General features: G+C 70.8%; 47 protein-coding genes and 2 pseudogenes (1 of these 49 running past the window's edge). 31 read left to right on the top strand and 18 right to left on the bottom strand.

What is annotated here, in order from left to right:
- Positions 1 to 138: the start of a M20/M25/M40 family metallo-hydrolase gene (locus ACIF8S_RS11175; RefSeq protein ID WP_399998756.1), read on the bottom strand. The gene continues 1,293 nt to the left of window position 1, outside the view; 138 of the gene's 1,431 nt are visible here — the first part of the coding sequence; the start codon lies at positions 136 to 138; its stop codon lies off the left edge, out of view.
- Positions 139 to 405: 267 nt separating this feature from the next.
- Entirely contained in the window at positions 406 to 2,082 is a 1,677-nt protein-coding gene (locus ACIF8S_RS11180) for a fumarate hydratase (protein WP_349798102.1), read from the bottom strand.
- A 145-nt stretch (positions 2,083 to 2,227) separates the two neighbouring features.
- Between ACIF8S_RS11180 and ACIF8S_RS11185 the strand changes: the two genes are divergently transcribed.
- Positions 2,228 to 2,923 (top strand): DUF1707 domain-containing protein, encoded by a 696-nt coding sequence (locus tag ACIF8S_RS11185; protein ID WP_399998757.1) that lies wholly within the window; start codon positions 2,228 to 2,230, stop codon positions 2,921 to 2,923.
- 166 nt (positions 2,924 to 3,089) lie between these two features.
- Positions 3,090 to 3,464, top strand: a complete 375-nt coding sequence (locus ACIF8S_RS11190) for a WhiB family transcriptional regulator (protein WP_349798106.1) — start codon at positions 3,090 to 3,092, stop codon at positions 3,462 to 3,464.
- 268 nt (positions 3,465 to 3,732) lie between these two features.
- Here the strand turns inward: ACIF8S_RS11190 and glpX are convergent, their stop codons facing one another.
- The gene (glpX, locus tag ACIF8S_RS11195) at positions 3,733 to 4,767 is read right to left on the bottom strand and encodes a class II fructose-bisphosphatase (protein WP_349798108.1); all 1,035 of its coding nucleotides are present in this window, start codon (positions 4,765 to 4,767) and stop codon (positions 3,733 to 3,735) included.
- A gap of 167 nt (positions 4,768 to 4,934) precedes the next feature.
- Here glpX and ACIF8S_RS11200 point away from each other — a divergent pair, with 167 nt between their 5' ends.
- A complete protein-coding gene (locus ACIF8S_RS11200; protein ID WP_399999016.1) occupies positions 4,935 to 5,441 on the top strand; it encodes a DUF4245 domain-containing protein in 507 nt (168 codons plus the stop codon).
- Between the two features lie 192 nt (positions 5,442 to 5,633).
- On the opposite strand, the gene ACIF8S_RS11205 is transcribed toward ACIF8S_RS11200, so the two are convergent.
- The 3 genes from ACIF8S_RS11205 to xseA form a co-directional block, all read right to left on the bottom strand.
- A complete protein-coding gene (locus tag ACIF8S_RS11205; RefSeq protein WP_399998759.1) occupies positions 5,634 to 6,224 on the bottom strand; it encodes a malonic semialdehyde reductase in 591 nt (196 codons plus the stop codon).
- 175 nt (positions 6,225 to 6,399) lie between these two features.
- On the bottom strand, positions 6,400 to 6,651 hold the full coding sequence (locus ACIF8S_RS11210; RefSeq protein WP_145827163.1) for an exodeoxyribonuclease VII small subunit: 252 nt from the start codon (positions 6,649 to 6,651) through the stop codon (positions 6,400 to 6,402).
- Between the two features lie 10 nt (positions 6,652 to 6,661).
- Positions 6,662 to 7,870, bottom strand: coding sequence for an exodeoxyribonuclease VII large subunit (gene xseA, locus ACIF8S_RS11215; RefSeq protein ID WP_399998760.1), 1,209 nt, complete (start codon positions 7,868 to 7,870; stop codon positions 6,662 to 6,664).
- A gap of 87 nt (positions 7,871 to 7,957) precedes the next feature.
- On the opposite strand from xseA, the gene ACIF8S_RS11220 reads away from it, so the two are divergent.
- Positions 7,958 to 8,977, top strand: coding sequence for a 4-hydroxy-3-methylbut-2-enyl diphosphate reductase (locus ACIF8S_RS11220; RefSeq protein WP_024886707.1), 1,020 nt, complete (start codon positions 7,958 to 7,960; stop codon positions 8,975 to 8,977).
- Between the two features lie 73 nt (positions 8,978 to 9,050).
- Positions 9,051 to 9,797, top strand: coding sequence for a polyphosphate--glucose phosphotransferase (gene ppgK / locus ACIF8S_RS11225; protein ID WP_399998761.1), 747 nt, complete (start codon positions 9,051 to 9,053; stop codon positions 9,795 to 9,797).
- A gap of 77 nt (positions 9,798 to 9,874) precedes the next feature.
- Here the strand turns inward: ppgK and ACIF8S_RS11230 are convergent, their stop codons facing one another.
- Positions 9,875 to 10,390, bottom strand: coding sequence for a DUF6542 domain-containing protein (locus tag ACIF8S_RS11230; protein WP_399998763.1), 516 nt, complete (start codon positions 10,388 to 10,390; stop codon positions 9,875 to 9,877).
- A gap of 442 nt (positions 10,391 to 10,832) precedes the next feature.
- Between ACIF8S_RS11230 and ychF the strand changes: the two genes are divergently transcribed.
- Together ychF and ACIF8S_RS11240 are read left to right on the top strand one after the other, a co-directional pair.
- Positions 10,833 to 11,921, top strand: coding sequence for a redox-regulated ATPase YchF (ychF, locus tag ACIF8S_RS11235; RefSeq protein WP_399998764.1), 1,089 nt, complete (start codon positions 10,833 to 10,835; stop codon positions 11,919 to 11,921).
- A gap of 36 nt (positions 11,922 to 11,957) precedes the next feature.
- A pseudogene (locus ACIF8S_RS11240) lies at positions 11,958 to 12,143 on the top strand (DNA mismatch repair protein MutT); the annotation flags it as partial.
- A gap of 611 nt (positions 12,144 to 12,754) precedes the next feature.
- Here the strand turns inward: ACIF8S_RS11240 and ACIF8S_RS11245 are convergent.
- Positions 12,755 to 12,976, bottom strand: a complete 222-nt coding sequence (locus ACIF8S_RS11245; RefSeq protein ID WP_399998766.1) for a hypothetical protein — start codon at positions 12,974 to 12,976, stop codon at positions 12,755 to 12,757.
- A gap of 555 nt (positions 12,977 to 13,531) precedes the next feature.
- Here ACIF8S_RS11245 and ACIF8S_RS11250 point away from each other — a divergent pair.
- Positions 13,532 to 15,733 (top strand): DEAD/DEAH box helicase, encoded by a 2,202-nt coding sequence (locus ACIF8S_RS11250; protein ID WP_399998767.1) that lies wholly within the window; start codon positions 13,532 to 13,534, stop codon positions 15,731 to 15,733.
- 724 nt (positions 15,734 to 16,457) lie between these two features.
- Here the strand turns inward: ACIF8S_RS11250 and ACIF8S_RS11255 are convergent.
- On the bottom strand, positions 16,458 to 17,756 hold the full coding sequence (locus ACIF8S_RS11255) for a M14 family zinc carboxypeptidase (protein WP_399998768.1): 1,299 nt from the start codon (positions 17,754 to 17,756) through the stop codon (positions 16,458 to 16,460).
- A 219-nt stretch (positions 17,757 to 17,975) separates the two neighbouring features.
- Positions 17,976 to 19,466 carry a phosphatase PAP2 family protein gene (locus ACIF8S_RS11260; protein WP_399998769.1) on the bottom strand — a complete coding sequence of 497 codons (1,491 nt, stop codon included), beginning with the start codon at positions 19,464 to 19,466 and terminating at the stop codon, positions 17,976 to 17,978.
- Positions 19,467 to 19,991: 525 nt separating this feature from the next.
- Here ACIF8S_RS11260 and ACIF8S_RS11265 point away from each other — a divergent pair.
- The 8 genes and pseudogenes from ACIF8S_RS11265 to ACIF8S_RS11300 all read left to right on the top strand — a co-directional run.
- Positions 19,992 to 21,200 (top strand): annotated as a pseudogene (locus tag ACIF8S_RS11265) (S8 family peptidase); the annotation flags it as partial.
- A gap of 145 nt (positions 21,201 to 21,345) precedes the next feature.
- Positions 21,346 to 22,509, top strand: a complete 1,164-nt coding sequence (locus ACIF8S_RS11270; RefSeq protein WP_399998771.1) for a DUF4190 domain-containing protein — start codon at positions 21,346 to 21,348, stop codon at positions 22,507 to 22,509.
- A 147-nt stretch (positions 22,510 to 22,656) separates the two neighbouring features.
- The gene (locus ACIF8S_RS11275) at positions 22,657 to 23,409 is read left to right on the top strand and encodes a GntR family transcriptional regulator (protein WP_399998772.1); all 753 of its coding nucleotides are present in this window, start codon (positions 22,657 to 22,659) and stop codon (positions 23,407 to 23,409) included.
- A 469-nt stretch (positions 23,410 to 23,878) separates the two neighbouring features.
- On the top strand, positions 23,879 to 24,067 hold the full coding sequence (locus ACIF8S_RS11280) for an SPOR domain-containing protein (protein WP_145827176.1): 189 nt from the start codon (positions 23,879 to 23,881) through the stop codon (positions 24,065 to 24,067).
- A gap of 165 nt (positions 24,068 to 24,232) precedes the next feature.
- The gene (locus tag ACIF8S_RS11285; protein ID WP_349798135.1) at positions 24,233 to 24,637 is read left to right on the top strand and encodes an NUDIX domain-containing protein; all 405 of its coding nucleotides are present in this window, start codon (positions 24,233 to 24,235) and stop codon (positions 24,635 to 24,637) included.
- 184 nt (positions 24,638 to 24,821) lie between these two features.
- Positions 24,822 to 25,229 carry an ATP-binding protein gene (locus tag ACIF8S_RS11290; protein WP_399999018.1) on the top strand — a complete coding sequence of 136 codons (408 nt, stop codon included), beginning with the start codon at positions 24,822 to 24,824 and terminating at the stop codon, positions 25,227 to 25,229.
- A gap of 267 nt (positions 25,230 to 25,496) precedes the next feature.
- Positions 25,497 to 28,136 carry a SpoIIE family protein phosphatase gene (locus ACIF8S_RS11295; RefSeq protein WP_349798137.1) on the top strand — a complete coding sequence of 880 codons (2,640 nt, stop codon included), beginning with the start codon at positions 25,497 to 25,499 and terminating at the stop codon, positions 28,134 to 28,136.
- Between the two features lie 111 nt (positions 28,137 to 28,247).
- Complete coding sequence (locus tag ACIF8S_RS11300; RefSeq protein ID WP_399998773.1) at positions 28,248 to 29,396, top strand: glycoside hydrolase family 18 protein; 1,149 nt, start codon at positions 28,248 to 28,250, stop codon at positions 29,394 to 29,396.
- Between the two features lie 4 nt (positions 29,397 to 29,400).
- Here ACIF8S_RS11300 and ACIF8S_RS11305 read toward each other — a convergent pair whose 3' ends face one another.
- The 4 genes from ACIF8S_RS11305 to ACIF8S_RS11320 are packed head-to-tail and all read right to left on the bottom strand — an operon-like array spanning position 29,401 to position 33,300.
- Positions 29,401 to 30,168, bottom strand: a complete 768-nt coding sequence (locus tag ACIF8S_RS11305) for a succinate dehydrogenase/fumarate reductase iron-sulfur subunit (protein ID WP_399998774.1) — start codon at positions 30,166 to 30,168, stop codon at positions 29,401 to 29,403.
- Entirely contained in the window at positions 30,165 to 32,099 is a 1,935-nt protein-coding gene (locus ACIF8S_RS11310) for a fumarate reductase/succinate dehydrogenase flavoprotein subunit (protein WP_399998775.1), read from the bottom strand. Before ACIF8S_RS11310 ends, ACIF8S_RS11305 begins: the two co-directional genes overlap by 4 nt.
- A 15-nt stretch (positions 32,100 to 32,114) precedes the next feature.
- Positions 32,115 to 32,948, bottom strand: coding sequence for a hypothetical protein (locus ACIF8S_RS11315; RefSeq protein ID WP_145827182.1), 834 nt, complete (start codon positions 32,946 to 32,948; stop codon positions 32,115 to 32,117).
- Between the two features lie 58 nt (positions 32,949 to 33,006).
- A complete protein-coding gene (locus ACIF8S_RS11320) occupies positions 33,007 to 33,300 on the bottom strand; it encodes a hypothetical protein (protein ID WP_349798147.1) in 294 nt (97 codons plus the stop codon).
- 312 nt (positions 33,301 to 33,612) lie between these two features.
- On the opposite strand from ACIF8S_RS11320, the gene ACIF8S_RS11325 reads away from it, so the two are divergent.
- From ACIF8S_RS11325 to ACIF8S_RS11380, 12 genes are all read left to right on the top strand, one after another.
- Complete coding sequence (locus tag ACIF8S_RS11325; protein WP_399998776.1) at positions 33,613 to 35,820, top strand: ABC transporter family substrate-binding protein; 2,208 nt, start codon at positions 33,613 to 33,615, stop codon at positions 35,818 to 35,820.
- Positions 35,821 to 36,003: 183 nt separating this feature from the next.
- Positions 36,004 to 37,920 carry a translational GTPase TypA gene (gene typA / locus ACIF8S_RS11330; RefSeq protein ID WP_349798151.1) on the top strand — a complete coding sequence of 639 codons (1,917 nt, stop codon included), beginning with the start codon at positions 36,004 to 36,006 and terminating at the stop codon, positions 37,918 to 37,920.
- 954 nt (positions 37,921 to 38,874) lie between these two features.
- The gene (locus tag ACIF8S_RS11335; protein ID WP_349798153.1) at positions 38,875 to 39,906 is read left to right on the top strand and encodes an ABC transporter permease; all 1,032 of its coding nucleotides are present in this window, start codon (positions 38,875 to 38,877) and stop codon (positions 39,904 to 39,906) included.
- Positions 39,907 to 40,020: 114 nt separating this feature from the next.
- On the top strand, positions 40,021 to 41,820 hold the full coding sequence (locus ACIF8S_RS11340) for an ABC transporter substrate-binding protein (RefSeq protein ID WP_399998777.1): 1,800 nt from the start codon (positions 40,021 to 40,023) through the stop codon (positions 41,818 to 41,820).
- A gap of 113 nt (positions 41,821 to 41,933) precedes the next feature.
- Complete coding sequence (locus tag ACIF8S_RS11345; protein ID WP_349798157.1) at positions 41,934 to 42,911, top strand: ABC transporter permease; 978 nt, start codon at positions 41,934 to 41,936, stop codon at positions 42,909 to 42,911.
- Positions 42,912 to 42,921: 10 nt separating this feature from the next.
- The gene (locus ACIF8S_RS11350) at positions 42,922 to 43,983 is read left to right on the top strand and encodes an ABC transporter ATP-binding protein (protein ID WP_399998779.1); all 1,062 of its coding nucleotides are present in this window, start codon (positions 42,922 to 42,924) and stop codon (positions 43,981 to 43,983) included.
- A 27-nt stretch (positions 43,984 to 44,010) separates the two neighbouring features.
- Positions 44,011 to 45,144, top strand: coding sequence for an ABC transporter ATP-binding protein (locus tag ACIF8S_RS11355; RefSeq protein ID WP_399998781.1), 1,134 nt, complete (start codon positions 44,011 to 44,013; stop codon positions 45,142 to 45,144).
- A gap of 420 nt (positions 45,145 to 45,564) precedes the next feature.
- Positions 45,565 to 47,190: an ABC transporter substrate-binding protein gene (locus tag ACIF8S_RS11360; protein WP_399998782.1), complete on the top strand. Its 1,626-nt coding sequence runs from the start codon at positions 45,565 to 45,567 to the stop codon at positions 47,188 to 47,190.
- A 6-nt stretch (positions 47,191 to 47,196) separates the two neighbouring features.
- On the top strand, positions 47,197 to 48,120 hold the full coding sequence (locus ACIF8S_RS11365) for an ABC transporter permease (RefSeq protein ID WP_349798162.1): 924 nt from the start codon (positions 47,197 to 47,199) through the stop codon (positions 48,118 to 48,120).
- Positions 48,113 to 49,090 (top strand): ABC transporter permease, encoded by a 978-nt coding sequence (locus ACIF8S_RS11370; protein ID WP_399998783.1) that lies wholly within the window; start codon positions 48,113 to 48,115, stop codon positions 49,088 to 49,090. The genes ACIF8S_RS11365 and ACIF8S_RS11370 overlap by 8 nt, the downstream gene beginning before the upstream one ends.
- A gap of 6 nt (positions 49,091 to 49,096) precedes the next feature.
- Positions 49,097 to 50,071 (top strand): ABC transporter ATP-binding protein, encoded by a 975-nt coding sequence (locus tag ACIF8S_RS11375; RefSeq protein ID WP_399998784.1) that lies wholly within the window; start codon positions 49,097 to 49,099, stop codon positions 50,069 to 50,071.
- Entirely contained in the window at positions 50,064 to 51,107 is a 1,044-nt protein-coding gene (locus tag ACIF8S_RS11380) for an ABC transporter ATP-binding protein (protein ID WP_399998785.1), read from the top strand. Before ACIF8S_RS11375 ends, ACIF8S_RS11380 begins: the two co-directional genes overlap by 8 nt.
- Before the next feature lie 146 nt (positions 51,108 to 51,253).
- On the opposite strand, the gene ACIF8S_RS11385 is transcribed toward ACIF8S_RS11380, so the two are convergent.
- On the bottom strand, positions 51,254 to 53,392 hold the full coding sequence (locus ACIF8S_RS11385) for a prolyl oligopeptidase family serine peptidase (RefSeq protein WP_399998786.1): 2,139 nt from the start codon (positions 53,390 to 53,392) through the stop codon (positions 51,254 to 51,256).
- Between the two features lie 177 nt (positions 53,393 to 53,569).
- Here ACIF8S_RS11385 and ACIF8S_RS11390 point away from each other — a divergent pair, with 177 nt between their 5' ends.
- The gene (locus ACIF8S_RS11390) at positions 53,570 to 53,764 is read left to right on the top strand and encodes a hypothetical protein (protein WP_024886769.1); all 195 of its coding nucleotides are present in this window, start codon (positions 53,570 to 53,572) and stop codon (positions 53,762 to 53,764) included.
- An 88-nt stretch (positions 53,765 to 53,852) separates the two neighbouring features.
- The gene (locus tag ACIF8S_RS11395) at positions 53,853 to 55,292 is read left to right on the top strand and encodes an amidase (RefSeq protein ID WP_399998787.1); all 1,440 of its coding nucleotides are present in this window, start codon (positions 53,853 to 53,855) and stop codon (positions 55,290 to 55,292) included.
- 30 nt (positions 55,293 to 55,322) lie between these two features.
- Here ACIF8S_RS11395 and ACIF8S_RS11400 read toward each other — a convergent pair whose 3' ends face one another.
- The 3 genes from ACIF8S_RS11400 to ACIF8S_RS11410 all read right to left on the bottom strand — a co-directional run bounded on the left by ACIF8S_RS11400 (position 55,323) and on the right by ACIF8S_RS11410 (position 56,876).
- Positions 55,323 to 55,718, bottom strand: a complete 396-nt coding sequence (locus ACIF8S_RS11400) for a hypothetical protein (RefSeq protein WP_399998788.1) — start codon at positions 55,716 to 55,718, stop codon at positions 55,323 to 55,325.
- Positions 55,719 to 55,800: 82 nt separating this feature from the next.
- The gene (locus ACIF8S_RS11405; RefSeq protein ID WP_399998790.1) at positions 55,801 to 55,995 is read right to left on the bottom strand and encodes a DUF397 domain-containing protein; all 195 of its coding nucleotides are present in this window, start codon (positions 55,993 to 55,995) and stop codon (positions 55,801 to 55,803) included.
- Positions 55,992 to 56,876 (bottom strand): helix-turn-helix domain-containing protein, encoded by an 885-nt coding sequence (locus ACIF8S_RS11410; protein WP_399998791.1) that lies wholly within the window; start codon positions 56,874 to 56,876, stop codon positions 55,992 to 55,994. Before ACIF8S_RS11410 ends, ACIF8S_RS11405 begins: the two co-directional genes overlap by 4 nt.
- Positions 56,877 to 57,105: 229 nt before the next feature.
- Here ACIF8S_RS11410 and ACIF8S_RS11415 point away from each other — a divergent pair, with 229 nt between their 5' ends.
- On the top strand, positions 57,106 to 57,513 hold the full coding sequence (locus ACIF8S_RS11415; RefSeq protein ID WP_399998793.1) for an ATP-binding protein: 408 nt from the start codon (positions 57,106 to 57,108) through the stop codon (positions 57,511 to 57,513).
- Positions 57,514 to 57,671: the final 158 nt, after the last annotated feature.

Consider the following 57,671-nt stretch of genomic DNA (forward strand, 5'->3'; position numbering starts at 1 on the left):
GATGCTGACGTCGGGTGCGGCGAGGGCGGTGGTGGTGGAGGCGGGGGACGTGCTGGACGCGGATGCCGCGGCGGGGAGCGTGCCGAGGCCGAGCACGAGGGCGAGCAGGGTGCTCGCCGTGGCGAATCTTCGTTTCACCTGGACTCCTCCGGACGGTGGCTGTGGGGTTGCCACGCGGGGAACCTGGCATGGCATGTGCATGCCGGGCTGTCAGGAAGAGTCACAGCAGGTTGTTGAGGCCGTCAACGGCACGTGGTGGGGCGGGGCCATGTTTGTCCGAAAGCAGCACAGAGGTTCCGCTATGCGGACACGGGGTGCCGCCCCGGACCCCGCTCGAACGCGGGACGGGCTGAACTCAGCCCGTCCCGCGTTCGAGGACGAGGCCCGGGAGGGCCGCTGAAAAGCTCAGGCGAGTCCGGGCCCCCGCACCGGGATCGACGTGAACGTCGGCTGGGGCGCCGGGTCCTGGAAGAAGTCGTTGCCCTTGTCGTCGACGACGACGAACGCCGGGAAGTCCTCGACCTCGATCTTCCAGACCGCCTCCATGCCGAGCTCCTCGTACTCGACGACCTCGACCTTCTTGATGCAGTCCTGCGCGAGCCGGGCCGCGGGCCCGCCGATGGAGCCCAGGTAGAAGCCGCCGTGCTCGGCGCACGCGTCGGTGACCTGCTTGCTGCGGTTGCCCTTCGCCAGCATCACCATCGACCCGCCGGCCGCCTGGAACTGCTCCACGTAGGAGTCCATCCGCCCGGCCGTGGTGGGCCCGAAGGACCCCGACGCGTACCCCTCGGGGGTCTTCGCGGGGCCGGCGTAGTACACCGGGTGGTCCTTGAGGTACTGCGGCATCTCCTGGCCCGCGTCCAGCCGCTCCTTGATCTTCGCGTGCGCGATGTCGCGCGCCACGACCAGCGGGCCGGACAGCGAGAGCCGGGTCTTCACCGGGTACTTGGTGAGCTCCGCGAGGATCGCCTTCATCGGCTGGTTGAGGTCGATCCGCACGACGTCGCCGGACTCCTCCAGCTGCTCGTCCGTGGTCTCGGGGAGGAACCGCGCCGGGTCCGTCTCCAGCTGCTCCAGGAAGACGCCCTCGGCGGTGATCTTCGCGACGGCCTGGCGGTCGGCGGAGCAGGACACCGCGATGGCGACCGGGCAGGACGCGCCGTGCCGCGGCAGGCGGACCACGCGCACGTCGTGGCAGAAGTACTTGCCGCCGAACTGGGCGCCGATGCCGATCTTCTGCGTCAGCTCGAAGACCTTCTCCTCCAGCTCCTTGTCCCGGAAGCCGTGCCCGAGCGGGGAGCCCTCGGACGGGATCTCGTCCAGGTAGTGCGCGGAGGCGTACTTCGCGGTCTTCAGCGCGTACTCGGCGGACGTACCGCCGACGACGATCGCCAGGTGGTACGGCGGGCAGGCAGCCGTGCCCAGCGAACGGATCTTCTCCTCCAGGAACTTCATCATGGAGGCCTCGTTCAGGACGGCCTTCGTCTCCTGGTACAGGAAGCTCTTGTTGGCCGAGCCGCCGCCCTTGGCCATGAACAGGAACTTGTACGCGCCGCCGTCCGTCGCGTAGAGCTCGATCTGCGCGGGGAGGTTGGAGCCGGTGTTCTTCTCCTCCCACATGGTGAGCGGAGCCATCTGCGAGTAGCGCAGGTTGAGGTTCTTGTAGGCGTCGTAGATGCCCCGGGACAGGGCCTCCTCGTCGCGGCCCGAGGTCAGCACGTTCTGGCCGCGCTTGCCCATGACGATGGCCGTACCGGTGTCCTGGCACATCGGCAGCACGCCCGCCGCCGCGATGTTCGCGTTCTTCAGCAGGTCCAGCGCGACGAACTTGTCGTTGGACGACGCCTCGGGGTCGTCGATGATGCGGCGCAGCTGGGCGAGGTGCGCGGGGCGCAGGTAGTGCTGGATGTCGTGGACGGCCTCCTCGGCGAGCTTGCGCAGCGCCTCCGGCTCCACCTTGAGGAACGTCCGGCCGTCGGCCTCGAAGGTGGAGACACCTTCGGAGGTCACCAGCCGGTAGGGGGTGGTGTCCTCTCCCATGGGGAGCAGATCGGCGTACTCGAACTCAGGCATCTCGCCCATTCCTCACTCGACGGAAGACCGCCCGCCTCCGTCGGCGGGCCTTCCCAGCCTAGGACCTGCCTCGGACGGCGGTCCTGTGAGGTTGTCCTCAGTTGTCCCCGCAGTGGGGTAGTCGCGATCTATCGCGTTTGGGTACGCTGCTGCCGTGGACCTTCAGAAGCACGCCCAGCAGCCGGACACGGCACCGCGGAGCACCGACCTGCGCGCCTCCGACGCCGACCGTGACCGTATCGCCGACCTCCTGCGCGAGGCCCTCGCCGAGGGGCGCCTGACCGCCGACGAGCACGCGGAGCGCGTCGAGGGCGTGCTGGCCGCCAAGACGGTGGGGGAGCTGGAGGTGTTCATCCAGGACCTGCCGGCCGCCCACCAGCGGCGCGCGGCCCCCTCCTCCGGGCCGGGGCGTCCCACCGGGGGCGTCTTCCCGGTCGACCCCGACGACAACGTCGTCGCGGTGTTCAGCGCCGCCGCCCGCAAGGGCCGCTGGCGCACCGGCCGTCGCATCCACGCCTACGCGGTCTTCGGCAGCGTGGAGATCGACCTCAGCGAGGCGCTGTTCGACCACCAGCAGGTGATGATCAAGGCGTTCTCCGTCTTCGGCAGCGTCGAGATACGCGTCCCGGAGAACGTGTCGCTGCGCGGCTCCGGCGGCGGTGTGCTCGGCGCCTTCGAGGTGGACCCGCAGGACTCGGACGACGACAACGCCCCGGTGGTCTACGTCGACGGATGGGCGGTCCTCGGCAGCGTCGAGGCCCGGCCGAAGCGCGGCAAGCTCGTGAAGGACATCCTCGACCGCGTGCAGCGGACGGTGGACCGCAGCATGCGCAAGCACCTGGGGCACTGAACGCGGGGCGGGCCCAGGCCCGTTGGGGACTCTGTGCATAGGCGCGCGCACATCGGGTAAGCCTTGACGCATCGTCTCCTTGGAGGGCGCCAGGGATTCACGCCGGGCCGACCCGTGTGCATCCACGGCACTCGCCAGCTCGCGAAGCCGTCGTCAGGAGTAGACCGTGCTGCAACCGCCGCATTCGTCCCTGCAGGTAGCCGCCGTTCCGGCCCAGCGAGTGGCAGCGCGGGACAGGGACCAGGAAGCCCCCTGGCACACCGAGGCGGTGTGCCGGCGCGACGAGGCGGGCCTGTTCTTCGCGCCGTCGAAGGAACCGACCGCCGCGCGGCTCTCCCGCGAGGAGGCGGCCAAGCGGGTCTGCGCCCGCTGCCCGGTCATGGTGGAGTGCCGCGAGCACGCCCTGCTGCAGCCCGAGCCCTACGGTGTCTGGGGCGGCCTGACCGCCGCCGAACGCCGGGTGGTCCTGGCCCGCCGCCGGCGCCGCGACATGGAACTGAAGAAGACCGCCCCCCAGGGCCGCATAGCCGCAGCAGGCTGACCGCCACGCACAAAAAGGGGCGCCCCCTCCGCACAGGGGACGCCCCTTCTCAGCACGCCGACCCTCTTCCCGTCACCGGCCGGGCCGGCCCACCCAGGGGCGCGGGGAACTGCGCGATCACCCCGCACGCACCCGCACCCGCCCAGGTGCCGCGCCGACCCTCTTCCCGTCACCGGCCGGGCCGGCCCACCCAGGGGCGCGGGGAACTGCGCGATCACGCCCCACGCGCCCGCACCAGCCCCCGCCCGACCGCCGGAGGCCCCCGCCGCTACTTGGCCCGGTCGAAGTCGACCGCGCTGTAAGCCCGCAGCTTGCTCAGCCGATGCTCGGAGTCGATCCGCCGCACCGTCCCCGACTTGGACCGCATCACGATCGAGTCGGTGGTAGCCGTCTCGGACCGGTACCGCACCCCCCGCAGCAGCTCACCGTCCGTGATGCCGGTCGCCACGAAGAACACGTTGTCCCCGGTGACCAGGTCCTCCGTGGTCAGCACCCGGTCCAGATCGTGCCCCGCGTCGATCGCCCGCTGCCGCTCCTCGTCGTCCTTCGGCCACAGCTTGCCCTGGATGGTGCCGCCCAGGCACTTGACGGCACAGGCCGAGATGATGCCCTCGGGGGTGCCGCCGACGCCCAGCAGCAGATCGATGCCGGTGCCCTCGCGCAGCGCCAGGATGGAGCCGGCCACGTCGCCGTCGGAGATCAGCTTGATGCGCGCCCCGGTCTCCCGGATCTCCTTGATGATGCCGTCGTGCCGCGGCCGGTCCAGGATCACCACGGTGACGTCCTCGGGGGTGACCCGCTTGGCCTTGGCGACCCGGCGGATGTTCACGCTCACCGGGGCGTTGATGTCGACGAAGTCGGCGGCCTCGGGGCCGGTGACCAGCTTGTCCATGTAGAACACGGCCGACGGGTCGAACATCGAACCGCGCTCGGCGGCGGCCAGCACCGCGATCGCGTTGGTCATGCCCTTGGCGGTGAGCGTGGTGCCGTCGATCGGGTCGACGGCGATGTCGCACTCGGGGCCGGTGCCGTCGCCCACGCGCTCCCCGTTGAAGAGCATCGGGGCTTCGTCCTTCTCGCCCTCGCCGATGACGACGACGCCGTTCATCGAGACGGTGGAGACCAGCGTGCGCATGGCGCGCACCGCGGCGCCGTCGGCGCCGTTCTTGTCCCCGCGCCCTACCCAGCGGCCCGCGGCCATCGCCGCGGCCTCGGTGACCCGTACGAGCTCCAGGGCGAGGTTGCGGTCGGGTGCCTCGGAAGGGACATCGAGCTCGGACGGCAGGTGGTGGTGTTCGGTCATCGGAGCGCACCTTTCTGTACGACGACGGCCGGATGAGGGTATGGCCACGACTCTATCGCCAGGCAGACAATATGAGCAGGGGGACCCACGGATGAGCGCGCGGGGGACCCCACGGATGAGCGCTCCGGGCACCTGCGACGATAGGGGGCGTGGCAGGAACGAACAGCATGCAGAAGACCGCCCGGGACATGATCCTGTCCCTGGCCCTCATCGTGCTCGCGGCGGGAGTGGTGTGGCTGTTCATCCCGCACACGGACGGTGAGCCCGACATCAAGCGGGTCGACTACCGCGTCGATCTGCTCACCGCCCGCCGCGCCGCCTCCTATCCGGTGGCCGCCCCCGAGGGCCTGCCCGAGCAGTGGAAGCCCACCTCGGTCCGCTACCGGGGCGCGGAGGACGAGGCCTGGCACCTGGGCTTCCGGTCCCCCGACGGCGAGTACGTGGCGGTCGAGCAGTCCGCCGGCAAGCGGTCGGCGTTCATCGAGGACACGACGCAGCGCGCGGAGAAGACCGACGTCACGGAGCGGATCGACGGCAGGACCTGGACGCGCTACGAGGGCGACCAGTACGACGCGCTGGTGCTGGAGGACACCCCGGGCTCGACGACCGTGGTGACCGGGACGGCGTCCTTCGACGAGCTGACGACGGTGGTGGAGGCGCTGCGCACGGAGTGAGCGGCGCGCACACGACAGAGGGGCGGGGGGGGGGGGGGGGGGGCGGCGGGCGGGGCGCCCCCCCCCCGGGGGGGGGCGGCCGGCGGGGGGGGGGGGGCCGCCCCGCCGGGCGCCCCCCCCCCCCCCCCGGGGGGGGGGGCCCCCCCCCCCGCCCCCCCGGGGCCCCCGCCCCTCGTGCTGTCCCGCTCGGGCTCAGACGGTGGTGACGACCTGCTCGTACTCCAGGCGCGGGTTGCGCGCGAACCAGGCGTCGGGGCCGGGGCGGCCGATGTTCACGACCATGAGCGGGGTGTGGTCGTCGTCCAGGAACTCCTTGCGCACGCCCTCGAAGTCCAGGCCGGTCATCGGGCCGGCGGCCAGGCCGGCGGCGCGCACGCCGATGATGAAGTACGCGGCCTGGAGGGTGGCGTTCAGCGCGGCGGAGCCCTCACGGACCGGGCGCTCGGCGAAGACGGCGTCCTTGGCCTGCGGGAAGTGCGGGAAGAGGTGCGGAAGCTCCTCGTGGAACTCGTTGTCCGCGGAGAGGATCGCGACCAGCGGGGCGGCGGCCGTCTTGGACCGGTTGCCCTCGGCCATGTGCCGCACCAGGCGCTCGCGGGCCTCGGGGGAGCGGACCAGCGTGATACGCAGCGGCGACTGGTTCATCGAGGTCGGGGCGTACTTGACCAGGTCGTAGATCGCCCGGACCTGCTCGTCGGTCACCGGCTCGTCGGTGAACGTGTTGGCGGTGCGCGCCTCACGGAACAGCAGGTCCTGGGCGGCGGCGTCGAGAACGAGAGACATGCGTGAACCTTCAGGGGATGAGCGGCGGCCCGGGGCCCGAAGGCGGACCACGGTCCGGTTGACGGTTCGACAGTACCCCTATGAAGTTCAACCTTCAACAAAAGGCGGAGTGACGTGCTCCACTCCGTCTTCGCGATGAACCGCTGCGGCGAGGCGATCTGCTCCGGCCCGCCCCTCAGGCGTCCTCGTCCGCCTCCTCGGCCTCCTCCTCGGCGAGCGCCGCGTCCAGCCGGGCCCGCGCCCCGTCGAGCCGACGGCGGCACACCTTGGCCAGCTCCTCGCCCCGCTCCCACAGCGCCAGGGACTCCTCCAGCGTCGTCCCGCCCGCCTCGAGGCGTCGTACGACCTCGATCAGCTCGTCCCGCGCCTGCTCGTATCCGAGCGCCTCGGCCGCCGCCGCGGCCGTCTGCTCCGTCTTGCCGGTCATTCCGCCCACCCTATGTATCGACTCGGACAGTGAACTCGCCCGCGGACACCCGCGCCCGCAGCACCTCGCCGGGCCCCACCTCGTCCGGAGCGCGCACCGCGTGCCCGTCCTCCCGCTGCAGCACCGCGTACCCGCGCTTCAGCGTGGCCGCCGGGGAGAGGGCCACCACGCGCGCGTGCGTGTGCGTCAGCTCGGAGTCGGCCCGGTCCAGCTGGTGGCGCAGCGTCCGCCGCGCCCGGTCCAGCAGCATCGTGACCTCCTCGGCCCGCGCGTCGATCATCCGGTGCGGATCCTGTATCGACGGCCGGGCCAGCGCGTGCGCCAGCCCTCGCTCCTCGCGGTCCAGCAGCGCCCCCACGCAGCGGCGCGCGCGGTCCCGCAGCATCCGCACCCGCTCGTACTCCTCGCCCACGTCCGGCACCACCTTCTTGGCGGCGTCGGTCGGTGTGGAGGCGCGCAGGTCGGCGACCAGGTCCAGCAGGGGGCTGTCCGGCTCGTGCCCGATCGCCGAGACGACCGGTGTGCGGCAGGCGGCGACGGCCCGCACCAGCTGCTCGTCGGAGAACGGCAGCAGGTCCTCCACGCTGCCGCCGCCGCGCGCCACGACGATCACGTCCACGTCGTCGAGCGCGTCCAGTTCCTTCACGGCCTGGACCACCTGCGGCACCGCGTGCACCCCCTGCACGGGCACGTTGCGCACCTCGAAGCGGACGGCGGGCCAGCGGTGCCGCGCGTTCTCCAGGACGTCCCGCTCGGCCGCCGACGCGCGCCCGCAGACCAGCCCGACCAGATGCGGCAGGAACGGCAGCGGCTTCTTGCGCTCCGGCGCGAAGAGCCCCTCCCGCGCCAGCGACTTCTTCAGCTGCTCCAGCCGTGCCAGCAGCTCCCCGACCCCCACCGGGCGGATCTCTGCGGCGCGCAGCGACAGCTGCCCGCGGGGCGCGTACCACTCGGGCTTGCAGTGCACGACGACCCGCGCGCCCTCGCTCACGACGTCCGCGACGGCGTCGAACACCTGCCGGTAGCAGGTCACCCCCACCGAGATGTCGTACGACGGGTCGCGCAGGGTCAGGAACACCACCCCCGCCCCCGGCCGCCGCGACAGCTGGGTGATCTGACCTTCCACCCACACGGCGCCGAGCCGGTCGATCCACCCTCCGATGAGCCGCGACACCTCCCCGACCGGCAGGGGGGCTTCCGCGGACGTGTTCACAGCCATGCCCGCGAGACTAGTGCGCCCCGCCGACACCGGTGCGCCGCCACCGTCGGCGCACCGCTACCTGACCCCCGGGCCACGGCCCTTACGATGGGACGCATGACCGCTTCGTCTGGCCGCCGTGTCCTGCTCGCCGCCCCCCGGGGCTACTGCGCGGGAGTCGACCGCGCCGTGATCGCCGTCGAGAAGGCCCTGGAGCAGTACGGGGCTCCCGTCTACGTCCGGCACGAGATCGTGCACAACAAGTACGTCGTGCAGACCCTGGAGAAGAAGGGCGCGATCTTCGTCGAGCGGACGGAGGAGGTGCCCCCGGGCAACATCGTGATGTTCTCCGCGCACGGCGTCGCCCCGGTCGTGCACGAGGAGGCCGAGCGCGGCCGGCTCGCCACCATCGACGCCACCTGCCCGCTCGTCACCAAGGTCCACAAGGAAGCGGTCCGCTTCGCCAACGACGACTACGACATCCTCCTGATCGGGCACGAGGGCCACGAGGAGGTCATCGGCACCTCCGGCGAGGCCCCCGACCACATCCAGCTCGTCGACGGCCCCGCCGACGTGGCGAAGGTCGAGGTCCGCGACCCCTCGAAGGTCGTCTGGCTCTCCCAGACCACGCTGAGCGTCGACGAGACCATGGAGACCGTCGACGCCCTCAAGGAGAAGTTCCCGCAGCTCATCTCCCCGCCGAGCGACGACATCTGCTATGCCACGCAGAACCGGCAGCTCGCCGTGAAGCAGATGGGCGCCGAGGCCGACCTGGTGATCGTCGTCGGCTCCCGCAACTCCTCCAACTCCAAGCGGCTGGTCGAGGTCGCCAAGCTGGCCGGCGCCCGCGACGCCCACCTGGTGGACTTCGCCGACGAGATCGACGAGGCCTGGCTGGAGGGCGTGACCACGGTCGGCGTCACCTCGGGCGCCTCGGTGCCGGAGGTGCTGGTCGAGCAGGTCCTGGAGTGGCTGTCGCAGCGCGGCTTCGAGGACGTCGAGATCGTCAAGGCGGCCGAGGAGTCCATCATCTTCTCCCTGCCCAAGGAGCTCCGCCGCGACCTGCGCGAGGAGGCCGCCACCCTGGTGGCCGAGCGGGGCGGCAAGGGCACCGGCGCGCAGTCCTGAGCACCCTTCGCGGACGGCGGCGGTCACGGCGTTCGACTCCGTGACCGTGCGTCGTACGTCGTAACGTGGAGCCATGCAGATCTTCGGTGTGGACATCGGCGGTTCCGGGATCAAGGGTGCCCCGGTCGACCTGGACAAGGGGGACCTGGCGCAGGAGCGCCACAAGGTCCTCACCCCGCACCCGGCGACGCCCGACGCGGTGGCCGACGGCGTGAAGGAGGTCGTCGACCACTTCGGCTGGACCGGCCCGGTCGGCATCACCTTCCCCGGCGTCGTCACCGACGGCGCCACGATCCGTACGGCGGCCAACGTCGACAAGGGCTGGATCGGCACCGACGCGCGCGTGCTGCTCGGCGACCGCCTGGGCGGACTGCCGGTGACCGTGGTCAACGACGCGGACGCGGCGGGCGTCGCCGAGATGCACTTCGGCGCCGGACGGCACCACAAGGGCACGGTGATCGTGCTGACCTTCGGCACCGGCATCGGCAGTGCCCTGTTCGTGGACGGCATCCTCGTCCCCAACACCGAGCTGGGTCACCTGGAGCTGAAGGGCCACGACGCGGAGAAGCGGGCCGCCACCAAGGCCAAGGAGGACCACGACCTGTCGTGGGACGAGTGGGCGCGCCGGGTGCAGAAGTACCTCGCCCACGTGGAGATGCTGTTCTCGCCCGAGCTGTTCGTCATCGGCGGCGGCGTCAGCCGCAAGGCCCACAAGTTCCTTCCCAGGATCGAGGGCATCAGGGCCGAGATCGTCCCGGCCCACCTGCAGAACAACGCGGGGATCGTGGGGGCGGCGATGCGGGCGGCCACGGGGGCGTAGGCGGGGCGGTGCCGGCGGCACCGTGCGTGGGGGTGGGTGCCGGTGGCACCCAGGTGCCGTGCGGGGTCGGGCCGTGGTCAGACCGTGGCGCGGGGCCGGTTCTGCTGTGGCCGGTTCTTCTTCACCCGGTTCTTCTTCACCCGGTTGATCACCCGCACCCGCCGCACCCGGCGGACGAGCACCAGCGCACCGGCGGCCAGCGTGCCGCCGTAGAGCCAGCCCGCCTGGGTGGCGAGGCCCGTCACCATGCCCATCAGCCGGTCGAGGGTGCTCCCGCCGCCCTCGTCGGCGAGGGGCACCATGCCCACGGCGAAGGCGATCGGCAGCACCACGGGGGCGATCAGCAGGTCCCCGTCGCGGACCCAGAGCGCGGCCAGCACGCACACCGGCAGGAAGAGCACCCCGTAGACGGTCTGCGAAGCCCCGAACAGCGCCTCCGTCAGCAGCCCGAGCGCCAGCATCACGGCCCCGCAGAACAGCCCGCTGCCCAGTCCGGTGAGCCGCGGTCCCGGCAGGCGCCGGGCGTCGGGCGGGGGAGCGGGCCGGCGCCCGGGAGGCCGCGAGGGCCGCTGGGAGCGCGCGGACCTGGCCACCCCGCCGCCCGCCGCGCGGCCCGCCTGCGGGGGCAGCGGCGGCCTGGGTGACCGTGACGAACGAGGCGATGGCGGTGGGCCCGGCGCCGGGTCGCGTCGCGGTCCGTGCTGGGCGGGTCGCGTCCTGTGTTGCTCCACTGGACCAACTTAGGTCGTTTTATGTGCCGAGCTGTCCGTCAGACACGCCGAGAACCGGACGTCGGCGGGGCGGGGGCGGGGCGCCGAAGGCCGTCGGCCGGGTTCCTACCGTGCATCGGCCGGGCGCCCGGCCGTCCGTCGACCGGGTGCCGGCCGTCCGTCGACCGGGCGCCTACGGTGCGTCGACCGGGCGTTCGACACAGCGGCCGGGCGCCCGCGAGGGTACGCCGTAGACTGGTGGATCGGTCCATGCTGCCCAGCCGGCCGGTCCTCGCCCCCATCCTCACGTACGGGAAGTCGCAACGTGTCGCTCACGATCGGAATCGTCGGTCTGCCGAATGTCGGCAAGTCGACCCTGTTCAACGCCCTGACCAAGAACGACGTGCTGGCGGCCAACTACCCGTTCGCCACGATCGAGCCCAACGTCGGTGTCGTCGGTGTCCCCGACCCCCGGCTGACCAAGCTGGCGGAGATCTTCTCCTCCCAGCGCGTGCTCCCGGCCACGGTCGACTTCGTCGACATCGCCGGCATCGTGCGCGGCGCGTCGGAGGGTGAGGGCCTGGGCAACAAGTTCCTCGCCAACATCCGCGAGTCCGACGCGATCTGCCAGGTCATCCGCGCCTTCAAGGACGAGAACGTCGTGCACGTCGACGGCAAGGTCTCGCCGAAGGACGACATCGAGACGATCAACACCGAGCTGATCCTCGCCGACCTGCAGACCATCGAGAAGGTCCTGCCGCGCCTCCAGAAGGAGTCGCGCATCAAGAAGGACATCGCGCCCAAGGTCAAGGCCGTCGAGGAGGCCAAGGAGATCCTGGAGAAGGGCGACACGCTGTTCTCCCAGGGCATCGTCCAGGGCACGGAGCGCGCGGAGCTGCTGCACGACCTGCACCTGCTCACCACCAAGCCGTTCCTCTACGTCTTCAACGTCGACGAGGACGAGCTGACGGACGACGACTTCAAGAACGAGCAGCGTGCGCTGGTCGCCCCGGCCGAGGCGATCTTCCTCAACGCCAAGCTGGAGGCGGACCTCGCCGAGCTGGAAGAGGACGAGGCCCTCGAACTCCTCCAGTCCGTCGGCCAGGAGGAGCCCGGCCTGGCCACTCTCGCCCACGTCGGCTTCCGCACCCTGGGCCTGCAGACCTACCTCACGGCCGGCCCGAAGGAATCCCGCGCCTGGACCATCAAGAAGGGCGCCACCGCCCCCGAGGCCGCCGGTGTCATCCACACCGACTTCCAGAAGGGCTTCATCAAGGCGGAGGTCATCTCCTTCGACGACCTGGTCGAGACCGGCTCCGTCGCCGAGGCCCGCTCCAAGGGCAAGGCCCGCATGGAGGGCAAGGACTACGTCATGCAGGACGGCGACGTGGTGGAGTTCCGCTTCAACGTCTAATACGTTCGGCGAAGGCCGTCTGACCTGCGAGGGAGCGGGTTGGGCGGCTTCCCCGTCGGCAAGAGCGATCCCGGCGGGCCAACCACCGAAACCGCGGTCGGCGAGCTCTACGAGGAGACCGGCCTCATGGTGAAGGCCGAGTCCCTCGAGATCGCCCACATCATCGACGGCACCTGGGGCGTCGAAGCTCCCCACGGCTCCCTCACGGTCGTGTTCGCCGCCGAACGCCATCCCTGAAGCCTGAGTCGACAACACGGCCAGCCTTCGTTCATACGTTCAGCTTCGTCTGGAAGGCAAGCGAGCGTCTTACCTTGCTCGCCAGCAGGCGGCGCTGCGGCTGTCGACGGTCGCGCTGTTCGAAGAGAGGGGTCAGAGCCGCGCTGGAAGCGGGTCACTGCACCCGTACGTGATCGGTTATGCAGGGGCCAGAATTTCTGTCGTCGGGCAGAACCGGCTTTCTGGTGTGCGTTTGGCTTGTTCATGCCCCCATCTGGTGGGAAGCAGGGGACCGGATCCGGTGATTGTGCCGCGACCTTCCGGCCTCGCCGGCATTTCCGGTGCTGGGTATCTGGTTGGCGCGCGGCGGTTTCGTCCGCCGTGGCCATCCCTGTGGTGCTGTAAGCGCCCTGGTTGGCCGCTGGTTCGCGGCCTCAGACACTCGTCTGCGTGAGTGCGCGGGCGGGATCGTCCAGAGCTCGGACGGCGGCGTACTTCACGCAGGGGCGGACGGGCCCGAGCACGGCCATGAGCCGTTGTGTGACGCGCGCCGCTTGACGGTCACGGGATTCCTCACCGTCATACGCCAGTTCTTCGACCGAGGGTCGGACGTGTAATCAGATGCGCTGTTTCAGCCAGTCAGGCATGCTCGGATCGTCGACCCCCCAGGACTCCTGTAGCGTCTCGTCCTCTTGCCAGGTGTTCTCGTCGCCGTCGAAGAACTTCTGTCTGTGGCACTTGTACTTGGCGACGGTGTCGCCTTCGAGTCTGTACTCGTTCCAGTAGTAGTTCTGCTTCCCGTAGCCGCTCCATTGCTTGGTCTTATAGATCGTCGTCATGAAGCCCGAGTGTAGCCAGGGTCAAGGCGCCTAGTTGAGGGATCTGGTCGGTATCGACGCCCCTCGGCCGGAGCGCTGGCGCACCCCCACGACCGTGGCGTCCAACGCGTACTTGTGACCGTGCAGGCCGGTCTTGGTGAGGAGCTTGCGCGCCTGGCCGGTGCGGTGGCCTCGCCGGGTGGGACGGTGTTGACGCGCGAGACGGCGTAGTCGAACTGCTTCTGGAGGACCCGTTAACGAGGCGTCAGCCGAGCTTGCCGCGTCACCGCCCAGAGTCGCCCCCTTGGCGTTGACCGCCCGCTCGACCATCGGACCGTGCTCCGCCTCCGCGGCGGCGATCAGTTCACGCAGACGCTCCCGCTCCAGTTCCCGCTGGAAGAGAAGAAGAGGCTCTCGACGTAGGCGACATGCCGCGTCGGCCGGTGCGCTGCTTCAAGTGTGCGGGTGTATGTCCCCGGTCACCGCCGCTGGTTGATTGCTGGTTCCGGCCCGCTCAACCGACGTTCCCCGTCACATCGGCGTGGGAGGATGCGAGGAGTGTGAAAGGGGCACGGGGTGGGGCGGGGTGAGCGGGACGTCGTTGTGAGGGGAGCGCGGCTCCACGAGGCGGCGCTGGCGGTGGCCGCCGACCACGGCAAGGCCGTCGACGCGGTGAGGACGGCGCTGCGGCCGCTCCAGGACGCGGCGGTGAAGCGGGAGCTCGACACCATCCCCGTCGCCCGGCTGCAGGACGTCACCGAAGGACGCCTGCGGCTGGGGAACGTGGAGGGCAGCGGCCTGCGCACGGTGGGCAGCGTCCTCGAAGCGGGCCCCTACCGGCTGCGCCAAATCCCCGGGGTGGGGCAGCGCACGGTCGATCAGATGCTCGCCGCGGCTCGCCGGCTCTCCGAGGCCGTGCACGAGACGGTGGCCGTCCACCTGGACGTCGACAGGCCGGAGCCCAGCACCACCGCACTGGTCATCGCCCTGCACGTCCTGGTGGAAGCGGGACCCGAGGCCCGGCGCGCGGTGGACAGGGCCTCGGCCCTGTCGGAGCGGCTCGGCCCGCTGCTGGCCGAGGCGCGGCCCGCCGCCGGACGCATCAGGATGCTTCTGGCCGGCCAGGAGAAGAGGGCGCGCGCCCTCGCGGCGGTCGACGAGATCCGCTCGCTGGTGGAGGAGGCCGAGCAGGGGGGCCTGCCCGAGCTGCTCGCCCAGACATCGGTGGACCTGCTGCGCGGCTCCCCGTCCGACGTCGCGGCCTGGGTGGACTTCGAACTCCGTTCCGCCGAGTACTACAGCCTCCTCGCCGAGATCGCCGGCCGGCCGCCCGACACGGCCGCCGCCGAGGGCTTCCTGCCGGAGGAGATCGCCGAGCGGGTACGGACCCAGCGCCTCGACGACACGCACCGCCGGGTCTCCCTGCGTGGCTACCAGGCGTTCGGTGCGCGCTTCGCCCTCGCCCAGCGCAAGGTGATACTCGGCGACGAGATGGGTCTCGGGAAGACCATCCAGGCGATCGCCGTGCTGGCCCACCTGGCCGCCGAAGGGCAGAGCCACTTCATGGTCGTCTGTCCGGCGAGCGTCCTCGTGAACTGGACCCGGGAGATCGAGGCCCGTAGCGCCCTGCGCGTCACGGTGCTCCACGGTCCCGACCGGCACGACGCGTTCGCGGACTGGAAGGGCCGGGGCGGGGTGGGCGTGACCACGTTCGACGCACTGCGCGGCTTCCCGGCGCCCGGCGGCGGGGAGGTCGGCCTGCTCGTCGTCGACGAGGCGCACTCCGTGAAGAACCCCAGGGCCAAGCGGTCCGAGACGGTCGCACTGTGGACCGACCGCTGTGAGCGCGGCCTCTTCATGACCGGGACCCCGATGGAGAACCGGGCCGCGGAGTTCCGCAACCTGGTCCGGATGCTCGACGCGAAGGTCGCGGACTCCCTGGGCGAGCGAGGCGCCCTGGTGGGATCGGTCGCCTTCCGCAGGACCGTCGCCCCGGTCTACCTGAGGCGCAACCAGGAGGACGTGCTGACCGAACTCCCCAGTCTGCAGCGGACCGACGAGTGGGAGGAGCTGAGCGCGGCGGACGAGGAGGCGTACCGCGAAGCCGTGCACGCCGGCAACTTCATGGCGATGCGCAGGGCCGCGTACGCACGCCCCGAGAAGTCGGCCAAGCTGGCCCGCCTCCGCGAGATCGTCCAGGAGGCCGGCGAGAACGGGCAGAAGACGGTGGTCTTCTCCTACTTCAAGGACGTGCTGGCCGTGGTGGAGGCAGCGCTGGCCACGGACCCCGCTGCCGGCGCCGCGGTGTTCGGCCCGCTCACCGGAGGCGTCCCGGCGGCACGGAGGCAGCAGATCGTCGACGACTTCGCCGGTGTGCACGGGCCGGCGGTGCTTCTGGCGCAGGTGCAGGCGGCCGGCGTGGGCCTCAACATGCAGGCCGCCTCCGTCGTCGTCATCTGCGAACCGCAGATCAAGCCGACCATCGAGCACCAGGCGGTCGCCCGGGCCCACCGCATGGGCCAGGTCAGGCCGGTACGCGTGCACCGCCTGCTCGCCACCGGGGGAGTGGACGAACGCATGGTGACGATGCTGGAGAAGAAGACCCGCCTGTTCGATGCCTACGCCCGCCGCAGCGCCGTGGCCGAAGCGACCCCGGACGCGGTCGACGTGTCGGACACCGAGCTGGCCCGCCGCATCGTCGAGGAGGAGCAGGCCCGCCTGGGCCTGACGGACGGGACCGTCACGGCACCCGATCAAGAGGCCCTTCGCTCCAGCTGAGGGGCCTCTCGGTCCGCAGCACCGGCTGGGTGCGGCCGACCGCACGCCTGCATACTCGGGCCGTGGACTGGGGCGGTATGTGCGACTGTTGCGGGGATGTCGATCGTGTTCCCGAGTTGCTGGGGCGGGTCTTCCGCTTTCTGCTGGCGACCGAGGAGCAGTACCACTGAAGTGCCGTCCTCGGGGACTTCTCGGACGATTTATACGAGGTCGCCTGCCCGCACTGCGCCGTCGACGTGACGATCGCCATCGGCGCGTACGGGCGCTACTCGGCGATCCGGGACTGGAACCTCGGGGACGTGGACCGGCGCGACCTGAGGCCCGCGGACCCTGCGGCCCTCTCCGGCGTCGGACGGCGGATGCACGCGACGGCCGTCCGAGGTGGTCAGGGCCCCTTCGCCGACGGCATCGCCCACCTCTTCGGCCACGCCGAATGCCCCCCGCTGCGCCTGCGTCTTCGACATCGCCGAGGAGTACACGTCCGCCCACCTTCCGGTGATGCGAGGGGTGGACCGACCAAGGTGTTACTGACCTCGATGTTACTAACCTGCATGTCAGTGACGATGGCGTGCGTTACAGGCGGGGATGCGTGGCAGGACGATGTGCCAGTGGGTTCCCGTGCCTCCTGCCGGGTGGCCATGAGTTCACAGCGTCGCGGGACGCCCCCGTGAGCCGGCCTGCGATCGGCGGCCCAGCTCGGCGGCGGGCCTCCACCCGTGGGAGGTCAGCGATGCGCCGCCCGTAGCGCGCACTCCGCCGCCGCCAGCACCGTGCGGGACTGGAGGTCCACCTGGTCGCGTACCGGGACCCAGCGCAGGGCCAGGGCCTGCGCGAAGGCCGCGCACCAGGCCGTGAAGAGGGCGTGCAGCTCGTCGTGGAGGGCGGGGGCGGCCGGGTCGTCCGAGGCAGACAGCAGGCGCAGCAGGAGCCCCGCCGCGCGGAGCGGCTGGCGGCGGGCCACCACGTCCAGGGCGCACACCTGCGAGGTGGTCAGCGGCTCCGAACCCTCGGCGGCCTGCCGGGCCAACGGCTCCCAGGAGTCGGCGACCAGGTCGTACAGGCCGTCCGCCATCCACTCCAGTACGCGCCGGGGCGCGCTCTCCTCCGCAGGCGGCAGCAGCCCGCGCGCCTTGTCGAGGACCGCGGTCACCTGCTCGCCGCCGTCCCGCACCAGCCGGGACAGGCCACGCAGGGCGCGTACGGCGTCGGGGTGCGGGGACGGGGCGTCGGCCAGGGCGCTCGCCCACATGGGCACCTCGACGATGGCCGTGACACCGCCGTACCGCTGCGGCGCGCACCACGTGGACCGGCCGATGTTCTCGGAACCGGCGGCCAGCCGGCCGGTGCCCTCCGGCGGCGGGAGGACGTGCACGCCGGGGGCGGGGTTCTCCCAGTACAGGGCGTCGAACGTGCCGTGCTGGACGGGGACGGAGAGGTCGGCGGCCGCCGTGTGGAAGGGGGCGGCGAGGCTCGGGAGGGCGTCCGTCAGCTGGACGAAGGTGCCGCCGGCCTCGATGCCGTGCAGGGAACACTGCAGAACCGGCCGGTGGGTGTCGATCAGGTCGAACACGGCCTGGCTCTCCGGGAGATGCCGCGGCACGATCGGCGCCCACTCGGGCTGCTCCGCCGCGACCGGTCGGAACGCGCTGCGGAAGTAGTGCTCCAAGGAGGGGTCGGGGCCGGCCGTGGCATCCTCGATGCCCTCGCTCAGCGCCGCGCCGTCCGGGTCCAGGCACAGCACGAAGTCCCAGGTGACGCGCGCGGGGTCGGTCGCCGCGGTGCGTCCGTCGCCGCGTGCCACCCGCTCGGCCAGCGCGAGCGCCGTCGCGGCCCCGACCGGCTCGTCGGGGTGCGGCCGGGCGACCACCAGGACGTGGTGCGGCCCGTGGCCGACGGAGAGCATCTCCAGGGGGCGGCCGGCGCGGGACGTGCCGACACGGCGCAGGCGGCCGGCGCCCGGACAGCGGGCGACCAGCCGCCGCGCCGACGCGGAGACGTCCGCGACCGTCAGGTAGCGGTCCATCCTGAGCACCCGTCAGGCGCCGCCGTTGCCACCGCTGTCGCCGGTGGTCTCCTTCTTGTCCAGCGGACGGATCTCGATCTTGTTCGCCATGCCGTTCCTCCCCCGACCGTTGCCTCACGAGGCCTAGAAGTACGACAGCCAGCGTTCGTCCGCCGGGCCATCCTTGTCAACGGGGCTCAAGGGGACGGTGGTTCAGGCACGCGCGCCCCAACCGGGGCGTCAGACCAGTTCCGGCCGTGCGTCCGGGGACCCGGGCGACTCCGGGGTCTCTCTCGACTCCGGTGACTCCGGTGACTCGGGGGACGACGGGGACCCGGCCGTCTTCCGGAGTTCGATCGACGTCGCCGGGTCCGCGGCCTCCGTCGGCTCGACCGACTCGGCAGCCACCGCCGGTTCCATCACCGCCAGGCCCATCACCGCCGGTTCCATCACCGCCGGCTCCACCGCCTCCGGTGCCGACCGAGGTCCCGGGACGGGCGCCTCCGTGTCCTGCCCCCGTGCCGTACGGACGTACGCGTAGATCACGGTGCCCGTCGCCAGGACGAGGAGCGGGCCGTACAGCCACGGGCGGGCGGCCAGCTCCACCGGCATCCAGCGGTACGCCGACAGCAGCGCGGCGAAGACCGCGGAGCCGAGGACGACCAGCCGGACGGCGGACCGGTTCCAGCCGTGTGCGGAGCACCGCACCGCCGTCTCGATGGTCAGCGCGAACACCACGCCGGCGAGCAGGTCGGCGCCGTAGTGATAGCCGAAGCCCAGCGTCGCGGAGAGTGTGCCGACCAGCCAGAACGTGCCCGCGTACCGCATCGCCCGGGACCCCTGGCGGGTGTGCACGAAGAGCGTGACGGCCCAGGCGGTGTGCAGGCTGGGCATGCAGTTGCGCGGGGTGAAGTCGTCGAACGGGATGGGCTGCGGGCCGGTGACCGGGGGCAGCGTGTCCGGCCAGAGGTTCGCCACCGCGTAGGCGCCGCCGTCGGCACCGTAGGCGAAGATCGGGCCGACGACCGGGAAGATCATGTAGATCGCCGGGCCGAGCAGGCCTATCACGAGGAACGTGCGCACCAGGTGGTGGGCGGGGAAGCGGCGGTCCACGGCCACCCGGCGCAGCTGGTAGAGGCCGACGAGGGCGGCGGCCAGCGGGAGCTGGCCGTAGACCACGTGCAGGACGCCCGTGCTGACCGGCGCGGTGGCCTCCAGCAGGCGGCCCATCATCCAGGACGGATCGCCCAGGGCGTGGTCCGCGGCCGCCACGTAGGCGTCGAGCACGGTCGGCCGGGTCTCCGAGGTGATCAGCAGCCAGGTGTCACCGGTCTTGTGGCCGGCCACCAGCAGCAGACCGAGACCGGCGCCCTTCAGCAGCAGCGCGCGCTCACGCCCGGTGCGCCGGGTGAGGCCGAGGACCGCGCAGCCCAGGACCACCCACAGCGCGCCGTTGCCGAAGTTCAGGTCGGCGCCGGCCGCCCATCGGACCAGGAAGAAGACGATGTCCACGCCGGCGGCGACGCCCAGCGCGATCAGCCGCTGCCGCCAGGTGAGCACCACCATGGTCAGCGCCAGCCCGCCGTACAGCAGCGGACCCGACTCGGGCTTGAAGATCACTTCCCGGGACTGCTCGGTGATCGGTCCCGAGAAACCGTAGCCGCGCGCCACTATCTCCAGCGCGACGAGGAAGCCGAGCGTCACCGCACCCGCCGCGGTCCACAGGACCACGCGGGGCCGGCGCCACGCGGCGGGCTGCGTCCCGCGGTCGTCCCGCGGCGGTGTTCGAGTCGGTTCGGTTATCAACTGTTCGGCCTATGTCTTCGTTTTGTGCGCACGTGGCACATCGCGCTGAGGGGCAGGGTCGTCCGGTGGTCAGCCGGTGAATGAGGACATCCGTGGTGAGTTCGAACATGTTAACGGGGGTGTGGGCGGAGTCCATGGGCTGCCTGTGCCGCATCTGCGCCCGGCGCCCGGCGCTCTGCGCGCGGTGCCCGGTCCCCTGCGCGCGGTGCCCGGTCCCCTGCGTCAGGCGCCCGGTGTCCGGTGTCCGGATCGGAACGGCGAAGTCCGTACGTCGCCGAGGCGCCCTTGTGCAATTCCTGTAGAACCCTCAATCTTTCGGCTGACGCACACGGCCGCGTCGGCCGCCCTTGTCATGCTCCCGACATAAAACGGCCGTCGCACGCCGACCCGTGCGTCACCGCACCACCCCCCACACAGAACGCGCACCACCGACTGAGGAGGAACCCTCACATGGCAGTGATGCGTCACCCCCGGCGAAGACTGGCCACCCTCGGTGCCGCGGCCTCCGTGGCACTCGTCGCGGGCCTGGTCTCCGCACTCCCCGCGGGGGCGGCAGCGCCCGCTCCCGAAGGCAGCATCCAGTACGCGGGCGCCGCCAACGCCGTCGCCGACAGCTACATCGTGACCCTGAAGGCCGACGAGGCCCGCTCGACCACCACCAAGGGCCGGGCCCTGGCGGAGAAGTACGGCGCCGACATCGAGCGCACCTACAGCAAGGCGCTCAACGGCTACGAGATCGAGGCGTCCGAGGCCGAGGCGAAGCGTCTCGCCGCCGACCCGGCCGTCGCCTCCGTGGTGCAGAACCGCACCTTCACGATCACCGCGACCCAGTCCAACCCGCCCTCCTGGGGCCTGGACCGCATCGACCAGCGCAACCGGCCGGTCAACCGTGCCTACACCTACCCGGACTCGGCCGGGCAGGGCGTGACGGCGTACATCATCGACACGGGCGTCCGGATCAGCCACAGCGACTTCGGCGGCCGCGCGTCCAACGGCTACGACGCCGTGGACGGCGACAACGTCGCCCAGGACGGCAACGGCCACGGCACGCACGTCGCCGGCACCGTCGCGGGCACCTCCTACGGCGTCGCCAAGAAGGCGAAGATCGTCGGCGTCCGGGTGCTGAACAACTCCGGCTCCGGCACCACCGCCCAGGTCGTCGCCGGCATCGACTGGGTGGCGCGCAACGCGGTCAAGCCGGCCGTCGCCAACATGTCGCTCGGCGGCGGCGCCGACAGCACGCTCGACGCGGCCGTCCGCAACGCCGTCTCGGCCGGCGTCACCTTCGTCGTCGCGGCCGGCAACGAGTCCACCAACGCCTCCACCAAGTCCCCGGCCCGGGTGACCGAGGCGATCACGGTCGGCGCCACCACCTCCACCGACGCCCGCGCCGGCTACTCCAACTACGGCTCGGTGGTGGACCTGTTCGCGCCCGGCTCCTCCATCACCTCCGCCTGGCGCACCAGCGACTCGGCCACCAACACCATCTCCGGCACCTCCATGGCGAGCCCGCACGTCGCCGGTGCCGCGGCCCTGTACCTGGCCGGGAACCCGTCGGCCACCCCGGCCCAGGTCTCGTCCGCGCTGACCTCCGCCGCCACCACCGGTGTGGTCGGCAGCCCGGGCAGCGGCTCGCCCAACCGCCTGCTGTACGTGGGCTGAGCGGACCGGTACCGGCGCGGTCGCGCGCGCCTTCCGGTCCGGCGGGACCGGAAGCCCTGCCCCCGGGGGACGTCCCCTGGGGGCAGGGCCTGTCCCCAGGGGAGGCATCCCCGGGGGCGGTGTGCACCCTCGTCCGCTTACGATGCGCCTCGTGTCGATACCTCCGCCCCCCGGGCCGCAGCACCAAGGCGGCGCCCAGCCGCCGCAGTTCCCCCACCAGGGCTGGCCCGGTCCCGCGCCGTACGGTCTCTACGGTCCGTACGGGCCCCGGCCGCCCGCCGCCGTCAACGGTGTCGCCATCGCGGCCCTGGTGCTCGGTCTGCTGTGCTTCCTGCCCGCCTTCGGGCTGGTGCTGGGCCTGATCGCGCTGCGGCAGATCAAACGGCGGGGCGAGCGCGGGCTGGGGATGGCGGTCACCGGGATCGTGATGTCGTCGCTCGGGCTCGTGCTGTGGGCCGTGTCGCTCGCCAGCGGTGTCGCGGTGGACGCCTGGGTGGGCTTCAGGGACGGGACGAGCGGCAACAGCGTCCTCTCGCTGCGCAAGGGTGACTGCTTCACCTCGCCCGGCGGACTGGAGGGGTGGACCACGGAGGTCGACCGGGTGCCCTGCGCCGACCGGCACGACGGTGAGGTCTTCGCCCTCGTCACCGTCCCCGAAGGCGACTTCCCCGGGGACGACCGCCTCGTCGACATGGGGGAGGACCGGTGCTACGAGCTGCAGGACGCCTATGTGCGGGACAGCTGGGCCCTGCCCGGTGAGGTCGGCGTCTACTACTTCGCCCCGTCGCGGCAGAGCTGGGCCTTCGGTGACCGCTCCATTGCCTGTGTGCTGGGCCGCGAGGACGGGAGCCGCTTCGCCGGTTCGCTGCGCAGTGACGAGACCACGCTCGACGCCCACCAACTGGCCTATCTGGAGGCGGCGGAGGTGCTCAACGCCGCGCTGGACGAGGTGCCCGTCTCCGACTACCCGGACGACGACGTGAGCGACGACCGGGAGTGGGCCGGACAGGTCGAGGAGGCCCTCGCCGAGCAGATCCGGCAGCTGCGCGCGCACGCGTGGCCGGCCGCGGCGCAGCAGCCGGTGGAGGACCTGATCGCGGACCTCGGGAAGGCGCGCGCCGCCTGGGGGAAGGCGGCGGACACCACCGACCCGGACGGCTACTGGCTGCGTGAGGAGAAGGCCTGGGAGCTGACCGACCCCGCTCAGTCCGTCACCACCCGCGAAGCTCTGGGCCTGGCCTCCTCGCCGCCCGACTACGACGAGGACGCCGAGCGCGAGCCGGAAGCCGGCGACATGCAGGTGTGAGCGCGCCCATAGCGGGGAGAAAGTGCCTGCGTAAAGCCCTCACGCGGCAGAAGTCATCACATCGAGTGATTGTTTGGCCTGTGCTTGCTTCGGACAACCCAGGGTTGCCACTCTGTTGCTGTCTGTACAAGCTGATGGGAGTGGCCAGTGACATTCGGTGAGCAGCCGGCGTACTTGCGCGTCGCGGGTGATCTCCGACAGAAGATCGTCGACGGTCTGCTGCCGCCCCACACCCGGCTCCCCTCCCAGGCCCGCATCCGCGAGGAGTACGGCGTCTCGGACACGGTGGCGCTGGAGGCGCGCAAGGTGCTGATGGCCGAAGGGCTCGTCGAGGGCCGCTCGGGCTCGGGGACGTACGTGCGTGAGCGGCCCGAGCCCCGGCGGGTGGCCCGCTCCGGGTTCCGCCCGGAGCGGGGGGCGACGCCCTTCCGTCAGGAGCAGGCCGACATCGGCGTGCGGGGCACCTGGGAGTCCAGCAGCGAGCAGACGGACGCCTGCGTGGACGTCGCCCAGCGGCTCGGTGTGGACCCCGGGGACCGCGTGATGCGCACCACGTACCTCTTCCGGGAGGCCGGTGAGCCGATGATGCTCTCCACCTCCTGGGAGCCGCTGGCGCTCACCGGCCGGACGCCCGTGATGCTGCCCGAGGAGGGCCCGCTGGGCGGCATGGGCGTCGTCGAGCGCATGCGCGCCATCGACGTGATCGTGGACAACGTGACGGAGGAGGTCGGCGCCCGCCCCGGCCTCGCGGAGGAGCTGGTGCTGCTCGGCGGTGTCCCGGGCCATGTCGTCCTGGTCATCCAGCGCACCTACTTCGCCTCGGGCCGCCCGGTGGAGACCGCCGACGTCGTCATCCCCGCGGACCGCTACCGCGCCGCGTACCACCTGCCGGTGAAGTAGGCAGCCCCGAGCGGAAGTCGCACGCCCCGCCCGGCATGCCCCGCCCGGCGGGCTCGCGACGGACTGGAGGGCCCTCCTGAGGGGCCGTCAGTCGATCCGGGGCCTCTTCCGCGCCTCCCCATCCGCCCCATCACCCCCTCGCGCTCCCCTCCGCGCCCCGCGCCCTGCCTCCGCTCCGGCGCACCGCGTGTGCCGCAACCGCTTGCCGGACGAAGCAATCTGGCCGTTCTCGCAGGTCGCCCCTGGGGCCGGGCAAGGCCGCACATACGCCGCTGACCGGACACGTCGGTCCCCGCGCACGGCGCATCCGCCACCGTGCGCCCCCTCCGTGCTGGCCGGTTGCGTGCCTCCTTGTGAAAACCCGTATTCGCTCAGTGAAGGTAAGGCGTAGGCTCGGGCATATGCGGACTGCGGTTTCCTTACCGGGCGGGGCGCGGCACTGGCCGCGGAAGGCAAGTGGAGGGGAGCGATGAGCGACGGCACGGTGACTCTTCCCTGGCTCGTCGTGCGTCAGGACGACAACGGCAACCGCTACCGGGTGGGCCGGTACGCGACCCGCGCCGAGGCGGAGAAGATCGCGGACAGCCTCGACGGCCGCGGCCACAAACAGCTCTACTGGGTCGAGCGCATCGGCCAGAACGGCGCCTCCGCCCACTGACGCGCACCGGAACGCCGGCCGGAGGCCGTGGAGCGGGCCGGGCGCCCGCCGCCGGGCCGCCGCGCCCGGTGATGCGGCCCAGGGCCGCGCCCGTAGCCTCCGGGGAAGGCCGCGTCCGTGCTCCCGTTAGGGTCCTCACGTGAGCCGGACGACGAAGGCGGAGTGATGTCGACCCTGATCGACACGGTGGCGTGGGTGCGTATCGAAGGCGGCAGGATCCTCTGCGCGCGACCACGGGGCAAGGGCGTCTTCTACATCCCGGGCGGCAAGCGGGAAGGCGCCGAGACCGACGTGGAGACGCTGCTGCGCGAGATCAAGGAGGAGCTGACGGTGCTCCTCGACCCGGCCACCGCGGTGCACGTGGGCACGTACGAGGCCGAGGTGCCCGGCGCCCCGGACGGCACGGTGGTGCGGATGAGCTGCTACACCGCCGAGTACGCGGGGACGTTGGCCGCGAGCAGCGAGATCGACGAGATCGCCTGGTTCTCGTACGCGGACCGGGCCCAGGTGCCCCCGGTCGACCAGCTGCTGTTCGACGACCTCCGGGCCGGCGGTGCGCTGGGCGGGTGAGCGCGACCGCGGCGCGCGGACGTGAAGATGACGGCCCGTGGGCGCCCGCGATGCGCCGGTGCCGCCGGCCCCACGCCGTTGTGCGCGGTATCTCCCGTGAATAACGGGTACGTGCCTAGTGACCACATGGAACCAGACACTGGAACCGGACACGGTCGGACTGCCTGGCTCGCTCGGCGAGGAGGTGATCCGTGTGACCGACACCGACACGGACCGGGTCACGTGGACGTTCACCACGGACCTCGGCGCCGTGCACACCGCCCGCTGCGCCGTGCGGGACCAGCTCGGCGCGTGGCACCTCGACACCCTCTCGGACGTGGCCGCGCTGCTGGTCAGTGAACTGGTCACCAACGCCCTGCGGTACGCCACCGGCCCCGTCGGCGTCTGCCTGACCAGGCCCTCCGTGCGCCCCGGAGTGCTCCTCGTCGAGGTGTCCGACCCGCTCCCCGACCCCCCGCGCGAACGCGCCGCCCGCCCCGACGACGAAGGGGGACGAGGACTGCAGCTCCTGGCCGTCTCCGCGTGCCGCTGGGGTCACCAGGCGGGACCGCGCGGCAAGACGGTGTGGTTCGAACTCGCGGTCCCGCGGTGAGGTCTCGCACGGTCGTTCGCGGGGGGATGCGCGCCCCCGTCGCACCGAGTGACCGGTTCCGGTCCGTGACGGTTGTCGGACTGGGGGATTCGACGACGTGTCCGCTGGTTAGAAGACTGGGAGTGTTCTCACGGCGCGGACCGAAAAGCATCGGGACCGTGCTGTGATCGTGAACACCGTGTTGTGCGGCGCCGTAGTGCTGGATACTGCGGGCAGCCGCCCCCGGTGACCGGTGCCGGACGCGGTGAGCTGGAGGGGACGGTTCGCGTGAGCGAGATACCAGCGAAGGCCACGGAGTCCGAGGACTCGACGGGAGGCTCGAGGAGCGAGGCCGCCGACGGCCTCGTGTCCGGCGATGCTCCGTCCGGTGACGCGATGTGGCAGACCGCCCCGCCCGGCTCCATGTACGACTACATCAAGGTCGCCTCCTTCTCCATCGGCCCCGACGGGCTGGTGGACCAGTGGAGCCTGCGCGCCGAGCAGATCTTCGGCATCCCCGCGGAGCGCGCCGTCGGTATGGACCCGATCGAGGCGTTCCTCGAACCCGTCCGCAGGGAGCGCGGCCAGCGCAAGATGGCCGAGATCCTCGACGGCCGGGAGTGGACGGGCGTGGTGCCGTTCCGGCTGCCCGCCGACCTGGCCGGGGACGAGCGCGAGCGGGAGGGCATCGCCGAGGTCTACGTCATGCCGACGCGGACCGAGGCGGGCGAGAAGGCCGCCGTCTGCATCGTCGTCGACGTCCGCACCCTGCGCCGTATCGAGACGGATCTGGCCGCCTCGCAGGCCATATTCGGCCAATCTCCCTTCGGCTTCCTGCTGATCGACCCCGACCTGCGGGTCCGCCGGGCCAACCAGCGGTTCGCGTCCCTCTTCGGCGGCACCCCGGACGACCACCGCGGCAAGGGGGTCCACGACTACCTGCCGCGCGGGGAGGCCGAGCGCGTCGCGGCGACCCTGCGCCGGGTGCTGGAGACCGGCGAGTCGATCACGGACATGCACGTCACCGGGTTCGTCCCGGGCTCCGACGAGCGCCGCCACTGGTCCGTCAACCTCTACCGCGTGCACAGCGGAAGCGGCCGTCCCATCGGCATCTCCTGGCTCGGCACGGACATCACCGCCCGGCGCGCCGCCGCCCGCGAGGCCGCCGCCGCGCGGCGCAATCTCGCCCTTCTCAACGAGGCGGGCGCGCGCATCGGCAACTCCCTCGACCTGGAGACCACCGCCCGCGAACTCCTCGACGTGGTGGTGCCCGGCTTCTGCGACCTGGCCACCGTCGACCTGTACCAGGGCCTGCTGGCCGGTGACGAGACCCCGCCGGGGCTCGCCGACGGCAGCGCCGAGGTGCGCCGGGTCGCCTTCGCCAGCGCCGTCTCCGACGGACCCTTCAGCGGCACCGGGGAGCCGGTGAAGCTGGGCGCCGTCCATCACTACCCCTTCAACTCGGCTTGCGCGGACGCCCTGCGCACCGCCCGCCCGCAGGCCGTGCCGGGCGAGGAGGGCGGCCTGGTGCAGTCCACGCTCGCGGTGCCGATGGTCGCCCACGACACCGTGGTGGGCCTCGCCCAGTTCGCCCGCACCAAGGGCAGCGAGCCGTTCGGGGACCGGGACCGTGACCTCGCCGTGGAACTGGCCGCGCGGGCCGCCGTCTGCATCGACAACGCCCGGCTGTACCGGCGCGAGCACGAACGCGCCTTGATACTGCAGCGGTCCCTGCTCCCGCCCGGCGACCCGGAGGCGTCCGGCCTGGACATCGCCTGCCGCTACCTCCCGGGCAACGCGGCGACCGGCCGGCCCAGCGAGGTCGGCGGCGACTGGTTCGACGTCATCGAACTGCCCGGCCACCGCACCGCCCTGGTCGTCGGCGACGTCATGGGCCGCGGCCTGCGCGCGGCCGTCGCCATGGGTGAACTGCGCACCGCCGTACGCACCCTGGCCCAGCTCGATCTCGAACCGGCCGAGGTGCTGTCCCAGTTGGACGAGATCGCCCGGGGTCTCGGCGCACCGGGCGGGCCCTCCCAGGCGTTCGCCGGAGGCGTCCAGCAGGCCACCCGCGCCGCCCGCCGTCCGCGCGAGGCGGACCTCTCCGAGGTCTACCTGGCCACCTGCGTCTACGCCGTGTACGACTCCGTCACCCGGCGCTGCACCTTCGCCAACGCGGGCCATCTGCCGCCCGTCCTGGTGGAGCCCGGCGAGACCGCGCTGATGCTGGACGTGCCGCCCGGCATGCCGCTCGGTGTCGGCGGGGAGCCCTTCGAGGAGGTGGAGGTCGAACTGCCCGAAGGCGCGCTGCTCGCGCTCTACACGGACGGACTGGTCGAAAGCCGCGATCACCCCCTCGACGAGGGTCTGCAGGCCTTCGTGGGCGCCCTCACGGACCCCTCCGCCCCGCTGGAGGACGTCTGCGACCACGTCCTCAACACGCTGGACACCCATCACGGCGAGGACGACATCGCCCTGCTGATGGCACGGGTGCAGGGCCTGCCCGCGGACTCCGTGGGCGACTGGACCCTGCCGCGCGAGCCGCGCAGCGTGGGCCGGGCCCGCGAGTACGCCCGCGCCCAGCTGCTGGCCTGGGACATGGAGCCCCTGGTCGACACCACGGAGCTGCTGGTCAGCGAGCTGGTCACCAACGCCCTGCGGTACGGCGAGGGGGAGATCAGACTCCGCCTGCTGCTCGACCGCACGCTGGTCTGCGAGGTCTGGGACTCCGGCCTGGTCCAGCCCCGCAGACGGCGGGCGCGCGACACCGACGAGGGCGGCCGTGGCCTCCAGCTCGTCGGGCTGCTCAGCGCCGCCTGGGGCTCACGGCGTACGCCCCGGGGCAAGACGGTGTGGTTCGAGCTGCCGCTGCCCGGTACCGACACCGCCCTCACCGACCCGGCGGAGGCGCTGCTCAGCCTGTTCTGACGCGTGTCGACCATGCCGTGACCCTTCGTGATCATGGTGTCCTGGCCGCAACCAGGACACCTGTTCTCCTCGTCCTCACCCGCAACATCCGACGACGAGGGGAACGGCCGCATGGACCACACGGAGTCGCGTGACGGGACGGCCGGTGCGGACGAGCGCACGGACGGCACGCAGCCCACGCCCGAGCCCGCGTCCGAACCCGCTCCCGAACCGACGCTCGAATCCGCGTGCGAGCCCGCGAAGAAGCGCCGCAGACCCTGGGTGCGCCGGGCCCGACGCACCGCCCTCGTGCTCGCGCTCCTGGTCGTCGTGCCGCTCCTCGCCATCGAGGCCACGCTGCGGGTCAACTACATGGGCGACCCGGCGGACGGCACCCACACCCGCAACCGGGACGCCATGTGGCTCGGGCACGCCTGGGTCGACGGGCGCAAGAAGGACGCGGACGTCACCGCCCTGGCCGGCCGCCTCAAGGACACCGGCATCCGGGACCTCTACGTCCACACCGGTCCCCTGGAGCACGACGGCACGCTGCCGAGGTCGGTCTACCCGCGCGCCCGCTGGTTCATCGACGCGGTGCACCGGGAACTGCCGGGCGTCCGCGTGCAGGCCTTCCTCGGGGACGTCCTCGCCAACGGCGGCCCCGACGGCCTGGAGCTGAGCGACGGCGCCACCCGCGACGAGGTGGTGCGCAGCGCCGGGCAGGTCCTGGACACCGGCTACGAGGGCGTCCACCTCGACCTGGAGCCCCTGCACTCCGACGACCAGGACTACCTCTCCCTGCTGGACGACCTGCGCGCCGTCACCCGCGCCCGGGACGCGCAGCTGTCCGTGGCCGCCCACCAGATCGACCCGCTGCCGCACCTGCACACGGTCGCCGGTTTCGTCGCCGACCACCCCAAGTGGTGGTCGCAGCGGTTCTTCGGGCAGGTGGCCCGGCGCGTCGACCAGATCGCCGTGATGTCGTACGACACCGCGCGCCTCTTCGAGAGCACCTACGGCGGGTACGTGGCCCAGCAGACCTCGCTCGCGCTGGAGGTCACCCCGCCCACCACCCACCTGCTGATGGGGCTGCCCTTCTACTACGAGAACAACCCCAGCCACTGGGGTCACGCCGAGACGGTCGCCGCCGCCGTGCGCGGTGCCCGGCTGGGTCTGTCCCGGACCGACCCCGACCGGGAGCTGTTCGGTCTCGCCCCGTACATCGACTTCGCGGCGACCGAGACCAACTGGAAGGAGTTCGAGGACGGCTGGGTCCGCTGACCCTTCAGGACCGGCGACGGATCTTGTTCCCCAGCCAGACCAGCGGGTCGTACTTGCGGTCCACCGCCCGTTCCTTCAGCGGGATCAGCGCGTTGTCGGTGATCTTGATGCCCTCGGGGCAGACCTCCGTGCAGCACTTGGTGATGTTGCAGTAGCCGAGGCCGTGGTCCTCCTGGGCCGCGCGCTTGCGGTCCAGGCCGGTGTCCTCGGCCGCGTCCAGCGGGTGCATGTCCAGTTCCGCGACCCGCATCAGGAAGCGCGGTCCGGCGAACGCCGGCTTGTTCTCCTCGTGGTCGCGGACGACATGGCAGGTGTCCTGGCACAGGAAGCACTCGATGCACTTGCGGAACTCCTGCGGCCGGTCCACGTCCTCCTGCATCATCCGGTACTCGCCCGGTCCGACCCCGGCCGGCGGCACGAACGCCGGGACCTCGCGCGCCTTGGTGTAGTTGAAGCCGACGTCCGTCACCAGGTCCCGGATCACCGGGAACGCCCGCAGCGGCGTCACGGTGATCGTCTCGTCCCGGTCGAACACCGACATGCGGGTCATGCACAGCAGCCGGGGGCGGCCGTTGATCTCCGCCGAGCACGAACCGCACTTGCCGGCCTTGCAGTTCCAGCGCACGGCGAGGTCGGGGGCCTGGGTGGCCTGGAGCCGGTGGATGATGTCGAGGACCACCTCGCCGTCGTTCACCTCGACCGCGAAGTCCTCCAGGCCGCCTCCGTCGACGTCCCCCCGCCACACCTTGAAACGGGCCTCGTAGCTGCTCACTCGTAGAGCTCCTCTTCGGCCAGGTACTTGACCAGCTCGTCCTTTTCGAACAGGGCGAGCAGGTCGGGGCGGATGGGTTCGGTGGTCTCACGGGTCAGGGTGATCCGGCCGCGCACGGCGTCCGTGGCGGCGAGACCGCCCGAGGGGTCGGTGAGCGAGCACAGCAGGTTGACGTTGCGCCAGGCGCGGTCCATGCCGGCGTGGTCCTCGCGGGTGTGGCCGCCGCGCGACTCGGTGCGCTCCAGCGCGGCCCGGGCCACACACTCGCTGACCAGCAGCATGTTCCGCAGGTCGAGCGCGAGGTGCCAGCCGGGGTTGAACTGCCGGTGGCCCTCCACGCCCGCGCGACGGGCCCGTGTCCGCAGCTCGGCCAGCTTCTCCAGGGCCTGCTCCATCTCGTGCTCGCGGCGGATGATGCCGACCAGGTCGTTCATCGTCTGCTGCAGTTCCTGGTGCACGGCGTAGGGGTTCTCCGGCGGTCCCTCGGCCGGTTCCTCGCCCTCCGCGGAGAATGGGCGCAGCGCCTCCGCGGCGGCCGTGTCGACCTCCGCGTCGTCGACCCGGGGGCGGGCGGAACCCGCGCCGCTCGCGTACTCGGCCGCGTGCCAGCCGGCCCGGCGGCCGAAGACCAGCAGGTCGGACAGCGAGTTGCCGCCGAGCCGGTTGGAGCCGTGCATACCGCCCGCGACCTCACCGGCGGCGAACAGCCCCGGCACCCCGCGCGCCGCCGCCGAGTCGGAGTCGACGGCGATGCCGCCCATCACGTAGTGGCAGGTCGGGCCCACCTCCATCGGCTCGGCCGTGATGTCGACGTCCGCCAGCTCCTTGAACTGGTGGTACATCGACGGCAGCCGGCGCCTGATCACCTCCGCCGGCATCCGCGTGGAGACGTCCAGGAAGACACCGCCGTGCGGGGAGCCGCGGCCGGCCTTGACCTCGGCGTTGATGGCGCGGGCGACCTCGTCGCGGGGGAGCAGTTCGGGCGGGCGGCGGTTGTGGTCCGGGTCGTCGTACCAGCGGTCCGCCTCCTCCTCGGACTGCGCGTACTTCTCCTTGAAGACGTCCGGGACGTAGTCGAACATGAACCGCTTGCCCTCGGAGTTGCGCAGCACCCCGCCGTCGCCGCGCACCGACTCGGTGACGAGGATGCCCTTCACCGACGGCGGCCAGACCATGCCGGTGGGGTGGAACTGCACGAACTCCATGTTCAGCAGCGGCGCCCCCGCGAGGAGCGCCAGCGCGTGCCCGTCGCCGGTGTACTCCCAGCTGTTCGACGTGACCTTGAAGGACTTCCCGATGCCTCCGGTCGCGATCACCACGGCCGGTGCCTCCAGGACGAAGAAGCGGCCCGACTCCCGCTCGTAGCCGAAGACGCCGCTGACCTCGTCACCGTCCTTCAGCACCCGCGTGACCGTGCACTCCTGGAAGACCTTCAGCCGGGACTCGTGGTCGCCGGTCTCCGCGTAGTCCTCCTGCTGGAGCGCGACGATCTTCTGCTGGAGGGTGCGGATCAGCTCCAGGCCCGTGCGGTCGCCCACGTGCGCGAGGCGCGGGTACTCGTGGCCGCCGAAGTTGCGCTGGGAGATCCGGCCGTCCTTCGTCCGGTCGAACAGCGCCCCCCAGGTCTCCAGCTCCCAGACCCGCTGCGGCGCCTCCTGGGCGTGCAGCTCGGCCATCCGCCACTGGTTGAGGAACTTGCCGCCGCGCAGGGTGTCACGGAAGTGCACCTGCCAGTTGTCCCCGGAGTTGACGTTGCCCATCGCCGCCGCGATGCCGCCCTCCGCCATCACGGTGTGCGCCTTGCCGAACAGCGACTTGCAGATCACGGCCGTACGGGCGCCCCGCTCGCGCGCCTCGATCGCGGCGCGCAGGCCCGCGCCACCGGCCCCGACCACGACGACGTCCCACTCCTGTCGGTCGACCACGGACATAGGTAAGGCCCCCAGCTAGAAGAAGCGCGGATCGTCGAAGACACCGGACGCGACGAGGTAGACGTAGAAGTCGGCGAGCGCCACGCTCAGCAGCGAGGCCCAGGCGAGCTGCATGTGCCGGGCGTTGAGCCGGCCCACCCACTGCCACATCCGGTAGCGCACCGGATGCTTCGAGAAGTGCTTCAGCTTGCCGCCGACGATGTGCCGGCAGGAGTGGCAGGAGACGGTGTACGCCCAGATCAGGGCGATGTTGAGCAGGAACACCAGGGTGCCGAGGCCCATGTGGCCCCACGCGTAGTGCTCGTCGCGGAAGGCGAGCACGGTGTCCCAGGTCAGCACGCAGGCGACCAGCAGCGCCGCGTAGAAGAAGTACCGGTGGATGTTCTGCAGGATCAGCGGGAACCGGGTCTCGCCGGTGTACTTCGCGTGCGGTTCGGCGACCGCGCAGGCCGGCGGGGACGCCCAGAAGCCCCGGTAGTAGGCCTTGCGGTAGTAGTAGCAGGTCAGCCGGAAACCGAGCGGGAAGATCAGGATGATGATCGCCGGTGAGATGCCCCACCAGCCGCCGAACAGCTCCCAGTTCGGCCCGCCCCGCATCGGTACGCAGTTCTCCGCCAGGCACGGCGAGTAGAACGGCGAGACGTACGGTGCCGCGTAGTAGTCGGCGTTCGCGAAGGCCCGCCAGGTCGAGTACACGACGAAGGCGAGCAGCCCGGCCGCGGTGGCGGCGGGGGCCAGCCACCAGCGGTCGGTCCGCAGGTGCGGGGCGGAGATCGCGGCGCGGGTGCCGGATCTCACGCCGCCGCGGTGATCGGGTTCGGTCGCAGGGGGTTCCGTACCAGTGGCCACGTCGTCCACTCCGGTAGGCGTCGGGGGTGCAGTGATCGGCGGGGCTGCCGGGCGGGGGTCAGGGTGCGCGGCGGTCGCGGGCGCCGAGTCCCTCGTCGTCGGTGTCCACCCACAGCGAGGGGTCGTAGGGGGTGTCGGAGATGGTCACGAGGTCGGGCCGCTTGGCCGGGCCCGCGGTGGCGACGGCGGTCTCCCGGAGCAGCGCGAGGCTCTCGCGCAGGTGGTTGGTGTCGGAGCGGACGCGGCGCATCTCCAGACCGCCGCTGCCCAGCTGCTTCTCCAGGCGCCCCACCGACCGCGTCAGGTCGTCGAGGCAGCGCTGGACGGTCGTCAGTTCGTCGTGCACGGACATGACGTGACCTCACTTCCAGGGTCTTTCAGGCCCAAGGCGGTGCATCGGTCATGCGCCTGCGAGTGTTGCGCGTCACACCTTGCGCTGTGAAGGGATGTGCATCGATTGGCCGAGGCGCATGGGTGCATCGTGCGGTGCCCGGCGGCGTCGCGCCGGGTGCGTTGCGCCGCACGGGTGGGCTTGGCGGCCGGGGCCGCCGTGTCGCCGGGGGTCGCCGGAACCTTTCCTCTTCAGTGGGCCGCATACATCGGATGAGCGCCAAATACCACCAGCGTGATCTTCATGTCCGCGGCATTCCGGAGGTACCCAGAGATGTCCCACGACGGCATCGGCCCGCGCGCGGTCCTGCGCTCGGTCGCCTTCCTCACCGCCGGCATGCTCACGGTGCCCGTGCTGGCCGGATGCGGCTCCGACGACCCCGCGGGCGAGCCCCTCGCCGGGGCGGACGTCGCGCGCGCGGACCGCTCCGACGTCGCCGACGGCGGCACCCTGCGCTGGGCCGTGGACACCGTCCCGGACACCCTGAACACCTTCCAGGCCGACGCCGACGGCACCACCTCCCGGATCGCCGAGGCCGTCCTGCCGTCGATGTACCGCACGGACGAACGGGGCCGGGCCGTGCGCAACGCCGACTACCTGGCCTCCGCCGAGGTCGTCGACACCGAACCCAAGCAGGTGGTCGTCTACCGGCTCGCCCAGCAGGCCGTCTGGAGCGACGGCCGGGAGATCGGCGCCGCCGACTTCGCCGCCCAGTGGCGCGCCCTGTCCGGCAAGGACACCGCCTACTGGACCGCCCGCAACGCCGGCTACGACCGGATCGAGAAGGTCGAACGGGGCAAGAACGACCTCGAGGTCAAGGTCACCTTCAGCCGCCCCTACGCCGACTGGAAGTCGCTGTTCACCCCGCTCTACCCCAAGGAGGTCATGGGCACCCCGGACTCCTTCAACGACGGGGCGCGCAAGAAGATCAAGGTCACCGCCGGGCCGTTCACGGTGGAGAAGGTCGACAGCAAGGAGGACGAGGTCGTCCTCGCCCGCAATCCGCGCTGGTGGGGGAGCCCGCCCAAGCTGCAGAAGATCGTGCTGCGCGCCGTGCCGCACGACAAGCGCGTCTCCGCCCTCAGCGACGGCACCCTCGACCTCGCCGAGATCGACCCCGAGGCCGCCCGCCGCGTCACCGTCGCCGCGCTGCCGCAGGACGGGAGCACGCCCCTGATGGGCCCCGAGGCCGACCGCTCGGCCGCGGACGCGCTGCGCTCCTGGGCGGTCGCCAACGGCACCGACGAGGACGCCGCCGACGAGGAGGCCTCCGCCCGCAAGAAACTGCGCAAGAAGGCCGAGAAGTACGCCCGGCAGCAGAAGGCCCTCAGCGGCTTCGAGGTGCGCAAGTCACTGGAGCCCGCCTTCACCCAGCTCGCCCTGAACGGCGCCGAGGGCCCCCTCGCCGACGAGCGCGTCCGCCGCGCGGTGGCCCGCGCCCTGGACCGTGAGGACCTCGCCGCGTCCGTCCTGAAGCCGCTCGGTCTGCCCTCCGAGCCGGTCGGCAGCCATCTCGCGCTGTCCGGCCAGGCCGCTTACGCCGACAACAGCGGCGCCCTCGGCAAGCAGGACGCCAAGGAGGCACGCGCCCTGCTCGCGGACGCCGGCTGGGTGCCGGGCGGGCCGGTGAAGGAGGAGAAGAAGGACGAGAAGAAGGACGAGGGCGAGGAGGCGGCGGGCTCCGAGGCCGACAAGGACGGCGACGCGGACGGCTCCGGCGACGACGGCACCTACATCGTCGGCGAGGACGACGGGAAGAACCACGGCGACGGCAAGGCCCCGCACGACTCGGGCACCGGAACCGGCCGCCTCACGCAGGGCGGCGCCCCCGCCGGCGCCTACGCGCCCAAGGGCACCGCCGCCCCGGCCCGCGCAGACACGGCGCCCGTCGCCAAGGACGGCAAGGCTCTGGTCCTGCGCTTCGTACTGCCGTCGGGACCCGGCTCCGAGACGCTGGCCGGCGTGGCCGACCGGATCTCGAAGATGCTGAAGAAGATCGGCATCCGCACCGACGTCTCCAAGGTCGACAACGACAGCTACTTCAAGGACCACATCGCCTCCGGCGCCTTCGACCTGGCCCTGTACTCCTGGCCCGCGACGGCCTTCCCCGCCACCGACGCCCGCCCCGTCCACGCCAAGCCGGTCCCGGCCGCCGACGGCTCGCTGAACGTGGAGCAGAACTGGACCCGCGTCGGCACCGACCAGGTCGACCAGCTCTTCGACCAGGCCGTCGCCACCCTCGACGACGCCGAGCGCCGTGACCTGATCCGCAAGGCCGACTCCCGGATCTGGGCGGCCGCCGGCTCCATCCCGCTCTACCAGCGCCCGGAGCTCGTCGCGGCCCGGGAGAACCTGGCCAACGCCGGCGCCTTCGGCTTCGGCACCCCGGTCTACGAGGACATGGGCTTCCTGAAGAAGTCGGCGCAGGGACCGGCCGGCACCCCGGGCACGAAGAGCGCCGGGGAGTCCGCCGAGGACTGAGATCGCGCGGCCGTAACCGCCGGTCAGGGCCGTCGTGGCGGGTGCCCGCGGCGGCCGCGGGAGCCGTAGCCGCCGGAGGCCCGTACCATGGGGTGAGGCCGAGGCGTGTACAGCCCGGCAGGGCCCGCCCACCAGAGCTTCTCGTGCAGGGCCTTCCTCAGCACTCCGGGAGATACGCCTTTTATGGCTGCGTCTACAACGCGTCACGACATCCGCAACGTCGCCATCGTCGCCCACGTCGACCACGGCAAGACCACCATCGTCGACGGCATGCTCAAGCAGGCCGGCGCCTTCGCCGCCCACCAGCTCGACCAGGTCGACGACCGCATGATGGACTCGAACGACCTGGAGCGTGAGAAGGGCATCACGATCCTCGCCAAGAACACGGCGGTGAAGTACCACCCCAAGGACGGCGGGGAGCCCATCACCATCAACATCATCGACACCCCCGGCCACGCCGACTTCGGCGGGGAGGTCGAGCGCGGACTGTCGATGGTCGACGGTGTGGTGCTGCTGGTGGACGCCTCCGAGGGCCCGCTCCCGCAGACCCGGTTCGTGCTGCGCAAGGCGCTGCAGCAGCGACTGCCGATCATCCTCTGCATCAACAAGACGGACCGGCCCGACGCCCGCATCGACGAGGTGGTCAACGAGACCTACGACCTCTTCCTCGACCTGGACGCGGACGAGGAGCAGATCGAGTTCCCGATCGTCTACGCCTGCGGCCGTGACGGCGTCGCCTCGCTCACCAAGCCCGCCGACGGCACGGTGCCGAGCGACTCCGACTCCCTGGAGCCGTTCTTCTCCACCATCCTCCAGCACATCCCTGCGCCCACCTACGAGGAGGACGCGCCGCTCCAGGCCCACGTCACCAACCTCGACGCCGACAACTTCCTCGGCCGTATCGCCCTGCTCCGCGTCCACCAGGGCGAGCTGAAGAAGGGCCAGACGGTCGCCTGGATGAAGCGCGACGGCTCGGTGAGCAACGTGCGCATCTCCGAGCTGATGATGACCGAGGCGCTCACCCGCAAGCCCGCCGAGAAGGCCGGCCCCGGTGACATCTGCGCCGTCGCGGGCATCCCGGAGATCATGATCGGCGAGACGCTGGCCGACCCGGAGAACCCGGTCGCCCTGCCGCTGATCACGGTGGACGAGCCGGCGATCTCCATGACCATCGGCACCAACACCTCCCCGCTGGTCGGCCGTGGCGCCACCGGCAAGGGCGCGGACAACAAGGCGGTCGTCAAGGACCGCAAGGTCACCGCCCGTCAGGTCAAGGACCGTCTGGATCGCGAGCTGATCGGCAACGTCTCGCTGCGCGTCCTGGACACCGACCGCCCGGATGCCTGGGAGGTGCAGGGCCGCGGCGAGCTGGCGCTGGCCATCCTGGTCGAGCAGATGCGCCGCGAGGGCTTCGAGCTGACCATCGGCAAGCCGCAGGTCGTCACCAAGGAGGTCGACGGCAAGACCTACGAGCCCGTCGAGCGCATGACGATCGACGTGCCCGAGGAGCACATGGGCGCGGTCACGCAGCTCATGGGCGTGCGCAAGGGCCGGATGGACAACATGTCCAACCACGGCTCGGGCTGGGTGCGCATGGAGTTCGTCGTGCCCTCCCGCGGTCTGATCGGCTTCCGTACCGAGTTCCTGACCCAGACCCGCGGCACCGGCATCGCCCACTCCATCCACGAGGGCCACGAGCCCTGGTTCGGCACCCTGACGACCCGTAACAACGGCTCGCTGGTCGCCGACCGCTCGGGTGCGGTCACCGCGTTCGCGATGACCAACCTCCAGGAGCGCGGCGTGCTCTTCACGGAGCCCGGCACCGAGGTGTACGAGGGCATGATCGTCGGTGAGAACTCGCGCTCCGACGACATGGACGTGAACATCACCAAGGAGAAGAAGCTCACCAACATGCGGTCGTCCTCGGCCGACTCGTTCGAGGCGATCGTCCCGCCGCGCAAGCTGTCGCTGGAGCAGTCCCTGGAGTTCTGCCGCGACGACGAGTGCGTGGAGGTCACCCCGGAGGCCGTCCGCATCCGCAAGGTGAACCTGGACGCCCGCGAGCGCGCCCGCGCCGCGAGCCGCGCCAAGCACGGCTGACCCCGCCGCACCGGCACACGGCACCGGACGCCTCCTCACGGGGGCGTCCGGTGCCGTTCGCGTCTCCGGCGCCCCGGCGAGGCGTGAGGGCGGCGGAAACGGGGCGGAGAGGGACGAAAGGGTGACGGCAAGGGGAGGGTAGGGAAAACCCTTGATGACGGGCTGATCAGGCTGAAACGGTCCGGCCCGGCACTACCCTGCTCCCGGAACGGCGCCCCGCGGGCGGTGGTCCCCGGATCGTTGGGGCCGTCACCGTGGCCGAGCCGGCTCGGCGGGCCGAGTGCCCGGATGCCCCCTCGGGCACCCTGCACGCCGGGCACCCTGAGCGCAATCGGTTTTCCCCCGCGAAACGTCCGCTATACGGACGCCGGTCTCCGGTAGATGTGTAACAAGTCCGTTTCGCAGGGATCTTTCGCCAAACCCTTTGTCCGGATTTTGGAAGATGTAGGCGAGAGCTGTGATCGAACCGAAACCTCGGGGGTGTGGCTCGGTCGTGGCGCATGGCAGATAGTTAGGCGCGTAGAGCTCGGATGAACGGGTCGTGAGCTGACGGCGACGGTCCACGAGCGCAGGGGCACTTGACGATCTTCGGTCCGACGAGGGGCCGGAGGTTTCCGGTGTTCCTTTTTGCGGTGAACCAGCGGATTCATGAGGAGGAACCCATGCGAGGTGCCACAAGCGCCCAATGGGTCGCGTCGTACCCGGTGGCGGGTGGAGGTCCCGCGGGTGCGCCCAGTCCCGTCACGGTCGTCCCGGTGGCGGCGCGGCGTCGCGCCCTTCCTTGACGACTCGTGAGGCCGGTCGGTAGGTCACGACCACGCCAGGGTTCCCCCGGGGCGGCTGCCGCCCCTCCGTCGTTGTTCCCCTCGCGCGCCGCGCAAGACGTACGTCGTGCGAAGGCCGTCGGGCCGCAGGTGCTCCCGACGACCTCCAACCTGTGAAACGGACGAATTGATGACGAGTCCAATCGAGCTTGAGGGTGCTCCCACCTCTACGGTCTTGGACAAGGAGAACGCCCCTCAGGGCGACGCCGAAGAGCCGAAGAAGCTCGAAGGCCGCAGTCCCGGGCAGTTGATGTGGGCGCGCTTCAAGCGTGACCGGACCGGCGTGGTCTCTGCCGTCGTCGTCCTGTTCTTCTTCGTGATAGCCGCGGCCGCGCCGCTCATCGCGAAGGTGTACGGCAAGAACCCGTACACCCTGTACGGGCAGGAGAACCCCGACCTCCTCGACCTGTTCACGATGCCGGCGGCTCCCTTCGGCGGCATCACCGGAGAGTTCTGGTTCGGCATCGAACCCGGCCTCGGCCGGGACGTGTTCACCCAGCTGCTGTACGGCATCCGCACCTCGCTCGCCACGGCCCTGGCCGCGACGATCCTGATGACGGTGCTGGGCGTGCTGATCGGTCTGGCCGGCGGTTACTTCGGCGGCAAGATCGACTACTGGCTCGGCCGGGTCACCGACTTCTTCATGGCCCTGCCCAGCCAGCTGTTCTTCGTGGCCGCGATGCCCGTCATCACCACCGTCTTCGTCGCCCCCGACGAGGAGACGCCCACCTATGTGCGCACCTCCGCGATCATCATCGTGCTGTCCTTCCTCGGGTGGATGAGCATGGCGCGGATCGTCCGGAGCGCCACGCTGTCCCTGCGGGACCGTGAGTTCATCGAAGCGGCCCGGATCTCCGGTGCCTCGCCCTGGCGCATCATCCGCAAGGAGCTCCTGCCCAACATCGTCACCCCGACGCTGGTGCAGGCGACGCTGACGCTGCCCTCCACGATCCTCAGCATCGCGTTCCTCTCGTTCGTCGGCGTCGGATACGTCGAGCCGACGCCGGACTGGGGCCGGATGTTCGCCATCGGCGCCAACATCATCGAGCAGGACCCGTACTACATGCTCTTCCCCGGTATCGCGATGGTGATCTTCGTCGTGGCCTTCAACCTCCTCGGTGACTCGGTGCGCGACGCCTTCGACCCCAAGACGGGGCGCTGAGCCCACAGGGGAACCCCCCACGCTCCCGACCGGCCGGCGCCGGCAGCCTCCACGGCTTCCGCTTCGGCCACATACCAGCAGTGCTCACTACTACAGGCAGGTGGATCCGTCTCCATGAGCATCTTCCGTAACCGTGCCGCCACGGCCGCGATAGTCGCGGTTGCCGCCGGCGCCCTGACCCTCACCGCCTGCGGTGGCGGTGGCAGCGACAGCTCCGCGAAGGACAACAGCAAGACCAAGGACGACGCCAAGTCGCAGTCCAAGCCGGTGCAGATCGGTGACGTCAAGGCGTCGACCGGTCCGGCCGCCGAGATCCCCGGCGCCAAGCCCGGTGGCACGGTGAACGTGTACCAGGAGGACGACTTCTCCCACCTGGACCCGGGCCAGACCTACGTCTCGGACGGCAAGCTGCTCGGCCGTCTCATCTTCCGCGGTCTGACCCAGTACGACGAGGACGACCAGGGCAACCTGACCGTCGTCGGCGACCTGGCCACCGACGCCGGCAAGACCACCGACGGCGGCAAGACCTGGACGTACACCCTCAAGGACAACCTGAAGGACGAGAACGGCAACCCGATCAACTCGGCGGACATCCGCCACACGGTCGAGCGCCTCTACTCCTCGTTCATCACCGACGGTCCGACCTTCCTGCAGCAGTGGCTGTCCGGCGCGGGCACCACCTACCGGAAGGCCTACGACGGTCCGTTCAAGGGCAAGCACCTGCCCAACAACGTCCTCGAGACGCCGGACGACAAGACGGTCGTCTTCCACTTCAAGACGGCGCAGCCCGACCTGCCGCAGATGCTGACCATGCCGGGTTACGCGGTCGTCCCCGTGGAGACGGACACCAAGGAGAAGTACGACCAGGACCCGGTCGCCTCGGGCCCGTACAAGATCGCGGACTTCAAGCCCGGCAAGTCCATGAAGCTGGTCAAGAACACGCAGTGGGACCCCAAGTCCGACTCCGTGCGCCACCAGTACGTCGACGGTTTCAACATCGAGATGAACCACGACGACGAGGACCAGACCAAGACCCTTCTCGCCGACCAGGGCGAGGCCAAGAACGCGATGATGTTCACGGGTCAGGTCGCCACCACCCAGCTGCAGAAGGTCGTCAGCGACAAGGCGGCCATGAAGCGCACGATCCAGGGCTACGCGCCCTACGTGTGGCAGCTGAACTTCAACATGGACCGCGTCAAGGACAAGAAGCTCCGTGACGCGATCACCCTGGCCCTGCCGGCCACGGCCATCTACAAGGCCGACGGCGGTGCCTACGGCGGTGAGGTCGCCAACTCGCTGACCTCGCCCACCACCCCGGGCTACCGCGAGGACTTCGACCCGTTCAACCGGCACAAGAAGCCGAACGGTGACATCGCGGCCGCCAAGAAGCTGATCGACGAGGGCGGCTTCGCGGGCAAGAAGCTCGTCTACGCCTACGCCAACACGCCGGTCCGTCAGCAGCAGGCCGTGCTGATCACCGACGCGCTGGAGAAGATCGGCCTCGACATCCAGAAGAAGGAGATCGACGCCGCCACCTGGTACGAGCAGGTCGGTAAGGTCGACAACGGTCTGGACCTCTACATGACCGGTTGGGGTCAGGACTGGCCGTCCGCCTCCACCGTGGTGCCGCCGCTGTACGACGGCACGCAGATCCAGGACGGTGCGTCGAACTACTCGCACATCAACGACAAGCACGTCAACTCGGAGATCCAGCGCATCCTGCAGATCACCGACACCGACGAGGCCACCAAGGCCTGGACCGAGCTGAGCGAGTACATCGCCAAGGAAGTCAACCCGGCTGCCCCGATCTACTACACCAAGGTCTTCCAGATCTTCGGTTCGAACATCGGCGGCCTCCGCTACAGCTCGGACTCGAGCTACGTGGACGTCACCCGGATCTTCCTCAAGAAGTAACCGCCAGGCCGGAGTCCGGTGGTGGGCGCGCGGCGGAACGCCCACCACCGGCCCCGGAGGCCACCCTCAGATCTTCCTTCCGACAGCCGCCGTCCTGAGAGCAGCTTCCTGCCATGCTTCAATTCCTCATTCGCCGGACGTTCGGTGCGGCACTGATCCTTGTCCTGATCAGTGCGTTCACCTTCTTCATGTTCTTCGCCATCCCGCAGGACCCGGCTCTGCTGGCCTGTGGCAAGAACTGCACTCCGGACGCGCTGGAGATCATCCACACGAACCTGGGCCTCGACAAGCCGGTCACGGTCCAGTACTGGAACTTCCTCATCGGCATCTTCGCCGGCCGTGACTTCGCCGTCGGCCACTGCAGCGCCCCCTGCTTCGGCGTCTCCTTCGCCAACAACCAGAACGTCTGGGACACGATCCTCGACCGTTTCCCGCTGACGCTGTCGCTGACCGTCGGTTCGCTGATCGTCTTCCTGATCGTCGGTCTCGGCGCGGGCATGCTGGCCGCCAAGTTCCGCGGCACCTGGGTCGACAAGACCTTCAGCTCCGGCTCGCTGGTCATCAGCTCGATGCAGATCTACTTCCTCGGCCCGCTGGTCCTGCTCTTCCTCGTCTACCAGACGGGCTGGCTCGACAAGCCCAAGTACGTGCCCTTCTCCGAGGATCTCGGCGGATGGTTCATGGGCCTGCTGATCCCCTGGGTGGTCATGGCCACCATCTTCACCGCCAACTACACGCGTATGAGCCGCTCGTCGATGATCGAGCAGCTCCAGGAGGAGCACGTCAAGGCGGCCCGCGCCAAGGGCATGTCGGGCAACTTCGTGTTCTTCCGCTACGCGTGGCGCGGCTCCCTCATCCCCATCATCACCATCCTCGGCATCGACCTCTCGTCGCTGCTGTCCGGCGGCATGGTGACCGAGCTGACCTTCGGCCTGGCCGGTCTCGGCCGGCTGGCACTGTCCTCGGTCGTCGACAAGGACCTGCCGATGCTGATGGGCGTCATGCTGGTCAGCGCCGCGCTGATCATTTTCTTCAACCTGATCGTGGACGCCTTGTACGCCGTCATCGACCCGCGCGTGCGTCTGTCCTAGGAGAACTACCGTGACCACTCAGACCAAGCCCGAAGAGGCCGCGGCCGCCGCCGCGGGGGAAGCCTTCCTCTCGGTGCGCGACCTCAAGGTCCACTTCTCCACCGAGGACGGCATCGTCAAGGCGGTGGACGGGCTCTCCTTCGACCTGGAGCGCGGCAAGACCCTCGGCATCGTGGGCGAGTCCGGCTCCGGCAAGTCGGTGACCAACCTGGCCGTCCTGGGCCTGCACAACCGCAAGAAGACCGCCATCGACGGGTCGATCACGCTGGACGGCCAGGAACTGACCACCGCCAGTGAGAAGCAGCTGGAGACGCTGCGCGGCAAGAAGATGTCGATGATCTTCCAGGACGCGCTGACCGCGCTGTCGCCGTACTACACGGTCGGCCGCCAGATCGGTGAGCCGTTCATGAAGCACACCGGCGCCTCCAAGCGGGACGCCCGGGTGCGCGCCATCGACCTCCTGGAGAAGGTCGGCATCCCGCACCCGCAGCAGCGGGTCGACGACTACCCGCACCAGTTCTCCGGCGGTATGCGCCAGCGCGCGATGATCGCCATGGCGCTCTCCTGCGACCCGGACCTGCTGATCGCCGACGAGCCGACCACGGCCCTCGACGTGACCGTGCAGGCGCAGATCCTCGACCTGCTCAAGGACCTGCAGCAGGAGTTCGGCTCCGCGATCATCATGATCACCCATGACCTCGGTGTGGTCGCCAACATGGCCGACGACATCCTGGTGATGTACGCCGGCCGCGCGGTCGAGCGGGGCACCACGCGTGAGGTGCTCAAGTCGCCGCAGCACCCGTACACCTGGGGTCTGCTGGGCTCCATGCCGCGGCTGTCCTCGGACGTGGACGAGCCGCTGCTGCCGATCCCCGGCTCGCCGCCCTCCCTGCTGAACCCGCCCACGGGCTGTCCGTTCCACCCGCGGTGCGCCTTCACCGACAAGGTCTCGGGGGAGCGCTGCTCGGGCGAGCGGCCGACGCTCGCACCGGGACGCGCCGCCGCCTGCCACCTGACGGCGGAACAGCGGCAGCAGGTGTTCATCGAGACGATTCAGCCCCGGCTGGGCTGAGCGGAAACCGGCGACTGGGGCATTTCCATGAGCGACAACAGCAAGACGACCACGGCGGTCGCCGACTCCGTCCCGCAGCAGCGGAACGGCTCCGAGGCGCCGCTGATGAAGGTCAGCGGTCTGACCAAGCACTTCCCGATCAAGGGCGGCTTCCCGATCCGGCGCACCGTCGGCGCGGTCAAGGCCGTCGACGGCGTCGACTTCGAGGTCTACCCGGGCGAGAGCCTCGGCCTGGTCGGCGAGTCCGGCTGTGGCAAGTCCACCACCGGACGGCTGATCACCCGGCTCTACGAGCCGACCGCGGGCACCATCGAGTACCAGGGCCAGGACATCAGCTCGGCCGACCGCAGGAAGCTGGCGCCGATCCGGTCCGAGATCCAGATGATCTTCCAGGACCCGTACGCCTCGCTGAACCCGCGGCAGACGGTCGGCACGATCATCTCCGGCCCGATGGAGATCAACGGGATCAACCCGCCCGGCGGCCGTGAGAAGCGGGTGCGGGAACTCCTGGAGATCGTGGGTCTCAACCCGGAGCACTACAACCGCTTCCCGCACGAGTTCTCCGGCGGTCAGCGTCAGCGCATCGGCGTCGCGCGCGCCGTCGCCCTGCAGCCGAAGCTGATCGTCGCCGACGAGCCGGTCTCGGCGCTGGACGTGTCGATCCAGGCGCAGGTGGTCAACCTGCTGCAGGAAGTGCAGCGGGAGATGGGCATCGCGTTCGTCTTCATCGCCCACGACCTGGCGATCGTGCGGCACTTCTCGCAGCGCGTCGCGGTGATGTACCTGGGCAAGATCGTGGAGATCGCGGACCGCGACTCGATCTACAACCGGCCCCGTCACCCGTACACGCACGCGCTGCTGTCCGCGGTGCCGGACGCCGACATCGACGCGGACAAGCGGGAGCGGATCCGCCTCGCCGGTGACGTCCCCTCGCCGATCGCGCCCCCGTCCGGCTGCCGTTTCCGCACCCGCTGCTGGAAGGCGACGGAGAAGTGCGCCACGGAGGAGCCGCCGCTGGTGCGGATCCAGGGCAGCAAGGAGGGCCACCTGACGGCGTGCCACTACCCGGAGGAGGGCACGATCGCGGCCCGCACCGAGGACGTCGTGATGGACCCGGGCCTGAAGGCCCTGGAGAACGAGTCGGACATCTCCAAGAGCTGAGCCGTCCCGGAGGGCCGGGGCAGGAGGGCGCACCCTCCTGCCCCGGCCCTCCGGCATACCCGACCCCGGTGCGCCCTCGCGGGTCCGGACCTCGGCGTCCGCCACCCGCGTCTCCGCGCCCGCGCCACCCTGCGGCGCCGGGTCGCGCGCCGCCTGCCGGCCCGCTGCCGGACCGTGGCCCAGGCCCAACTCACCACCCCGCGGCGGGCGTGCGCCGCCCGGCCGGGCCTCGGCGTGTCCGTCCGTGAGGACAGGGGGCCGCCGGGTGCGGGTTGGAAGCGCCCCGCCCCGCGCCCCGGGGCGGGCTCCTAGGGCCGTTAGGAGGATGCTCCGTACTCGTACGGACCCGGTGGGCGTGCGCGCCGGGTCCCCCGCTTCCAGGCTGACCCGGTAAGGGACCCGGGCACGAGGAGGCACCCCATGCGCATCACCACGCACGCCAGATGGGCCGCCTGCGCGATGGCGGTCGCCCTCGCCACGGCGGGATGCGGCGGCGGGGGAGACGGCGGGAGCGACTCCGCGGCCGTGCTGAGCGCTTCCTGGGGCGACCCGCAGAACCCGCTGGAGCCGTCGAACACCAACGAGGTCCAGGGCGGCAAGGTCCTGGACATGATCTTTCGGGGGCTGAAGCGGTACGACCCGGAGACGGGCGAGGCCAAGGACATGCTCGCCGAGAGCATCGAGACCGACGACTCGCAGAACTTCACCGTCACCGTCAAGGACGGCTGGACGTTCAGCAACGGCGAGAAGGTCACCGCCCAGTCCTTCGTGGACGCCTGGAACTACGGCGCGAGCCTGCGCAACAACCAGCGCAACTCGTACTTCTTCGGCTACATCGAGGGCTACGACCAGGTGCACCCGGAGGAGGGTGAGCAGACCGCGGACACCATGTCCGGTCTGAAGGTCACCGGCGACCGCACGTTCACCGTCAAGCTCACCCAGAAGTTCTCGACGTTCCCCGACACCCTCGGCTACAACGCCTTCGCCCCGCTGCCCCGGGCGTTCTTCGACGACCACGACGCCTGGGTGAAGAAGCCGATCGGCAACGGCCCCTACCTGGTCGAGTCGTACAACCGGGGCTCGCAGATGTCCCTGCGCACGTGGGACGACTACCCCGGCGACGACAAGGCGGAGAACGGCGGCGTGGACCTGAAGGTCTACACCGACAACAACACCGCCTACACCGACCTGCTGGCCGGCAACCTCGACCTCGTCGACGACGTGCCCGCCGCGCAGCTGAAGAACGTGAAGAACGACCTGGGCGACCGCTACCTCAACACCCCCGCGGGCATCATCCAGACCCTCGCCTTCCCGTTCTACGACGACGCCTGGAACACCGACGGCGCGACGAAGGTCCGTCAGGGCCTGTCCATGGCGATCGACCGGAAGCAGATCACCGACACGATCTTCCAGAAGACCCGCACCCCCGCCACCGACTGGACCTCCCCGGTGCTCGGCGAGGACGGCGGCTTCCAGGACGGACTGTGCGGGGAGTTCTGCGAGTTCAAGCCGGACGAGGCCAAGAAGCTGATCGAGGAGGGCGGCGGACTGCCCGGCGGCAAGGTGACGATCACCTTCAACGCCGACACCGGCTCCCACCGGGAGTGGGTCAACGCCGTCTGCAACTCCATCAACAACGCCCTCGACAACGAGCGCGCCTGCACCGCCAACCCGGTCGGCACCTTCGCGGACTTCCGCAACGAGATCACCGACCGCAAGATGACGGGGCCGTTCCGCGCCGGCTGGCAGATGGACTACCCGCTCATCCAGAACTTCCTCCAGCCGCTCTACTACACCAACGCCTCCTCCAACGACGGCAAGTGGTCGAACAAGGAGTTCGACGACCTGGTGAACCAGGCCAACCAGGAGACCGACACCGCGAAGGCCGTCGGTCTGTTCCAGCAGGCGGAGGAAGTGGTCCGTGACAACATGGCCGCGATCCCGCTCTGGTACCAGAACGGCAGCGCCGGCTGGTCGGACCGGCTGTCGAACGTCAAGCTCAATCCGTTCAGCGTCCCCGTCTACAACGAGATCAAGGTCAGCTGAGCCGGCATGGGGCGCTACGTCGTCCGGCGGCTGCTCCAGATGATCCCGGTCTTCATCGGGGCCACGCTGCTGATCTTCCTCATGGTCAACGTGATGGGCGACCCCATCGCGGGACTGTGCGGGGAGCGGCAGTGCGACCCGGCGACGGCCGCCCGTCTGGAGCAGGAGTTCGGCCTCGACAAGCCGGTCTGGCAGCAATACCTGACGTACATGGGGAACGTCTTCACCGGCGACTTCGGCACGGCCTTCAACGGCCAGGAGGTCACCGAGCTGATGGCGACGGCGTTCCCCGTCACCGTCCGGCTCACCCTGATCGCGATCCTCTTCGAGATCGTCATCGGCGTCACCCTCGGCGTGGTCACCGGACTGCGCCGTGGCCGGCCGGTCGACACCGGGGTGCTGCTGCTGACCCTCGTCGTGATCTCCGTGCCCACCTTCGTCACCGGTCTGCTGCTGCAGCTGCTGCTCGGCGTGAAGTGGGGCTGGATCCGCCCCTCGGTGTCCTCCGAGGCGCCCTTCGACGAGCTGATCCTGCCCGGCCTGGTGCTGGCGTCGGTCTCCCTCGCCTACGTCACCCGGCTGACCCGCACCTCCATCGCGGAGAACCGCCGCTCCGACTACGTCCGCACCGCGATCGCCAAGGGCCTGCCCCGGCGCCGGGTGGTCGTCCGGCACCTGCTGCGCAACTCCCTGATCCCCGTCGTCACCTTCATCGGAGCCGACATCGGCTTCCTGATGGGCGGCGCGATCGTCACCGAGCGCATCTTCAACATCCACGGTGTCGGCTACCAGCTCTACCAGGGCATCCTGCGGCAGAACACGCAGACGGTGGTCGGCTTCGTCACCGTCCTGGTGCTGGTCTTCCTCGTCGCCAACCTCGTCGTCGACCTCCTGTACGCCGTACTCGACCCGAGGATCCGCTATGTCTGACCGTCACGACGAACGCGACCCGGCCATCGCGGGCACCGGCATGGGCGGGGCCATGGATCTGGGCGTCGACGAGGCCGAGACCCTGGAGAAAAGGCCCGGACCGGACGGTGCCGGACCGGAGGACCGCCCCCGTTCCCTGTGGTCCGACGCCTGGCGGGACCTGCGCCGCAACCCGGTGTTCATCGTCTCCGCGCTGGTCATCCTGTTCCTGGTCTTCATCTCCCTGTGGCCGTCGGCCATCACCTCCGGAAGCCCCCTCAAGTGCGACCTGTCCAAGGCGCAGGAGGGCTCCCAGCCCGGTCACCCCTTCGGGTTCGACGGGCAGGGCTGCGACGTCTACACCCGCACCGTGTACGGGGCCCGCACCTCCGTCGCGGTCGGGGTCCTCGCCACCCTCGGGGTCGCCGTCTTCGGCAGCGTCCTGGGCGCGCTCGCCGGGTACTTCGGCGGCGTCTCCGACTCGGTGCTGTCCCGGATCACCGACGTCTTCTTCGCCATCCCGGTCGTCCTCGGCGGACTGGTGCTGCTGTCCGTCATCACCAGCAACACCGTCTGGCCCGTCATCGGCTTCATCGTGCTGCTCGGCTGGCCGCAGATCTCCCGCATCGCCCGCGGCGCCGTCATCACCGCCAAACAGAACGACTACGTGCAGGCCGCGCGGGCGCTCGGCGCCTCCAACTCGCGGCTGCTGCTGCGGCACATCGCGCCCAACGCGGTCGCCCCGGTCATCGTCGTCGCGACCATCGCGCTGGGCACGTACATCGCCCTGGAGGCGACGCTGTCGTACCTCGGGGTCGGGCTGAAGCCGCCCAGTGTCTCCTGGGGCATCGACATCTCCTCGGCGTCGCCCTACATCCGCAACGCCCCGCACGCGCTGCTGTGGCCCTCCGGGGCCCTCGCGATCACGGTCCTGGCGTTCATCATGCTCGGCGACGCGGTGCGCGACGCCCTCGACCCGAAGCTGAGGTGAGCCGCGGTGCTGCTCGAAGTGCGTGACCTGCACGTGGAGTTCCGCACCCGGGACGGTGTGGCCAAGGCCGTCAACGGGGTCAGCTACGGCGTGGACGAGGGGGAGACCCTGGCCGTGCTGGGCGAGTCGGGCTCCGGCAAGTCCGTGACGGCCCAGGCGATCATGGGCATCCTCGACGTCCCGCCCGGCCGGATCACCGGCGGCGAGGTCGTCTTCCAGGGCCGGGACCTGCTGAGACTCAAGGAGGAGGAGCGCCGGCGGGTCCGGGGCGCCGAGATGGCGATGATCTTCCAGGACGCGCTGTCCGCCCTGAACCCCGTGCTCACCGTCGGCGACCAGCTGGGCGAGATGTTCACCGTGCACCGGGGCATGTCCCGCAAGGACGCGCGGGCGAAGGCGATCGAGCTGATGGACCGGGTGCGCATCCCCGCCGCCCGGGAGCGGGTCCGGCAGTACCCGCACCAGTTCTCCGGCGGCATGCGCCAGCGCATCATGATCGCGATGGCGCTGGCCCTGGAACCGGCCCTGATCATCGCCGACGAGCCGACCACCGCCCTCGACGTCACCGTCCAGGCCCAGGTCATGGAGCTGCTCGCGGAGCTCCAGCGGGAGTACCGGATGGGCCTGATCCTCATCACCCACGACCTCGGGGTGGTCGCCGACGTCGCCGACCGTATCGCGGTGATGTACGCGGGCCGGATCGTGGAGTCGGCGCCGGTGCACGACATCTACAAGGCCCCGGCGCACCCGTACACCCGGGGTCTGCTGGACTCCATCCCGCGCCTGGACCACAAGGGCCGGGAGCTCTACGCCATCAAGGGCCTGCCGCCCAACCTCACCCGCATCCCGCCCGGCTGCCCCTTCCACCCCCGCTGCCCGCTGGCCCGTGACGTCTGCACCACCGACGACCCGCCGCTGTACGAGGTCTCCGGCACGCGCGGGAGCGCCTGCCACTTCTGGAGGGAGTGCCTGGATGGCTGAGCCGATCCTGGAGGTCAGCGGCCTGGTCAAGCACTACCCGCTGACCCGGGGCATCGTCTTCCGCAAGCAGGTCGGCGCCGTGAAGGCGGTCGACGGCGTGGACTTCCACCTGGACCGGGGCGAGACGCTGGGCATCGTGGGGGAGTCCGGCTGCGGCAAGTCGACGGTCGCCAAGATGCTGGTCAACCTGGAGCGGCCGACGGCCGGTTCGATCCGCTACAAGGGCGAGGACATCACCCGGCTGTCCGGCAAGGCGCTCAAGGCGGTGCGCCGCAACATCCAGATGGTGTTCCAGGACCCGTACACCTCGCTCAACCCGCGGATGACGGTGGGCGACATCATCGGGGAGCCGTACGACATCCATCCCGAGGTGGCGCCCAAGGGGGACCGGCGGCGCCGGGTGCAGGACCTGCTGGACGTGGTGGGCCTGAACCCGGAGTACATCAACCGCTACCCGCACCAGTTCTCCGGCGGCCAGCGGCAGCGCATCGGCATCGCGCGGGGCCTCGCGCTGCGCCCCGAGGTGATCGTCGCCGACGAGCCGGTCTCGGCCCTGGACGTCTCGGTGCAGGCGCAGGTCATCAACCTGATGGACCGGCTGCAGAGCGAGTTCGACCTGTCCTACGTCTTCATCGCGCACGACCTGTCGATCGTCCGGCACATCTCCGACCGGGTCGGGGTGATGTACCTCGGCCGCATCGTGGAGACCGGCACCGACACCGAGATCTACGACCACCCCACGCACCCCTACACCCAGGCGCTGCTGTCCGCCGTGCCCGTCCCGGACCCCCGGGCGCGCGAGCACCGGGAGCGGATCGTGCTGACCGGGGACGTGCCGTCGCCGACGAACATCCCGTCCGGCTGCCGCTTCCGCACCCGCTGCTGGAAGGCGCGGGAGCGGTGCGCCCAGGAGGTGCCGCTGCTCGCGGTGCCGGAGTGGCTGGAGGGGGGACCCGCGGCCCACGACTCGGCGTGCCACTTCGCGGAGGAGAAGCACGTGGTGCCGGCGGAGGAGCGGGGCGACGGGCCCGGATGACCGGTGCCGGTGCCGAAGCCGGTGGACGCGGGACGGGCCGGGGTGACATGGCGCACCCCGGCCCGTTCACGGCACCCGCACGGCCGTACGCTGACCAGCCTCCCCTGTCCGTATATCGGTACCGCTTCCGTGGAGTTGCCCCGGTGTTAACGCGTCGCGGCGGTGTCCGGGAGGGACAGCGCGCGGCGGAGGAATCCGAGCTGGAGGCGGAGCAGGTTCTCGGCGACCTCCTCCTGCGGCGTGATGTGGGTGACGCCGGACAGCGGCAGCACCTCGTGGGGGCGGCCGGCCGCCAGCAGCGCCGAGGACAGCCGCAGGGAGTGGGCGACGACCACGTTGTCGTCGGCCAGGCCGTGGATGATCATCATGGGCCGGTGCGGTTCGGCCGCGTCGACCAGGCCGGCGTCGTCGATCACCGAGTTGCGGCGGTAGTTCTCCGGCTGCTCGTCCGGGTGCCCGACGTAGCGCTCCTGGTAGTGGGTGTCGTACAGGCGCAGGTCGGTGACGGGGGCGCCGACCACGGCCGCGTGGAACACGTCGGGGCGGCGCAGTGCCGCGAGCGCGGCCAGGTAGCCGCCGAAGGACCAGCCGCGGATCGCGACCCGGCCCAGGTCGAGCGGGAAGTCCTCCGCCAGCGCCTGGAGCGCGTCCACCTGGTCCTGCAGGACGACCGCGGCGATGTCGTCCTTGACGGACTTCTCCCAGGCGGGGGAGTGGCCCGGGGTGCCGCGCCCGTCGGCGACGATCACCGCGAAGCCCTGGTCGGCGAACCACTGGGAGGTCAGGTGCGGGTTGTGGGCGGCCACGACCCGCTGGCCGTGCGGACCGCCGTAGGGGTCCATGAGCACCGGGAGGGGGCTGTCACCGGCGTAGTCCCGAGGCATAAGCACGGCGCACGGGATGCGGCGTGCGCCCCCCTGTGTCAGCGTCACCCGGGGGGACATACCGGGGTCTTCGGCGTACGAGGGGACAGTCGCCGTCTGTTTCCCGTCACGGAGCACCCGCACGCGGGAACCTGGCCGATCCAGGGTCGCCGAGACGAGCACCGTGACCCCTCCGGAGCGCACCGCGGTGTGCACCCCGGGCTCCTCGGAGACGCGCTCCACGCCCAGTTCGTTCACCCGGTAGACGTGCACCTGGCCGGTCTCCGGATCGGCCGCCTCCGCGCCCGCCGACGCCGAGACCAGCACGTCGTCGTCCGAGACGTCGAGAACCGCACGGATGTGCAACTGCGGTCCGGTGAGCGGCCGTTCACCTACGGCGAGGCACCGGGCACCCCCCTCGTCGGCAATCCGCACGAGCTGTCCGGAAGGGCTCCAGCAGGGCACACCGGGGAAAAGTTCCAGCCATTCCGGATCTTCGTCGGCGTGCACCATCCGGGTGGCACCGGACTCCGGGTCCACGGCCAGGATCAGCTGGCCCCGCTGGTCGCGCGCCTGTACGAGCAGCAGCGGGGCTCCCGCCGCTGACCAGTGCACTCGCGCCAGGTACGGGTAGCGCGCGCGGTCCCAGGAGACCTCCGTGCGCGCTCCCTCGAGATCGACGACGAACAGCCGGACGTCCGCGTTGGGGGTGCCGGCCGCCGGGTAGCGGACGTGCTGCGGGTCACGTTCCGGGTGGGCGGGGTCGGAGATCCACCACTGCCGCACCGGCGTGTCGTCCACCCGCGCCACCAGCAGCCGGTCCGACTCCGGGGCCCACCAGAAGCCGCGCGACCGGCTCATCTCCTCGGCCGCGATGAACTCGGCCAGACCGTAGGTGACGTCCTCCGACTCGGGGGTGGTGAGCGCGCGGTCGCCCGCCCCCTCGGCGGAGATCACCCGCAGGGCGCCCCGGGCGACGTACGCGACATGCCGGCCGTCGGGCGACGGACGGGGGTCGATCACCGGTCCCGGAGTGGGTAGTTCGCGTGCCGTGCCGGCCCGCAGCTCGGCCGTGAAAAGCCGCCCTGACAAGGCGAAAGCCGCCAGCTCCACCGCCGCGTCGGTGGCGTAGCCGACGATGCCGGCGCCGGACTCGCGGCTGCGTTCGCGCCGCGCCCGCTCCGCCGCGGAGAGCTGCTCGGAGGCGCCGCCCAGGAGGGCGCGCGGGTCGGCCGCCACGCGCTCCCCACCCCCCTCCGTGTCGAGCACCCACAGGGCGTTGGCCCGGTCCGTGCCGGAACTCGAGCGGAGGAACACGACACGTGAGCCGTCGGGCGCCACGCTGAACGAACGCGGTGCGCCGAGCGTGAAGCGGAGGGTGCGTGCGTGGAGTCGGGGGAAGGAGTCCGTCTCGGTCGTCATGCCCTGACCATATTGGCCATGCGCCCCCTTGTGCGGCCGTGCGCCGATCGATGCGCACGTACGGATAGTTATGATCGTTAGCGCATAGTGGGTATGAACCTGCTGCCTGCTGTGTGGACGTACTGCCCCCATGTTCCGTGACCCCCGCGCCCCTGGGACCCTTGGAGGTGAGCCGCCGTGGCACTCTCGATTTCGGCGGTGGTGCTGCTGGCGATCATCGTCTTCCTGCTGATCAAGAAGTCGGGTCTGAAAGCAGGACACGCGATCGTGTGCATGCTGCTCGGTTTCTACCTGGCCTCGTCGACGATCGCGCCCACGATCAACGAAGTCACCACCAACATCGCGGGGATGATCGGCAGCCTCAACTTCTGAGCGCGGCCGACGCCGGCCTCTCGCGTGTTACCCGTCGGTAAGCAATGATGGACGGGCCAGCATTCACGCGCGCAGGGCGGAGCCTACGGTGACGACTTCCGAGGAAAAGAGCCAAGGACGCGGCGAGGCGCGGACCCAGGTCCACGTCTTCCGTGACGATGCCCTCGGTGACCTGGACGCGGTCGGCATCGCCGCGGCGATCCGCCGGGGCGAGGTGAGCCCCGCCGAGGTCGCCAAGGACGCCGCGGCCCGGGTCCGGGACGCCGACGCCCGGCTCGACGCCGTCCAGGTGCACCTCGACATCCCCGCCCACGGCGCCCCCGGCGGCGGCGCGTTCGCCGGGGTGCCGACCTTCGTGAAGGACAACACCGACTTCGCGGGCCTGCCCACGGGACATGGCAGCACCGCGTTCCGGCCCCGGCCGGCCCGGCGGCACGCCGCCTTCACCCGCCAGCTGCTCAGCACCGGCGTCACGGTGCTCGGCAAGACCCGGCTGCCCGAGTTCGGCTTCAGCCCCACCACGGAGTACGAGGAGGGCCCGCCGGTCCGCAACCCCTGGCACACCGGCCACTCGGCGGGCGGCTCCTCCGGCGGCAGCGCCGCCCTGGTCGCCGCCGGCGCGGTGCCGGTCGCGCACGCCAACGACGGCGGGGGCTCCATCCGCATCCCGGCCGCCGCTTGCGGCCTGGTCGGGCTCAAGCCCACCCGCGGCCGGACCGTGCCGAACGCGCAAGGGCGCCAGCTGCCCATCGACATCGTGGTCGACGGCGTCGTGAGCCGCACGGTCCGGGACAGCGCCGCGTTCCTCGCCGCTGCGGAACTGCACCACCGGAACGCGAAGTTGCCGTCCGTGGGGCTGGTGGAGGGCCCGGGGGAGCGCCGGCTGCGGGTCGGCCTGCTGGTGGACTCCCCGAACGGCGCCCGCACCGACGAGGACACCCGGGCGGCCGTCACGGAGACGGCGCGGCGCCTCGAACGCCTCGGCCACACGGTGACGCCGGTGGAGCTGGCCATCGACCCGCGCTTCACCGAGGACTTCCTCACCTACTGGGGCATGCTGTCGTTCCTCATCGGCGCCACGGGCCGGACCATGGGCACCGACTTCGACCGCCACCGCATGGACGGCCTGAGCCGCGGCCTGCGCGAGACGTACGTCCGCAACTGGCGCAGCACACCCGCGGTCGTGCGCCGCCTGAAGCGGACCCGGGAGGCCTACGCGGCGGCGTTCCGGGGCCAGGACGTCATCCTGTCCCCGGTCCTGGCGCACACCACCCCGCCGCTCGGCCACCTCGCCCCGTCCGTCCCGTACGCCACGCTGATCGAGCGGATCCTCGCCTACGTGGCGTTCACCCCGGTCAACAACGTCGTCGGCACCCCGTCCCTCTCCCTCCCGGCCGCGTCCACGACACCGGACGGCCTGCCGATCGGCGTGATGTTCTCGGGCCGCCCGGGCGCCGAACGGACCCTGCTGGAGCTGGCGTTCGAACTGGAGGCGGATCGGCCGTTCCCGAGCCTCAGGGGCGCGTGAGGGAGCGCGCGGCGCTGGACCGGGCGCGCCTTACGCGGACCCGGCCTCCAGGGCGGCGACGATCGCTCGCCGGAGCACCGGCCAGAACCGCCGGTCGGTGGCGTTCCCGGGGTGGGCAGGAGGGCCGAGGGCTTCGTCCCGGTCGAGCACGTGGATCACGAAACGCCACTGTGAGCCGGGCAGCGACACCCTGACGCGTGCGTCATCGGGGGGCCAACGGCCCGACCCGGGTTCGCCCGTCCAGCCCGCGGCCTGCCGCCAACCCGCCTCGCGCACGGCGTGGCCCGTTTCGACGTCGTCGTCGCGACCGTCCACCGCCGCGATCGAGACCTCGTTGTCCACACCGCCGTCGATGCAATGCCATTGCAGCGTCGTCATCTCCACGGTGACGTCGGCGTCGGACTCGTGGCGCGCGTCGGGTGTCATGACGGCACATCGCGGGCGGCACTCGGCACCGTGCAGTCGATCAGCAGCCCGGCAGCTGCGCCGGCCCTGCGCCGCAGGGACGTCACGCCGGACCGTCGGCGCCGGCGGAGGTGAGGAAGTCGGCCCAGGCGGCCGGGGTGAAGGCGAGGCGGGGGCCGTCGACGTGCTTGGAGTCGCGGACGTGGACGGTGGTGGGTTCGGTGGCGATCTCGACGCACGAGTCGGTCTCGGCCCCGCTGCTGTAGCTGCTCTTGAGCCACGCCAGTTCGCGGATCATGTCTCCCCCAACAGCCGCTCGATGAAGGCGGTCGACTCGAGTGGAGTGAGCGCCTGCGCCCGGATGATGCCGTAGCGCAGTTCAAGGATACGAAGGTGCCGTGGATCGGTGACCGGACGGCCCCCGGCCACTGCGGGGGAGCGGCCGACCGCCGTTCCGTCCTCGAACTTCAGCACCTCGATCCCGCCGTCCGCCCCGGCGTGCTCCTCCCGGTCCATCGGCATGACCTGGATCTCGACGTTGGGAAACTGGGCCACGATCAGCAGGTGTTCGAGCTGGGCGCGGACAACTTCCCGGCCCCCGAGGCGTCGTCGGAGCGTCCACTCGTCCTGGACGAAGCTCAACTCGGGCGCCGAGTCGCGGTCGAATACCGCCTTGCGCGCCACGCGTGCCGCGACGCCCCGCTCGATCTCCTCCTCCGCGTAGCGCGGTCGCCGCATGCGGAACAGGGCGCGGGCGTACTCGGGCGTCTGGAGAAGCCCATGGACGTTCACGGGGTCGTACTGCTGAAGCTCAACCGCCCGTGCCTCCATCTGCGCAAGATCCCGCACCTTCTTCGGGTACCGGACCTTCTTCACGTCCTCCTTCATCGCCGCGACGAGCCCGCCGGCGTCCAGCACATCGTCCGCCGTGTCCAAGTACTCGGGCCTCGGGATCCGCTTCCCCGTCTCGATCTTGTAGACGAGATCCTCGCCGTACCCGACCGCCACCGCGAAGTCGCCGACGCGCATCCCTGTTGCCTCGCGGCGGAGCCTCAACTGCCGTCCCACCGTGGCGATCACGGCGAGCGCCCAGTCGTCGTCCGGGTCCACCTCCCAGCCCGGCTCGTCCGTCCGGTCCGTCCCGGTCCCGACCCGCACCGCCTCGCCGTTCACCGACATGCGCGCCCCTCCGTAATGCTGCGACGTACTGTTCCGCCCCGCTCGCAGGAGCTGCTTCGACAGTCCCGACAGCGCTGGACAAACCTTGGACCGTAGCTCTACGTAACAGGGCAATCACAGGTAACGGTACGTCCGGTCGACCACGCTCGGTCACGTGAATCAGTAAACTCAGGGGATCGCCCGGCACGGGTCAGGACCCGAACACGAGCACTGCATCCGCAACGTCACCATGCTGCTGTCCTCCACCCCCCGCGGTGCCCGCCTCGCCCGCCTGCTCGCGGTGGACACGCTCCGGAGCTGGGGACTCCCGTACGAGCGGGCGAGCCACGTCGTCGCGGAGCTGGCCGCCAACGCGGCCACCCACGGCCGCCTCCCCGGCCGAAGCTTCCGGCTCACGCTCTACGTGATCGGCACCACGCTCCGCATCGAGGTCACCGACACGCGCGGTGACCGGATGCCCGCGCCGCAAGCACCGGACGCAGCGGCCGAGTCGGGCCGGGGCCTTTTGCTCGTCGAGGCGTTGGCCGACCGCTGGGGGGTGACCGAAGGGCGTTTCCCGCGCAAGACCGTCTGGGCCGAACTGAGTCTGACGGCACCGGAACACGCACCCTCGCGCTCCGGTGCCGTCGACGACTGAAAGACAAAGAACTCTCGGGGAAAACACCCCACCAAACCCCACCGCTCCCGCCCGTGGTCGCGCTCACTCGGGCGGGTGAACATCTCCGGTTCGGCTGGATTTCCGAGCCGCCCAGGCCCGACGCTCAGCGCAACGCACCACCGCGATCACAGACATGA

It is taken from the genome of Streptomyces sp. NPDC085937 (genome assembly GCF_044540535.1).
Classification (GTDB): Bacteria; Actinomycetota; Actinomycetes; order Streptomycetales; family Streptomycetaceae; genus Streptomyces.

What these genes read in the sequence shown, in the direction of transcription:
- ACIF8S_RS11180 (WP_349798102.1), bottom strand. Translation starts at nt 2,082, where the DNA reads ATGGGCGAGATGCCTGAGTTCGAGTACGCCGATCTGCTCCCCATGGGA.
- glpX (WP_349798108.1), bottom strand. Translation starts at nt 4,767, where the DNA reads ATGACCGAACACCACCACCTGCCGTCCGAGCTCGATGTCCCTTCCGAG.
- ACIF8S_RS11200 (WP_399999016.1), top strand. Translation starts at nt 4,935, where the DNA reads ATGCAGAAGACCGCCCGGGACATGATCCTGTCCCTGGCCCTCATCGTG.
- ACIF8S_RS11205 (WP_399998759.1), bottom strand. Translation starts at nt 6,224, where the DNA reads ATGTCTCTCGTTCTCGACGCCGCCGCCCAGGACCTGCTGTTCCGTGAG.
- ACIF8S_RS11210 (WP_145827163.1), bottom strand. Translation starts at nt 6,651, where the DNA reads ATGACCGGCAAGACGGAGCAGACGGCCGCGGCGGCGGCCGAGGCGCTC.
- xseA (WP_399998760.1), bottom strand. Translation starts at nt 7,870, where the DNA reads ATGGCTGTGAACACGTCCGCGGAAGCCCCCCTGCCGGTCGGGGAGGTG.
- ACIF8S_RS11220 (WP_024886707.1), top strand. Translation starts at nt 7,958, where the DNA reads ATGGGACGCATGACCGCTTCGTCTGGCCGCCGTGTCCTGCTCGCCGCC.
- ppgK (WP_399998761.1), top strand. Translation starts at nt 9,051, where the DNA reads ATGCAGATCTTCGGTGTGGACATCGGCGGTTCCGGGATCAAGGGTGCC.
- ACIF8S_RS11245 (WP_399998766.1), bottom strand. Translation starts at nt 12,976, where the DNA reads ATGACGACGATCTATAAGACCAAGCAATGGAGCGGCTACGGGAAGCAG.
- ACIF8S_RS11255 (WP_399998768.1), bottom strand. Translation starts at nt 17,756, where the DNA reads ATGGACCGCTACCTGACGGTCGCGGACGTCTCCGCGTCGGCGCGGCGG.
- ACIF8S_RS11270 (WP_399998771.1), top strand. Translation starts at nt 21,346, where the DNA reads ATGCGCCTCGTGTCGATACCTCCGCCCCCCGGGCCGCAGCACCAAGGC.
- ACIF8S_RS11280 (WP_145827176.1), top strand. Translation starts at nt 23,879, where the DNA reads ATGAGCGACGGCACGGTGACTCTTCCCTGGCTCGTCGTGCGTCAGGAC.
- ACIF8S_RS11285 (WP_349798135.1), top strand. Translation starts at nt 24,233, where the DNA reads ATGTCGACCCTGATCGACACGGTGGCGTGGGTGCGTATCGAAGGCGGC.
- ACIF8S_RS11300 (WP_399998773.1), top strand. Translation starts at nt 28,248, where the DNA reads ATGGACCACACGGAGTCGCGTGACGGGACGGCCGGTGCGGACGAGCGC.
- ACIF8S_RS11310 (WP_399998775.1), bottom strand. Translation starts at nt 32,099, where the DNA reads ATGTCCGTGGTCGACCGACAGGAGTGGGACGTCGTCGTGGTCGGGGCC.
- ACIF8S_RS11320 (WP_349798147.1), bottom strand. Translation starts at nt 33,300, where the DNA reads ATGTCCGTGCACGACGAACTGACGACCGTCCAGCGCTGCCTCGACGAC.
- ACIF8S_RS11325 (WP_399998776.1), top strand. Translation starts at nt 33,613, where the DNA reads ATGTCCCACGACGGCATCGGCCCGCGCGCGGTCCTGCGCTCGGTCGCC.
- typA (WP_349798151.1), top strand. Translation starts at nt 36,004, where the DNA reads ATGGCTGCGTCTACAACGCGTCACGACATCCGCAACGTCGCCATCGTC.
- ACIF8S_RS11335 (WP_349798153.1), top strand. Translation starts at nt 38,875, where the DNA reads ATGACGAGTCCAATCGAGCTTGAGGGTGCTCCCACCTCTACGGTCTTG.
- ACIF8S_RS11340 (WP_399998777.1), top strand. Translation starts at nt 40,021, where the DNA reads ATGAGCATCTTCCGTAACCGTGCCGCCACGGCCGCGATAGTCGCGGTT.
- ACIF8S_RS11345 (WP_349798157.1), top strand. Translation starts at nt 41,934, where the DNA reads ATGCTTCAATTCCTCATTCGCCGGACGTTCGGTGCGGCACTGATCCTT.
- ACIF8S_RS11355 (WP_399998781.1), top strand. Translation starts at nt 44,011, where the DNA reads ATGAGCGACAACAGCAAGACGACCACGGCGGTCGCCGACTCCGTCCCG.
- ACIF8S_RS11360 (WP_399998782.1), top strand. Translation starts at nt 45,565, where the DNA reads ATGCGCATCACCACGCACGCCAGATGGGCCGCCTGCGCGATGGCGGTC.
- ACIF8S_RS11365 (WP_349798162.1), top strand. Translation starts at nt 47,197, where the DNA reads ATGGGGCGCTACGTCGTCCGGCGGCTGCTCCAGATGATCCCGGTCTTC.
- ACIF8S_RS11370 (WP_399998783.1), top strand. Translation starts at nt 48,113, where the DNA reads ATGTCTGACCGTCACGACGAACGCGACCCGGCCATCGCGGGCACCGGC.
- ACIF8S_RS11380 (WP_399998785.1), top strand. Translation starts at nt 50,064, where the DNA reads ATGGCTGAGCCGATCCTGGAGGTCAGCGGCCTGGTCAAGCACTACCCG.
- ACIF8S_RS11385 (WP_399998786.1), bottom strand. Translation starts at nt 53,392, where the DNA reads ATGACGACCGAGACGGACTCCTTCCCCCGACTCCACGCACGCACCCTC.
- ACIF8S_RS11400 (WP_399998788.1), bottom strand. Translation starts at nt 55,718, where the DNA reads ATGACACCCGACGCGCGCCACGAGTCCGACGCCGACGTCACCGTGGAG.
- ACIF8S_RS11405 (WP_399998790.1), bottom strand. Translation starts at nt 55,995, where the DNA reads ATGATCCGCGAACTGGCGTGGCTCAAGAGCAGCTACAGCAGCGGGGCC.
- ACIF8S_RS11410 (WP_399998791.1), bottom strand. Translation starts at nt 56,876, where the DNA reads ATGTCGGTGAACGGCGAGGCGGTGCGGGTCGGGACCGGGACGGACCGG.
- ACIF8S_RS11415 (WP_399998793.1), top strand. Translation starts at nt 57,106, where the DNA reads ATGCTGCTGTCCTCCACCCCCCGCGGTGCCCGCCTCGCCCGCCTGCTC.